Origin of the sequence: Azospirillum sp. TSH20 (assembly GCF_003115935.1) — a bacterium.
Taxonomy (GTDB): domain Bacteria; phylum Pseudomonadota; class Alphaproteobacteria; order Azospirillales; family Azospirillaceae; genus Azospirillum.
Map to the genome: position 1 here is coordinate 55,658 of NZ_LGQU01000054.1, position 47,319 is coordinate 102,976.

Below are 47,319 nucleotides of genomic sequence, written 5' to 3' on the forward strand. Positions count from 1 at the left end.
TTCACGGCATAGGGCGGCGTCAGGTTGTTCAGCCGCGTCAGCTCGCTGACGTCGACATTGTACATGCGGGAGATGCTGTAAAGGCTGTCGCCCTTCTGCACGATGTACTGGCGCGAGGTCGGCAGGATCAGCCGCTGGCCGACCTCCAGCCGGTAGGGCGCCGCCAGCTTGTTCGCCTCGATCAGGTCGCGCAGGGGCACATTGTACCGGCGCGACAGGCTGTAGGCGCTGTCGCCCTTCTGCACCGTGATGGCGCCGCCGGCCGAATCCGGCACATCGGAGACGGTGGTGAAGGGGGCGAGCCCGCCCACCCGTTCGCAGGCGCCGAGCGCCAGGACGGCGGTGGACAGGACCATGGCGGACAGCAGGCGCTTGGGCATGGCGGATTTCATGCGGAACGGACCGGTTGCGGCGGGTCGGACAGCAGCGGAACGAAACGGACGGGCCACAGGTCCTCCCGGATAAGGCCAGCTTCGGAGCGCCGGAAACGCACGACCCTCTGGTCGCGGTGATCGGTCCCCAACGGAATGACCAAGACACCACCAACGGCGAGTTGATCCGTCAAGTCTTTTGGCGGCTCAGGCCCACCGGCGGCTGTGACCAGTATACGGGCGAAGGGCGCCTGCTCCGGCCAACCCCGCGTCCCGTCGCCGAGCCGCGTGGTGATATTGCCGATGTCGAGCGCCTTGAAACGCGCCTCCGCCTCGCACAGGAGCGGTTTCAGCCGCTCGATGGTGAAGACCCGGCGGCAGAGCCGCGACAGCACCGCCGCCTGATAGCCGGAGCCGGTGCCAACCTCCAGGACAAGATGCCGCGGCTGCAGCTCCAGCGCCTGGGTCATCAGACCGACCACCAGCGGCTGGCTGATGGTCTGCCCAAGGTCGATCGGCAGCGCCGTGTCCTCCCACGCCCGGTCCTGGAAGGCTTCCGGGACGAACAGCTCGCGCGGGATCCGCTCGATGGCCGCCAACACCTTGGTGTCGGTGACTCCGGCCCCGCGAAGGGCCATCAGCAAGCGGATCTTGCGCGGGTTGTATGTCACACGAAGGCCTGCCTCAACGTCTGCAGCGTCGGCGTGTGGGTGAGGTCGAGATAGACGGGCGTCACCGAGATGCCGCCGTTGAACACGACATGGATGTCGGTGTCGTCGGACACGTCCGCCTCGCCGCGCAGGGTGCCGATCCAGATATAGGGCTTGCCGCGCGGGTCCACACGCTCCAACAGCTCGTCGCCGATCTTGCGCTTGCCGTGGCGCACCACCTGAATGCCCGTCACCTCCGCCGCCGGGCGGGCCGGGAAGTTGACGTTCAGCAGCACGTTCTTCGGCCAGGCCACCGTCACGGCCTTGCGCACCACGTCGGCGCCATGGGCGGCGGCGGCGGACCAGTCGATCGGCTGGCCCGGCTCGTAATGCTGGCTCATGGCGATGGCGGGGACGTTCAGCAGCGTCGCCTCCATCGCCGCGGCGATGGTGCCGGAATAGGTCACGTCCTCGCCGATGTTGGAGCCCTGGTTGACGCCCGACAGAACCAGCGTCGGACGGGCGTCCTTCATCACGTGGTTGACCGCCAGCAACACGCAGTCGGTCGGCGTGCCATCGACGGTGAAGCGGCGTTCGTCCAGCTTGCGCAGGCGCAGCGGCCGGTTGATGGTCAGCGAATGGCTGGCCGCCGACTGCTCCATCTCCGGCGCGACGACCCAGACGTCGTCGGACAGTTCGCGCGCGATGGCTTCCAGGACCTTCAATCCCTGCGCATGGATGCCGTCGTCGTTGGTGACGAGGATGCGTGTCCGGGACAGGTCGAGCGGCAGGTCGAACATCAGATGGAAATCCTCTCCACTCCGCGCATGTAGGGACGGAGCGCTTCGGGAACCAGGATCGAACCGTCGGGCTGCTGGTAGTTCTCCAGCACCGCGATCAGGCAGCGCCCGACCGCCACACCCGATCCATTGAGGGTGTGCACGAATTGAGTTTGCTTCTCGCCCTTCGGCCTGCAACGGGCTTTCATCCGCCGCGCCTGGAAATCTCCGCAATTGGAGATGCTGGAGATCTCGCGGTAGGCGTTCTGACCGGGCAGCCAGACCTCGACGTCATAGGTCTTGCGCGAGGAGAAGCCCATGTCGCCGGTGCATAGAACGATGGTGCGGTAGGGCAGACCCAGCCGTTCCAGGATGGTTTCGGCGCAGCGGGTCATGCGCTGGTGCTCGTCCTCCGACTGTTCCGGCGTGGTGATGGCGACCATCTCCACCTTCCAGAACTGGTGCTGGCGGATCATGCCGCGGGTGTCGCGCCCGGCCGACCCGGCTTCGGCGCGGAAGCAGGGGGTCAGCGCGGTGTAGCGCAGCGGCAGCTCCTCAGACGCCACGATCTGGTCGTTGACCAGATTGGTCAGCGGAACCTCGCTGGTCGGGATCAGGTAATGGTCGGTCGAGGTGGTCTTGAACAGATCCTCCTCGAACTTCGGCAGCTGGCCGGTGCCGAACAGGGCGTTGTCGCGCACCATCAGCGGCGGCGCGATCTCGGTGAAGCCATGCTCCGACGTGTGGATGTCCAGCATGAAGTCGGCGAGCGCGCGTTCCAGCCGGGCCAGACCGCCCTTCAGCACGGTGAAGCGGGCGCCGGACATGCGGGCAGCCGCCTCGAAGTCCATCAGGCCCAGCGCCTCGCCCAGCTCGTAATGCTGCTTGGGGTTCGCGATGTCGGGCGGGGTGCCCCAGCGGCGGACCTCGACGTTGGCGGTCTCGTCCGGCCCCTCCGGCACGTCGTCGGCCGGGATGTTGGGCAGGCCGGCCAGGATCGCGTCGAGTTCGGCGCCGAGCGCGCGTTCCTCCTCCTCGACCTGGGGCAGGCGCTCCTTCAGGGTCGCCATCTCGTCCAGGATCGGCTGGGCATCGCGGCCTTCGCGCTTGGCGAGGCCGATTTCCTTCGCCGCCTCGTTCCGGCGGGCCTGCATTTCCTGCATCTGGGTCTGCGCGGCGCGGCGGCGGCCGTCGAGGTCGAGCACGGAGGACGACATCGGCGCCAATCCCCGGCGGCCAAGGCCGCGGTCGAAGGCTTCGGGATTCTCACGGATGGCGCGAAGGTCGTGCATGGCTCGAACAATCAACGAATTGTGTGGGGGATTGGTTATACGGCGCGACCCCGCCAAGGTCCAGTGCAAGCCCGTCCATCCACACGGTCCATATGGATCTGCGCAAACGGCATGGCGGCTGCGCCCCGGCTGTTGTTGGAACCGACGGGGACGACAGGGCAATGTCCGTTGTGCGCCGCAGTGGACGGCGCCAATGCCAGAAAAACGGAGCCGAGCGCGTGCGCGACGAGATCGAGACCGGTGCTGAGACCGATGCAGAGGTCGCCTATCTGCAAGCCGGCACCCCCGCCTATCGCCGTGCCAGCCGTATCCTGTTCGTCGCCGGCTTCTCCACCTTCGCCACGCTTTACTGCGTCCAGCCGCTGCTGCCGGAGTTCGTGCAGGAGTTCGGGGTGACGCCGGCCGAATCCAGCCTGTCGCTGTCGCTGACCACCGGCGTGCTGGCTGTGGCGCTGCTGGTGGCGGGTGCCATCTCCGACGGGATCGGACGCAAGCCGGTGATGGTGGCGGCATTGCTCGGCGCCGGCATCCTCGGGATTATCGGCGCGCTGATGCCGGGCTGGCACGGATTCCTTGCGGTGCGGGCGCTGGAGGGGTTGGCCTTGAGCGGCCTGCCGGCGGTGGCGATGGCCTATGTCTCCGAAGAGGTCGATCCGAAATCGGCCGGCGTCGCCATGGGGCTCTATATCGGCGGAACCGCCATCGGCGGCATGTCCGGCCGGGTGCTGACCGCCGTCGTCACCGATCTCGGAACCTGGAGGCTGGCGGTGGGGGTGGTCGGGGCGCTTGCGGTGGCGGCGGCCGTCACCGTCTGGCTCGCCCTGCCGCCGTCGCGCCATTTCGTCCGCCGCGCCGCCGGGTTGCCGGCGCTGGTGCGGGCGTGGCGCGGGCTGCTGACCGACCCGGCGCTGCTCGGACTGTTCTCGCTCGGCTTCCTGCTGATGGGCGGCTTCGTCACCGTCTTCAACTATATCGGCTTTCGCCTGAGTGAACCGCCGTTCGAGCTGCGGCCGGCCATCGTCGGTGCGGTGTTCCTGGTCTACAGCTTCGGCGTGGTCAGTTCACCTCTGTTCGGCGGCTGGTCGGGTCGATTCGGATCGAACCGCACGCTGGCGGCGGCGGTGGCGCTGATGGTCGCCGGACTGGCAATGATGGAGATCGACAGCCTGTTCGCCATCGCCCCCGGCATCGCACTGTTCACCTTCGCCTTCTTCGGTGCCCATTCCATTGTCTCGGCCTGGATCGGCCGGCGGGCGTCGGTGGCGCGCGGGCAGGCCTCGTCGATCTATCTGTTCTGCTACTATCTGGGGTCCACAGTCGCCGGAACGCTGGGCGGGCTGTTCTGGCACGGCTTCGGCTGGACCGGGGTCGCCGCCTTCGTCGGGCTGCTGATCCTGATCGCGGTGGGTGTGACGGCCGGGTTGCAGCGCAGCCGCTGATGGCGCGGCGAACGGTCGCGCCAGCGATTCGCCTTATTGCGTTGCGCTTTCCCGCGCCTCAGGCTGTAGGGGTTCGATCGGCAGGAGGGCGCGCATTGAGTAACCTGACCGTCTATCTGGAAAGCGATGCCCGCCGGCCGGAACTCCGCACCTCCGAACCGGCGCTGATGGCGGGCCATCTGGCCCATATCGGCATCCTGTACGAACGCTGGACCGCCGACGCCCCCCTGCCCGCCTCCGCCGATGGCGACGCCGTGCAGCGGGCCTATGCCGCTTCCATCGACCGGTTGAAGGTGGGCCGCCGCTTCTGCACCGTGGACGTGGTTCGCGTCACTCCCAAGACCGACGGCGTCGAGGCCCTGCGTGCAAAGTTCCTGTACGAACACACCCATGACGAGGACGAGGCGCGCTTCTTCGTGGAGGGCGCCGGCGCCTTCTACATCCATCTTGACCAGCGGGTCTTCCGCGTGGTGTGCGAGGCGGGGGACCTGCTGAGCATTCCCGCCGGCACGCCGCACTGGTTCGACATGGGGCCGCGGCCGCGCTTCACCACCATCCGCTTCTTCAGCCGGCCCGACGGCTGGGTGGCGACGCCGACCGGCGACGCCATTGCCGCACGCTTCCCGCTTTTCGAACCGGAGGCTGTGGAGGCAGCCTGACTCCGCCCCATTTCCGTCCCAAAAAATTCACTTGAATCACGGGCGGAAAAGCGTAAATCAATCGGCACGACGCACCCGCACGTGCCTATGGCCCTCTGTGGTTATGCTACGACGTACCGCGTCCTTTTTGGCAGAACCGACCATTCCAGCGGGTCGGTCCCGAGAGGGAGGTCAGTATGTACGCTGCCCACGGTGGGGCTGTGAGACGGTAGCCCTTTAGCCGGTAAACGACGCGCTGTTGCCTGGAGCTTCACAGCCCGGGGCCGCTGCTCGCACCGGCTATTTCCGTCTCCCCCCTTTCCAAAATCCGATCAATCGCCGATTCCGCTGCGCCACCCGCGCCCAAGCCCTGTGCTGGCCGGTTCGTGACGCGGCCGGGGATCGCCGTCTGCTCACCGGGCCGGTTTGCACGCCGCCGTCCGGGGATAAGAGTGCGCCATGGGTTTCCTGCGTTCCCGTTCCGCCGTCACCCCGCTCCGCCGCGTCGGCCTGAACGACAGCAGCGCCGTTTCGCTGTCCACCGGCCGCCGCTCGACCGTGACCCAGGCCGTCGCCCTGCACCGCCCGGAAGAGCCGATGCACTGCATCCGCCCCGGCGTGCTGGCCGACACCGCCGGCAGCTTCCTGACGGCCTTCGCCGGTGCGACGGATGCGATCGGCCGTGGCGGCGACGTTCTGTATGCCGTGAAGTGCAACCCGGAGCCGGCGGTTTTGCGCGCCCTGTGGGCCGGCGGCGTGCGCCATTTCGACGTCGCCTCCCCCGGTGAGATCCGCCTGATCCGCCAGATGTTCCCGGACGCCGTCCTGCATTACATGCACCCGGTCAAGGGCCGTCAGGCCATCCGCAACGCCTACCACCAGTATGGCGTCCGCGACTTCGTGCTCGACAGCCGGGAAGAGCTGGACAAGATCCTGGCGGAGACCGACGGTGCCGCCGACCTCGGCCTCGTCGTGCGGCTGGCGCTGCCGAAGGGCAACGCGGTCTACGACCTGTCGGGCAAGTTCGGCGCCGCCACGGCCGATGCGGTGGACCTGCTGCGCGCCGCCCGTGCCGTCGCGCCGAAGGTCGGGCTGTCCTTCCATGTCGGCTCGCAGATGCTCGACCCGTCAGCCTACGAGCGCGCCATCGCGCTGGCCGGCCGCGTCATCGCGGAGAGCGGCGTCGCCATCGACGTGCTGGACGTCGGCGGCGGCTTCCCGGTGTCCTATCCGGGCGTCACCCCGCCGCCGCTCGGCGATTTCATGGCCGCCATCGCCCGCGGGATCGCCGCCATCGACCTGCCGGCGCACTGCCGCCTGTGGTGCGAGCCCGGCCGCGCGCTGGTCGCCCCCGGCGTCTCGCTGGTGGTGCAGGTGGTCAAGCGGCGCGGGAGCGAGCTGTTCATCAACGATGGCGTCTATGGCGCCCTGTCGGATGCCGGCGTGCCGGGCTTCCGCTTCCCGGCACGGCTGATCCGCCCGTTCGAGGCGATGACCGACGCCGAGAGCGAAGCCTTCAGCTTCTACGGCCCGACCTGCGACAGCGCCGACAAGATGGCTGGCCCCTTCCATCTGCCTGCCGACGTGAAGGCCGGCGACTGGATCGAACTGGGGCAACTCGGCGCCTACGGCTCCTGCCTGCGCACCGCCTTCAACGGTTTCGATCAGGCGCGGGTCGTCGAAGTGTCGGACGCACCGCTGCTCGCCACCCCCGGCTACGAGCTGCGCTCCTGCGCGGCCTGAAATCGAGGCCGGTTTTCCGTGGATAAAGCGTAAAGACATCCGTAACATTCAGTGGCCCGGCGCATCCCGATTCCTCTTCTCCGAAGTGGGCGGGAGCGTCGGGCTATGTCGTTGGCCTAAACTACCTCGGGGAGACAAAAAATCATGGCCCTGGACACGAAGCTCTGCACGTTCACAGGCCGTATGGTCATCATTGGATTCGGTTCGATCGGCCAGGGTGTCTTGCCGCTGCTTCTCCGTCACATCGACGGACTTACCGCTGACCGAATCACCATCGTCACCGCCGAGGAGCGCGGTCGGGAGGAGGCGGAGCTTTACGGCGTCGCGTTCCACAACAACCCGCTGGACAACGACAATTTCTTCCAGGTTCTGAAGCCGCTGATCGACAAGGGCGATTTCCTGGTCAACCTGTCGGTCGACGTCTCGTCGATCGCGCTGATCGAATTCTGCCAGCGGGTCGGCGCCTTCTACACCGACACCTGCACCGAGCCGTGGGCCGGCGGCTATACCGACTCCAACCTGTCGCCGTCGCTGCGCTCCAACTATGCGCTGCGCGAATCGGCGCTGGCGCTGCGCCGCCGTTTCGAAGGCGGCCCGACCGCGTTGATCACCCATGGGGCGAATCCGGGTCTGGTGTCGCATTTCGTCAAGCAGGCGCTGCTGAACATCGCCGCCGACACCGGGGTCGAGACCGATGTCCCCACCGATCGCGACGGCTGGGGACGGCTGGCGCAGAAGCTGGGGATCAAGACCATCCATGTGGCGGAGCGCGACACCCAGGTGTCGAACCAGCCCAAGCAGATAGGCGAGTTCGTCAACACCTGGTCGATCGACGGCTTCGTCAGCGAGGGCTGCCAGCCGGCCGAACTGGGCTGGGGCACGCATGAGAAGGCCTTGCCGCCCGACGGCCGCCGGCACGAGTTCGGCTGCGACTCCGCCATCTATCTGATGCGGCCGGGTGCGGCCACCCGTGTGCGCACCTGGACCCCGTTGGAGGGGCCGTTCCACGGCTTTCTCATCACCCACAGCGAGTCGATCTCGATCTCCGACTATTTCACCGTGCGCGAGGGCGACACCGTCGTCTACCGCCCGACCTGCCACTATGCCTATCACCCCTGCGACGACGCGGTGATGTCGCTACATGAACTGGCCGGCAAGAACTTCAACATGCAGGCCGAACAGCGGCTGATGATGCACGAGATCTCCGGCGGCATGGACGAGCTTGGCGTTCTGCTGATGGGTCATCCCAAGGGCGCCTACTGGTACGGCTCGCGGCTCGACATCGACACGGCGCGGTCGCTTGCCCCCTACAACAACGCGACTTCGATGCAGGTGACTTCCACCGTTCTGGGCGGCATCGTCTGGACGCTGGAGAACCCGAATCGGGGCCTCGTGGAACCGGACGAGGTGGACTTCCGCCGGGTGCTGGACATTGCCACCCCCTATCTCGGCGAGGTGGTCGGCGCCTATGGCGACTGGACGCCGCTGCAGGACCGCAATGTCCTGTTCCCCGAGGACATCGACGAGGATGACCCTTGGCAGTTCAAGAACTTCCGGGTCGTTTGAGAGAAATCGGATGAAGGACCGCAGCCGTCGCCGCCCATCTGGCCGCGTCGGCTGCGGCAGTGCTGCCACAGGGCGCATGGCGACACGGTGACATTGCCCGCCGAAGGGCTCTGAAACCGTTGACTTGGGCTTTCGCTTCCCCCAATCGTTCAGCCATGCCCAAGCACGTCTCCCGGCGCGCCCGCGCCAAAGCTTCGACCGCCGCCACCCTCGTCATGCGCTCCGGCATCGTCGGGCTCATGGTTACTTGCGGGATTGCCGTCGTGGATCTGGCCATCCCGGATCCGGCGAACGCCCAATCGCCCGCGACCCAGGCTCCAGGAACGAAGCCGGATGCCGCGGCCGTGCAGGGAAACGCCGCCCAGGGAAACGCCACCGCGTCCAAGCAGGAACCGGTCCTGCTGACCGCCGATCAGGTCACCTTCGACGAGGTGAACAGCGTCGTCACCGCCAGCGGCAATGTGGAGCTTGCGCAGGGCAAGCGCAGCGTCCGCGCCGACAAGATCACCTACAACCAGAAGACCAAGGTCGTCACCGCCACAGGCAAGATCCGGCTGGTGGAGCCGTCGGGCGACATCATCTTCGCCGATTATGCCGAACTGACCGATAATCTGAAGGACGTGTTCATCGAGAACATCCGCGTCCTGATGATCGACAACGGCCGCATGGCCGGCAATGAGGGCGAGCGGCGCGAGGGCCGCCTGACGCGCGTCAACCGCGGCGTCTACAGCCCTTGCGACCTGTGCAAGGAAGACCCGACCCGTCCGCCGCTGTGGCAGATCCGCGCGGTGCGCATCGTTCACGACAACGAGGAGCACGAGGTCCGCTATAAGGACGCCACGATGGAGATCTTCGGGATCCCCGTCGCCTACACGCCCTATCTGTCGCATCCCGATCCGTCGGTGGACCGCAAGAGCGGCTTCCTGACCCCGTCCTTCGGCAACAACTCCAATCTCGGCGCGATCCTCAAGACCCATTACTACTGGGACATCGCGCCGGACCAGGACGCCACCTTCGACCTGCATTACTACTCGCAGCAGGGGCCGCTGCTCGGCGGCCAGTACCGCAAGCGGTTCGAGAGCGGGCGGCTGGAACTGGAAGGCGCCATCACCCGCGGCGACGTGGCCAACACCACCATCGTGCCGAAGGAAACGCGCACCCGCGGCTATGTCGCGGCGCGCGGCCTGTTCGACATCGACGAGACCTGGCGCGCCGGCTTTGATGTGAAGCGGGCCAGCGACCCGACCTTCCTGCGCCGCTATTACGATTTCCGCGAAGATTACCTGACCAGCAAGGCCTACGTGGAGGGCTTCCGCGGGCGGAACTATGCGGCGATCACCGGCTACAGCTTCCAGGACATGCGGTACGGGAACACCGTTCCCGAGCCGGTCGCCCTGCCCTATGCGCAGTACAATGCGCTGGGCGAGCCGGGCAGCCTGCTCGGCGGGCGGTGGTCGTTCGATACCAGCCTGCTGGCGGTGTCGCGCTTCAAGAATGCCGGCCCGGATACGCAGCGCTTCATGGCGCAGCCGGGGTGGGAGCGCAACATCGTCTCCAACGCCGGCTTCGTCACCACCCTGTCGGGCAGCGTGCTGGTCGCCGGCTATACCGCGCAGCAGTTCAACACGGCCGACCCCACCACCCGCGGGAACGACAACATCAGCCGCTTCCGCTTCTTCCCGCAGGGGCAGGCCACCGTCCGCTATCCGTTCGTCCGCTACGGCGAAAGCTCGTCCCAGCTGGTGGAACCGATCGGCCAGCTGACCTTCGCGCCGAAGCTGCCGAACGGCCGCGTCTTCCCGAACGAAGACAGCCTGGACGTCGAGTTCGACGACGTGAACCTGCTGCAGCCCAACCGCTTCACCGGCATCGACCGGCTGGACGACGGCATGCGCTTCACCTACGGCCTGCGCACGGCGATCTATGGCAATAGCCAGGGGTCGGCCAGCCTGTTCCTGGGCCAGAGCATCCGCCTGACCGACAGCAATGTCGGCTTCACCGGCGATTCCGGCCTGGAAGAGCGGGTGTCCGACTATGTCGGCCGCCTGGACCTGCAGCCGGCCGACTGGCTGGACGTCAATTACGGCTTCCGCATCGACCACGAGACCTTCCGTCCGCGCCGCCATTCGTTGAACGCGACGGCCGGCGTGCCGCTGCTGCGCCTGTCGACCTCCTACACCTATGTCGACCAGACGACCGCGCGCAACGCGGTCACCCGCAACCGGGTGGAGCAGGCAAGCTTCGGGGTGTCGTCGCAGTTCACCGATTACTGGAGCCTGGGCGTCAGCCACACCCAGGCGATGGAGCCGCAGCCGGGTCCGCGCTCCAGCCTTGCCGTGCTGTCCTATTCCGACGAATGCCTGGTCTTCCAGACCGTCGCGCGCCGCGATTACACCGTCAGCACGACCGGCGAGAAGGACGGCAACACCATCTTCTTCCGTCTGGTCTTCAAGAATGTCGGCGAGTTCAAGAGCCCTGGCATCAACGCCAGCTTCCTGGGCGGCGGTTCGGCCAATCAGTAAGCGCGGATCGGTGGGAAAAGGCGGCGGTCACCGACGGCCAGGGGGTTGCATCCCTTGGCCGTTGCCGTTAGCCATTAACGCCCGACGAGACAGCCCGCCGCGACCGGAATCATGACCCTGGGACGTTACGACTACGAAAGACGCTACCGCAAACGCCTGCGGGCCGGCGTGATCAAGTTCGCGCTGCTGGCGGCACTGGTGCTCGGTGTCGGGTTGTTTTCCTACCAGATGGGGATCGAGCAGCTGAAAGGCCGCGACGTCACCCTGCGGGAGGAGATTGCCACCCTGTCGCGCCAGAAGGCCGAGCTGGAACTGCTGGCCAGCCAGATGCAGCACGCCGCCCGCACCGCGGAGGCGCGGGTGGGCGAGCTGGAGGGCCGCCTGCAGCGTGAAGTGCCGACCGGCGACCTCGCCAAGCTAACCCAACTGGTTGCGGAGCGGCTGAAGGGTGGGCTGGACGCCAACCGCCTCGCCTTCGTCATTTCGCAGGCGCAGATTCCGCGCAATTGCCAGCCGACCGACACCAAGCGCTTCACGCTCAGCACGCCGCTGCTGAAGGGCGGCGCTCGCGGCGTCACTTTCGGCAATGGCACCGTCACGGTCACCGGCGAGGGTCAATCGGCCCACAATCCTCAGGGCAACGCCGAAAGCTGGTTCGATCCGGGCCAGCCGGTGACGATTCGAATCACCGGCATGGGCGGCAAGGGCACCACGGTCAGCGGCGTCCTGCCGCTGCACCAGTCGCTGGTGGTAGACAACAGCGAATACCGCTTCACCATCGCCGCTGCCCAGCGCTCCTTCGTCGAGGTCACCGCCGACCGTTGCGCCTATCCCTGAGGCGTAACGGCGAACCCGCGCGGCGGCTCGCCTGCCGCATGGATGTCCCACATCGTGGCATAGGCCGCTTCGATCGACCGGGTGAAGCGGCCGGTGTCGAACAGCGGGGCGGTCGCCCGCGCCTGCTCCAGCCGCAGCTTCAATGCCGCCAGTTCGGCGGGCTGCCCGGCCAGACGCCGCGCCATCGCCTCATACGCGTCCCAGTCCGACACCGCCAGTTCCGGCAATCCGACCGCGTGCAGCAGGCTGGCGGCCACCCGCCCGGCGAAGGAGCGGCCAAGGACCGTCAGCACCGGCAGGCCGGCCCACAAAGCGTCGCTCGCCGTGGTGTGGGCGCCGACCGGGCTCGAATCGAGGAACAGGTCGGCCAACCGGTGGCGCGCCAGATGCGCGGGACCCGACAGGCGCGGGGCGAAGACCAGCCGCTCCGGCGCCACTCCCCGGTCCGTTGCCGCGCGCCGCAGGTTGACCGCGACCTCCGCCGGTCCTTCCAGCAGCCATAGCACCGATCCCGGAACGCGCTGCAGTATCCGGCACCAGCGGCCGAACAGCTCGGGGCCGATCTTGTAGGAGGCGTTGAAGGCGCAGAAGACCACGCCGTCGTCGGGAAGCCCGCAGTCGGAGCGGGCCGGCACCGGGCCGATGGCGCGCTTGCGGTCATTCGGCTGGTAGCTGTCGGGCAGATGGACGATTCGCTCGCTGTAGAAGCGCTGGTGATCGACCGGGACCACGATTGGATCAGCGATGACATAGTCGATGGCCGGGCTGCCCAGCGTGCCCGGATAGCCCAGCCACTGCGCCTGCAGCGGTGCCGGCCGGTGGGCGGCAATGCCGGGGCGGGCGTTCTGGGTGTGGCCCTTGAGGTCGACCAGGATGTCGATGCCGGCCTCGTGGATCAGGCCGGCCGCCTGCTCGTCGGTAAGGGCGGACAGGTCGATGAAGCGGTCGAATCCGGCGACCAGCCGCCGTCGCAACGGACCGCCGTCGTCGGGACCATAGGAGCAGCCGACGATCTCGAAGCGGTCGCGGTCGTGCCGTTCGATCAGTTCGGCGATCAGAACCGCGGTCGCATGTTCGTGGAAATCGGCCGAGAGATAGCCGATGCGCAGCTTCGATCCGCGGATGCTGCGGGTCGGAAATGCGGGCCGGATGCCGCGCGTCTTCCAGGCGGCATAGCGTTCGGCGCAGGCGCGCTCCAGTGCAGGTCCCGCCCCTTCGCCGAGAAAGATCCAGGGATGGGCCTGCTGCGTCCGCCCCTCCCGCACCAGCTCGACCAGCCTGCCCGACAGAGCGGTCAGCCCGTCCCAGCGGCAAAGGTGGCGGCACTGTTGCACCAGTTGGGCCAGCACCCCGCCGGCGTCGGGCAGGCCGATGCGCATAGCGCGTTCGAAGCCGACGATGCTCGCCGCGCCGTCTTCCGCCGGGCCGCCGCGCTGCCCGCGTTCCTTCAGCGTCAGGGCGAGGTTCGCCTGTCCCTCCGCCAGATCGGGCCGCAGGCTCAGGCAGGCACGAAAGCCGGCGACGGCGCTGTCCAGGTCACCGCGATCGCGATGGAGGGCGGCCAGGGCCAGCCGGGCCGGCACCAGGGTGGGGTCGAGCGCAAGCGCCCGGCGCAAGGCAGGTTCGGCCTCGTCCAGCCGGCCAAGCTCGCGCAGCAGGACGCCCTGGTTGCAGGGGGCGGGGGCGAACTGCGGCATCAGCCGGGCGGCCTCGCCATAAGCCGCTGACGCCTCCGCCGGACGGCCGAGCGCCTGCAGGGTCACGCCCCAATTATAATGGTTACCGCCGAAATCGGGCAGCCAAGCCAGTGCCTTGCGGTGATGCAATTCCGCTTCCGCAAGGCGGCCCTGGCGCCGCAACGCCTCGCCGAGGTTGGAGCGGGCGACCGCCTCCTCCGGCGTGCCGGCCTGACCCAGCGTGTCGAGGGCCGAGAACAGGGCCGACAGCAGCGCACCGTCGCCCGGCTTGCCGGCCAGACGGCGGCGCAGATCGGCGACGGCGCGTTGGCCGGACACGGATACGGAGGAGGTCACTTGCGCTGCCACTGGCCCGCGGCGGTCATCACGAACTGGCCGGCCGGGGTGCGCTCGATCAACTGCTGGCCGGCCACCGCCTGGACCTTGTCCAGCGCCGTGCCGTTGCCCTTGGCGATCTCCTGATAGCGGGCGAGACGCTGGGCGTTCACCTGCTGCGCCAGCGCCTGGGCCGAGGCCGGTGCGCCAGGGACGACGCCGACCATGCCGTCGGGACGCTCGCCCAGCTGGCCGGCGGCCTTGGCGGCGGCCAGCGCATCCTGCGCCAAGGCCAGCTGCGGCATGGCGGACACCAGCAGTCCGGCGGCCAGCGCGGACAGGGCGAGCCGGTTGAAACGGCGGCGGCTGATGGAAGCGGTCTTCATCACTTCTTCCCCTTCGTGGAAGAGGTCGTGGAGTCGGTTGGCAGGCCGAACAGGGCGGGGTCGTTGCGGATGGCGTCGTCGACGTCGCGCTCCAGCTTGACCCGCACCTCCTGCTCGATCCGGACGTTCAGGTTGATCTCGATGGGCTTGTCGGGCGCTTCGATCTTCACCGTCGGGGCGCAGGCGGCAGCGGCGGCCGAAATCAGCAGAGCAGCCGCAAGGCCGGTAGATGGGAATCTGGTAAGCATAATGGCGGTCAGGGGTCCTTCTGGTCGAAGCCGGTCATCCGGTCCCGCAGCGTGTCGGGAATCCGGTAGACGTCGAGGTTCTGGCGCAGAATCCGGTCGAGCGCGCCGGACAGCTTAAGGTTAAGCGCGACCGGATAGCCATCGTAGAATGACGGGTTCGATCCGCGCAGCGAGAAGCCGGCGTTGAGTTCGCCGCCGGCCTGCCCGTCGATGGTGATCCGCAGCGTGTCGTAATGGAAATCTGTCAGCGCCCCCATCAGCATGGCGGTCGGGCTGCCCTCCTCCCCCTTCAGGGTGGGCGGCGGCTTGGCCGGGTCGTAGCGCAGGGTGCCGGGACCGGACGATTCGAGAACGCCGCCGTCGATTGTCACCTTATCGCCGGCGAACACCACCGGCAGGGTGCCGGCCAGCTTGCCACTGGCCGCCAGCCCGTCGACGGCGATCAGGTTCAGCAGCTTGGCGGCGTCGATCCGGTCGGCATGCAGGGTCACCCGCCCCTTGGGCTTTTCGGGCGACAGCTCGAACGGGTCGGCGCGCAGAAGGCCGCCGGCCCAGTTCCATTCCGCCCGGTCCACATCCAGCCGCCCGTCACGGCCATAGCCGAACAGCAGCGTGCCGTCCGTCAGCGGAATGCCGACGTCCAGCAGGCCGATGGACAGCTTCTGCCCGTCCGGGATCACCGGCGGCGAGAGGCTGGACAAGGCGATGGTGCCGCTGACCCCGGCGACGGTCACCGGCCCGGCGGCACCGGCAAGCCCCTTCACCACCGCCTGTCCGGCCGTGGTCATGCCCTTCGCGGTCAAAGCGACCGTCGCCTTGCCCGACAGGGTGCCCGACGCCTTTTCGAGGAAGGTCGCGGCGAGCGGCGAAACGGCGGCGAGACCGGGGCCATCGGCGGCAAGGCGGAACGGCTTCGCCACCGCCTCCAGCTTCCCGGCACCGGCGGTCTGATCATAGGTGCCGTCGAGCGTGACGGTGAGGAGGCCGTTTGCGCCCTTGGCGGTGCCGTCGATCGCCCATGGCCCCTGCCCTGCCTGCACCGCCTGCATTGTCACCGCCAGCGGGACGACAGGCGCGGGCTTGGTCGTGTTGGTCAATTGTGCGACCACGACCTCCGCCCGCCGACCGTCGCCATCCTGCGCCAGCCGCAGCACGACCTTGTCGGCGCGCAGGTCACTGGCGGGAGCCTCCAGGCGCGGCGCCTGCAGCTCCGCCACGACCGTCATGGCATCGGACGACCAGCGCAGGAGCGGGGTTTCCCCCACCGGACACAGCGTCGCCCCCTGCGGCAGGCCGAGCGGCTGCCTGGCGACCGTGAGCCGTTCCGCCTTGGCGGGCAGGCAGCCGGCGGGGGCGACGGTCACCGCACCGCCGTCCATCCCGACCACCAGCGCGCCGGACAGCGTCACGCGACCCGACATCGACAGGTCGAGCGTCTTGGCCGCGGCCTCCAACGGGCCACTGTCGACGGCAAACTCCAGCCGCAGGCCGCGCCAGCCATCGGCGATGCGCAGGCTGGTGACGGTCACCGCGGCTTCGGTGAAGCCGGCATCGCGCAAGGTCTGCGTCGCCGTCCCGCCGATCAGCGCCGGACCGGTCAGGATCGCACCGCCCAGCCCGACCACGGCCAAGGTCACCGTGACCGCCACCGTGCCGGCTATCGCCCGTCCCAGCCTCAAGCCCCTGTCCTTTCCCCAAAGTCCCGTCATGACCGGCATGCCAAATCCCATGCCACGTCCATGTCCGGATGAACACCCGGACGAGTGGCCGTCATCCGTGACTTTTGGCGGAGACTTTCGGCGGATCGCCATCCCCGCCAGCGCGGCTTTGCATTCCCGCGCTTTTCCCCTATGGTCCGTGGCGCGGATTTCGGCTCATCGGAGTGTTTCGCATGAAGCGGTGGACCCGCGCGTTGCTGGCGGCCCTGTTCGCCACAATCTTCACTGTCTCGTTCTTTACAGTTTCTCAAGGGGAGGCGAAGGCCTTGGATCCGGAAAACACCATTTACCTCGACCTGAAGGACGGTCGCGTGGTGATCGAACTGCGGCCCGACCTGGCGCCGAACCACGTCGCCCGCATCAAGGAACTGACCCGCCAGGGCTTCTATGACGGCGTCGTCTTCCACCGCGTCATCGACGGCTTCATGGCCCAGACCGGCGACCCGACCGGCACCGGCATGGGCGGCTCCGGCAAGAAGCTGAAGGCCGAGTTCTCCAGCGCTCCGCACATCCGCGGCACCCTGTCGATGGCCCGCGCCCAGGATCCGGACAGCGCCGACAGCCAGTTCTTCATCTGCTTCGCCCCGTCCCAGTTCCTGGACCGCCAGTACACCGTCTGGGGCCGCGTGGTCGAGGGCATGGAGTTCGTCGACATGATCAAGAAGGGCAGCCAGTCCCGCAACGGACAGGTCACCGACCCGGACAAGATCATCAAGATGCAAGTTGCGGCCGACGTGAAGTAACGCCTCCTCCGCAGCCGTTCAGGAAAAGGGGGACCGGTGCGCCGGTCCCTTTTTTTCTTGGCAGCGATTTCCGTCGGTCAACCGCCGGCCAGCGAATTGGTCATGGCGCGCAGCAGATCCTTCATCGATTGCGGACGGTCCTGCCAGCGCATGGCCAGACCGGACAGCAGCACCTTCTCGAATCCGGGGGGCAGCGCCACGCCCAGTTCGGACGGCTTCGGCACCTTGTCGTTCATGAAGCGGGCGGTGGCATCGGGTGGGGTGCGGCCGGTCAGCGCCAGATAGATCGTGGCGCAGAGCGCATAGACGTCCGACCAGGGACCTTGCCGCCCTTCGTTGGAATATTGCTCCGGCGGGGCGTAGCCGGGCTTGAGGATCACGGTCAGGCCGGCGCCTGGACGGGCGGTCTGCCTTGCAGCGCCGAAGTCCAGCAGCTTGCGGTCGCCGCCGTTGGTCAGGAAGATGTTGTCCGGACTGATGTCGCGGTGGATCAGTCCCTGCTCGTGGATGGCCTGCAACGCCTTGGCGATCGGCATCACCACCGACAGCGTCCGCTTCACGTCGATTCGGCCGCCGCAATCAGCCAGATATTTCTTCATGGTGCGGCCTTCCAGCAGCTCCATGACCAGATAGGCGGTGGCGTTCTCTTCGAAGAAATCCTGGATACCGACGATCTCGCGCACCTCGCGCAGGCGAGCGAGCGTCCGCGCCTCCTCCAGGAACTTGGCGAGGCCGGCGGCGAAGGTCTCCGCATGCTCGTCGGAGAAGGGGGAGACGGCGGCGGCGTTGGGAACGCGGGAGATCAGGTTGGATGGATAGTATTCCTTGATCGCCACCTTCACCTGCAGCCGATCATCCCATCCCAGATAGGTGGCGCCGAACCCGCCCTGCCCCAGCACGCGCCCGGCACGGTAGCGGCCATGCAGCAGCGTCCCCGGCACCAGATGCACGCCCGGCCGGTTGTCCGATTTGGCCGGGAAGCCGCAGGCCCCGCAGGTCTCCGACCGTCCTTTCGCGGAATAGCAGCTTGGGCACAGCCCCGCCGTGTCGTCGGCGACCGCGGGGAGCGCGCCGGCCGCACCCCGTTGCTGGCTGGCCGGATGAAGAACCGTGTCGGCGCTGCGAGCGGCCCGGGACGGCGGAGGCGCGACTTCCACGGTGGCCGGCGGAGCGGGCGGCAGAACGGGCGGGGGTGCGGGTGCGGTCGCCATCTGGCGCAGCCGATCCAGCAGTTCCAGCAGCCTTCTCACCTCGGCCTGGGCGACCTCGCTTTCGGGCTGGGCGAGTTCGGCCTGGAATTGCGGCTGGCGGACGATTTCCAGGATGTGCTGGCGCATCAGCGGCAGGGCGCCATCCTCGCGGATCAGGCCCGAACAGGCGACCTCCGCCAGCCGGACGGTGCGGCGGCGCAGGACCGGTTCCACCTGCTTCAGACGAACCGCGAGCTGCCCGGTCTTCACGAAATCGTCGACCGCGCGCTCTGCCCGTCCGGCGATCCGCTCGCAGGCGTCCGCCGGCAGCGGTGCGGCGCGGATGGCCGCCAGTGCGCGGGCGAAATCGCGCTCCAGCAAGGCGGTGTCCGGCGTCTGCACCAGCATGTTCTCGATCAGCAACTCGTTGCAGACCGCCGCGTCGAGCGATGCGAGGATCTCGTCGGCATGCCGTTCGGCGGCCGGGGCGGCAGCGACACGGGTCAGGTAATGGATGCGGCAGATCAGATCCGATTGCCCTTCGCCCATCCCGATGATGGAGCGGCGATAGGCGCTGGCCCCACCCTGCTCCAGCCGGCGCGAATAGCGGACGGTCAGCGCGTCGGCCATGGCCGCACCGCCGACCAGCCCGTCGCGGGTCAGCAGATGCCCGACCAGCGTCTTCAGCATCTCCGCCTCCTGGTCGAAGGCGCCGCGGCCCAGCGGCTGGGGTGCCTTCAACTGGCGGCGGATGCGGTCGAGGACGGCGGCCTTCGCATGGGGCAGCTTGCCCTGGCGGAACAGGGCGTTCAGCACGCCGACGCTGTTCGGCCCGATGGCCTCCATGCCGATGCGGCCGAACAGCATGTCGCAGAGGCTGGACAGCAACGTTCCCGGCAGCAGATTGGTTCCGAACAGCTCCGCACCGGCGGCGGCGGAGGCCAGGACATCGCCGATCACCCCATCGACCGCCGCGGCCAGCCGCTCGTCCCGGTCCCACTGGTGCAGTTCAAGCAGGCGGTCCAGCTTGCCGTTCCAGCTCTTGATCTCCACCAGTTCCAGGGCGATGGCAACACGCAGGTCGTACTCCGCATCGCCGGTGGGCGTCTTGGCCCCCTGGGAGAGCAGCCAGTCCACCGGCTTGCGGCCGCGCGGCATGGCGGCGAATGCGGCCTGGGCGGCGCGCGCCTTGGCCCAGCTTTCGTCCACCGCGGCACGGATGGCGCGTTTGCGCGTCTGCTGCTCCTGTCCCGGCGCACGCGCCTGGGCCGCCGCGACCTTGCTCAGGGCCGCCTCGATCAGCGTCCCCTGTTCCAGGCAGGCTTTCAGCGGCTTGGGCAGATGGATCAACTCCGTCGGGGTCAGGTACAGCGGGTCCAGGTAAGACCGCAGCACCGTGCCGATCAGCAGCCGCGCCGGCAGCGCGTGGTAGTCCGGCAGCGAGTCGCATGGCTCCACCTCGTCGAGCGTGGCCATGGCCGACGACGGAGTCGGCATCGCGCGGCTGAGTTGGGGAGTGGACACTCCGGGCCTTTCCTGGACGTGACGGATTGCGCGGCCGGGCTGCAACACCGGCGCCCCTTCCGCGTTGTCGATACAACCGGTATTCCGCACCCGCCGGGGAGCAGTGCCGGACGGGCATCGTCGCGCAAGGAGGGTAAATGACGAGTGTACGATACCCACATTTTTCGACAAAAACAGATGAACTGTGTCAGCGTCGAGGCAGTCGGCGCCTTGCCGGTGGCGACCGTTTCCTTCGGCCTTCGCATGTGCGATAAGAATCGTGACGCCGACGATGGGAGAAACGCATGATCCGGACGGGCACCATCATCGCGTTGCGGCACGGACCGATGAAGCTCACCGCGGCCCCCCAATGCGGCGGTTCGCTGGCGAGCTGGAGCCTGTCCACCGCCGATGGCCCGGTCGAGCTGTTCCGGCGGGCGTCCGACCACGCGCTGGCCGGGAATTTCGCCCCGGACATGGCCTGTTTCCCGCTGGTCCCCTTTTCCAACCGCATCGGCGGCGGCCGGTTCGTCTTCCAGGGCCGGGAGGTCGTGCTCGCCACCGATCCCGGATCACCCCACAGGATCCACGGCCATGGCTGGTCATCCCCCTGGAGCGTGGAGGCCGTCACCGACGACGCCCTGCGCATGGCATTCGCCCACCGGGCCGACGACTGGCCCTGGAGCTATCGCGCGGCACAGACGGTGTCGCTGGACGGCGAAGGGCTGACCGTCACGCTCGACCTCATCAACGACTCGGACAGCGATATGCCGGCCGGGCTGGGGCTGCATCCCTATCTGGTCAGGTCGCCGGGCAGCCGCGTGACCGCCGGCGTCCAATCCGTCTGGGAGAATGACGACACCATCCTGCCCTGCCGGAATCGCCCGGTGCCCGCCGCCTGGGACTTCCGCCATGGCGTGACCATGGACCATGTGGCGTTGGACAACGGCTTCACCGGCTGGAACGGCTCCGCGACGCTGGACCGTCCGCGCGAACGGCTGCGCCTGACCATGCTGGCGGACGGGCCGGTCGGACACCTGATCGTCTATGCCCCGCCCGGCGAACCCTATCTGTGCCTGGAGCCGGTCACCCACATGACCGACGCGCTGAACCGTCCGCAGGAACCCGGTGCCGGCGTCATCGCCCTGCCGCCGCGGGAGCGGCTGTCGATGACCGTCCGCTTCCTCGTGTCACGATCCTAGTGCGCCACCCCTCGTACCGAGTTCACGGGCAAGGCCGACAAAGGCCCTGAAGGCGGCCGACGGGTTGCGCCGTCCGGAATAGTAAAGGCAGAGCCCGGAACGCGGCGGCGTCCAGTCATCGAGAACGCGAACGAGACGGCCCGCCTCAACGTCGGCCCGCACGTCCGGTTCCATGAAGAAGCCTAGGCCTACGCCTTCGAGGACGGCGATCCGCGCCAGACTGGCCTCGTCCAGCGTGATCGGTCCATTGACCTCGATCTGTGCCGACTGCCCGTCCTTCTCGAACTGCCACCGGAATAGGGCACCGTTCGGCAGACGGACACGAATGCACGGGTGAACGAGCAGGTCGGGCGGCAGGCGCGGCCGCTCATGCGCCGCGAAATATGCCGGCGACCCGACGACCGCATAACGCTGCGGCCGACCCAGTGGAACCGCGATCATGTCGCTCGGTACTAGGTCGGCCGCACGTACACCAAGGTCGAACCCCTCGGCGACGATATCCACCAGCCGCCCTTCGGTGACGAGGTCGACATGGACCTGCGGATGACGGCGCAGGAACTCCAGCACCAGAGGCGAGAGGAGTTCGCGCGCCGCTGTGGCGAAGGCATTGATGCGAAGTGTGCCCGACGGAATGATCTGCTGCGACCGCACGGCTTCCAAGGCGCCGTGGACATCCTGCAATGCCGGACCAACCTGCTCGACGAACACCCGCCCGGCATCGGTGAGCGAGACGCTCCGTGTCGTCCGGTTGAACAGGCGAACGCCAAGGCCCGCTTCGAGTTTGCCGATCGCATTGCTGAGCGCTGTCGTCGACATGCCCAGGTCGAGCGCCGCTGCGCGAAAGGTGCCCCGTCGCGCAATGGCGATGACCGCATCCAGATCGTTCAGCTCAGCCTCGCGCATTGTCCCGCCAATCAAAACCCCTCATCCCGTTTTATCCCGATTATCGAAACAGATGTCCAAACTTAGTTTGGAAAGGACAGGAAACTTCGATCAGGAGGAATGACGCGATGACACTCCCTTCACCGGTCTTGGCCTACATCGATGCAGACGGAAGGAACGACGACATTGCGCTGATCGATGCCTTCGCGCCCGACGCCGCCGTCAAGGATGAAGACGGCACTCACTTTGGCAAAAAAGCGATCGGCGCGTGGTGGCGGGCTGCAAAGGCCAAGTACCAACACGTGATTGAACCGCTCGAATCGACTGAAGACGGCCAGACCACCAGAGTTCTCATGAACGTGACTGGGCAATTCCCCGGCAGTCCCGCCAGGATGGTCTTTGCGTTCCGGGTCGAGGGCAGCCGGATTGCCGGCCTGGAGATCAACCCATGAGCCCCTTCATCAATCTGGACGGCAAGCGAGCGCTCGTCACATCGGGCACACGGGGCGCTGGTGCGGCCACCGTCACGCTGTTTCGCGAACTCGGGGCCCGTGTGCTGACTGCGGCCCGCTCGCGCCCGGACGGGATGGACGAGGCGATGTTCGTCTCCGCGGATCTGACGAGCCCGGACGGGTGTGCCAAGCTCGCGGCGGCGGCGCGCGAACGCTTGGGCGGGATCGACGTCATCGTTCACATGCTGGGTGGTTCCTCCGCTCCCACAGGCGGATTCGCTGCGTTGAACGACGAAGTCTGGAGCAGGGAACTCGACCTGAATCTGATGCCCGCGATCCGGCTCGACCGCGAGCTTGTGCCGGCGATGGTGGCGCAGGGCCATGGTGTGGTCATCCACGTGACCTCGATACAGCGCGAGCTGCCCTTGCCGCAGTCGACGACAGCCTATGCCGCTGCGAAGGCCGCGCTCTCGACCTACAGCAAGAGCCTGTCCAAGGAAGTTTCGCCCAAAGGCGTGCGCGTGGTGCGAGTCTCGCCCGGTTGGATCGAGACCGAGGCGGCGGTACGTTTGGCCGAGCGGCTCGCGAGGGACGCCGGCACAGACTATGAAGGCGGCAAGCGGATCATCATGGACTCGCTCGGCGGCATTCCCATCGGCGGGCCATCGAAGCCGGACGATGTCGCCAACCTGATTGCGTTCCTCGCTTCCGACCGTGCCAAGACCATAACCGGCACCGAATACGTCATCGACGGCGGTACCATTCCGACCGTGTGACGCGTGACCGACAGTACGAGCGAAGCCGGCCGTCGCCGGCCCCCTCAGCGGCAGCGGACGAATTCCGCCGCGAAGCTGGCCGGCGGTTCCATGCGCAGGATCAGCCGGTCGAAACGCGGCGAATCGGCCGGCAGAAGCCGCAGGGTCGCCAGCGGTGCCGCCGCCTGGGCCTGAGCTCCTTCCGACGGAGCGGCCGGCAGAAGCGCCACCCCCTGCACCGGGTCGCCGTCGGCCGCCAGGGTGCCATCCAACGGGAACAGCTGCAGCCGCGGCTCCACGGCGTGGAGGCTGCGGTCGGTGCCGATGTCCAGATAGGAGCTTCGGCAATCGTCGATGGCGGTGCGGTCGCCCGGATCGGCCTTGGCCCAGCGGCCGGCCAGAGTCTCCAGCGAGACCTTGCGGCTGATCGGCGGCACCGGCGGCTGGGGTGCGGCGAACCGGCGGGCCGCGGCGCCAGTGACGGACAGCGGCAGATCGCCGACCGGCCGGGACCGGGACTGCCGCTCCGCCTCCAGCGCCGCAGTGCGCTTGCGGATGACACGCGCCAGGCAATCCGCGCGCGTCTTTGCCAATTTCGCGTCGGCCAAATCGGCCGCGGTCACCGGACAGGATTCGTCCCGCTTTGCCCGCCAGACGGTCTGGCTATCCTCGATCGCCGCACGGCCGCTGTCGTCGGTGGTGGCGCCAAGGGCCGCCAGCGCCGCATCCATCGCCGCACCGGCCGCCGCCAGCTTCGCATCGCCGCACATCAGCTGCGCGGTGGGCGTCTCCGCCGCCTCACAGCCGCGCGCCGCCGCCTCGGGAGCGGCGGCCTCCGGCGGGGGAGTGTCCACCGGAGCCGAAAGGGCCGGGACCGCGGCCATCACCGCGAACAGGGAGCCGGCAGCCAGGAAACCGCCAACCAGGGACAGGGCGCGCATCGCAGGAAACCTTGGATAAGGAAGCGGAACGTCACGAAGCGGGGAAGGCCTCCAGCACGGCCTTGACCTGACGCTGGAAATCCTGGTCGGTGCGATAGCGCGTCACGACCGACTTGTCACGCTCCACGAAAAACAGCATGTCGTCGCGGCTTGGCAACATGCGCGGATTCGGCTTTTCCAGCAGTTCGCCGTTCCAGTCGACCCGCGCCATGAAATAGACCGCGCGGGCGAACAGCATGAACAGTTTGTTGTCCGGCGCCAGTTTCTCCCGCCGCAGCAACGCAAAGTAATAATAGTTGCGGCCATGGAAATAGTTGGTGTGGATCGCCTGCAGCGCCGCAAACCGCTCGTCCGGATTGTTGACCTTCTTGATCTGCTTTTCCAGGCGGAATCCGGCGAAGAAATACTCCCGTGCCTCGTGCTCGAAGGAAAAGGCGCTGCCCTTGATCAGGGCCATCTGCTCGCCGTACCGCTTCAGCGCACGGGTCATCAGCAGTTCGAGAAAGCGCCGCTCCACCGCGAACCTGTCGGGGATGGTTGGCAGCATCTCGAACACATGGCGCAGGTGATAGGGATGACGCACGACGACGACCGGAACAGACAGCTTCCTGTTCTTCGCCGGCGCCCGCTTTTCGGCCACCAGCGTGACGGCGGGCGACAGCGAAGCCATGGTCGCCTGGATCGTGTCGTGCAGTTTCCAGCGCAGCTTGGTGTCGGCCGATTGGCTGCCGAGGTTCATGCGGGCAAAAAACCGCTTCACACGGCTGCCGAAGGTTTCCTTCGGCAGTTTGTGCGTCGGCAGGTTGGGGACGATCAGCGGATTGCCGAGAATGTCGGCCGACGGAGGCAGAGGCTTGAAGTTGAAGTATTTTCCGGTGACGACGCCCCGTCCGGCGCCGCCGGGGCCGGCATCGCCCGAACCGCCCGCACCGCGGTTGCCGCCCATGAGTGAAGAAGCCGCCACCGACACCATCCAGACGCGAATTCCCGCCGCCGCGATACTCCGATCGCTTAGGATATAAAGGGTAACGCGAACGGAAGAAAGCCGCAGCGCGCGTCATTCGCAACTTCGTGACTTTTTCGCAACTGCGGTAGGATCGGTGCCGGGGCGCTCTGTCGGGTCCGATTCAACGGTGTTACCGTTGCATCGGCGACCCTGGACCAAACCGGGGCGCGAACATCATCGAACAGGCATGAGGCGGGGTTTTCCATGGCGATCCACGTCGCGCTGAACCATAAGACGATCTATCGTTACGACCGGCCGGTGTCGCTCGGCCCACAGATCATCCGGTTGCGGCCGGCGCCCCATTGCCGGACACCGATCCTCAGCTATTCCCTGAAGGTCACGCCCAAACAGCATTTCCTGAACTGGCAGCAGGATCCGCAATCGAATTTCCAGGCCCGCTTCGTCTTCCCGGAAAAGACGCGCGAGTTCATCGTCGAGGTCGATCTGGTCGCCGAGATCGCCGCGATCAACCCGTTCGACTTCTTCCTGGAGGAGAAGGCGAGCCATATCCCCTTCGCCTACGAAGACTGGCTGCAGCGCGAGCTGCGCCCGTACCTGGAGACGGAGGAGCCGGGGCCGGAACTGATCGCCTATCTGAGGGACATTCCGCGGGAAAGGACGCCGACCATCGATTTCCTGGTCGCGGTCAACCAGCGGCTGCAGCAGGACATCGGCTATGTCATCCGGATGGAGCCCGGCATCCAGAGCTGTGCTGAGACGCTGACCAGGCGCACCGGCTCCTGTCGCGATTCGGCGTGGCTGCTGGTGCAGATCCTGCGTCACCTGGGTCTGGCCACCCGCTTCGTCTCCGGCTACCTGATCCAGCTGACCGCCGACCAGAAGGCGCTCGACGGCCCGTCGGGTCCGGAGAGCGACTTCACCGACCTGCATGCCTGGGTGGAGGTGTTCCTGCCCGGCGCCGGCTGGGTCGGGCTGGACCCCACCTCCGGCCTGCTGGCGGGCGAGGGGCACATTCCGCTGGCCTGCACGCCGGACGCCTCCTCCGCCGCCCCGATTTCCGGCCTCGTCGACGAGGCCGAGGTCGAATTCGGCCATGAGATGTCGGTCACCCGCATCTACGAGGCGCCGCGCGTCACCAAGCCCTACACCCCACAGCAATGGGCGGCGATCGAAGCGCTGGGCCACCGGGTCGACGAGGATCTGAAGACCGAGGACGTCCGCCTGACCATGGGTGGCGAGCCGACCTTCGTCTCCATCGACGACATGGACGGCGCCGAGTGGAACACCACCGCGCTGGGTCCGCAGAAGCGCAAGATGGCTGCCGATCTGATCCACCGGCTGATGGCACGCTTCGCTCCCGGCGGCCTGCTGCATTTCGGCCAGGGCAAATGGTATCCCGGCGAATCGCTGCCGCGCTGGGCGATGACGCTCTACTGGCGCCGTGACGGCGAGGCGCTGTGGGCCAACCGCGACCTGCTGGCGCGCGAGGACACCGATTACGGCCACACCTCCCAGGATGCCGGCGTGTTCCTGATGGCGCTGGCAAAAAGGCTGGGCCTCGACCCGAACCTCGTGCTCGGCGCCTATGAGGACCCCTGGCACTATCTGCGCAAGGAATCGCAGCTTCCGATCAATGTCGATCCGCTGAACAGCAAGCTGGATGACAAGGAGGAGCGCGAGCGGCTGACCCGCGTCTTCACCCGCGGTCTGGCAGAGCCGGTCGGCTTCGTCATGCCGATCAACCGGCGCATGACCCAGCAGGGGCCGGTCTGGCTGTCCAGCACATGGCCGCTGCGCCAGGAGAAGCTGCTGCTGATCCCCGGCGACAGCCCGGTCGGCTACCGCCTGCCGTTGGGCTCGCTGCCCTGGGTGTCGAAGTCCGACTATCCTTATGCCTGGGAAACCGACCCGTTCGAGGATCGCGGCCCGCTTCCGCCTCATCCGGTGCAGCGCCGGCAGGAGATTCGCGGTGCCGTCCAGGAATCCGACCGTGGCGTCCACACCGACAAACGGATCGCCCAGCGCCAGCGCATCATGGCGGAGATCCGTGACGAACTGCCGGAGGAAGGCAAATCGGCCTGGTGGGTGGTGCGCACCGCCCTGAGCTGCGAGGCGCGCAATGGCCGCCTGCACCTGTTCATGCCGCCGATGAGCACGCTGGAGGACTATCTGGCGATGCTGGTGGAGATCGAGGCGACCGCGGTCGAGCTCGAGATGCCGGTCGTCATCGAGGGTTACCAGCCGCCGAAGGACCCGCGCCTGAACTCCATGGCCGTCACCCCCGACCCAGGCGTGATCGAGGTGAACATCCACCCCGCCCACAGCTGGGACGATCTGGTGCGCAACACCATCGCCCTGTACGAGGATGCGCGCCAGTCCCGCCTGGGGGCGGAAAAGTTCATGATCGACGGGCGCCATTGCGGCACCGGCGGCGGCAACCATGTGGTGATGGGCGGCGCCACCGCGGCCGACAGCCCCTTCCTGCGCCGGCCCGACCTGCTGCGCAGCCTCATCACCTATTGGCAGAACCACCCTGCCCTGTCCTACGTCTTCTCCGGCCTGTTCATCGGCCCGACCAGTCAGGCTCCGCGCGTGGACGAGGCGCGCGACGACCAGCTCTATGAGCTGGAGATCGCCTTCAACCAGATCGATCAGGCGGCGGCGAATGGCAACTGCCCGCCCTGGCTGGTCGACCGGGTGCTGCGCAACCTGCTGGTCGATGTGCAGGGCAACACCCACCGGGCGGAGTTCTGCATCGACAAGCTCTATTCGCCGGACAGCTCCACCGGCCGCCTCGGCCTCGTCGAGTTCCGCGCCTTCGAGATGCCGCCGCATGCGGAGATGAGCCTGACCCAGCAGCTTCTGATGCGGGCGCTGGTCGCGCGCTTCTGGAAGCATCCCTACAAGGGCAAGCTGGTGCGCTGGGGCACCGAGCTGCACGACCGCTTCATGCTGCCGCACTTCGTCCAGCAGGACATGGCCGACGTGCTGCAGGACCTGCGCGACCATGGCTATCCGCTGGAGGACAGCTGGTTCGCGCCGCATTTCAACTTCCGTTTCCCGGTCTACGGCCATGTCAGCCAGCGCGGCATCACCATGGAACTGCGCATGGCGCTGGAGCCCTGGCATGTCCTGGGCGAGGAGCCGGGCGGCGGCGGCACGGTGCGCTATGTCGACAGCTCGGTGGAGCGGGTGCAGGTGCGCGTCACCGGCCTGATCGACGCCCGCCACGTCATCACCTGCAACGGCCGGCGCGTGCCGCTGATCCCCACCGGGGTGGAGGGCGAGTTCGTCGGCGGCGTGCGCTATCGCGCGTGGCAGCCGCCCTCCTGCCTGCACCCGACGATTCCCGTCCACACCCCGCTGATATTCGACATCCTCGACAGCTGGGCGGGCCGGTCGATCGGCGGCTGCACCTATCACGTCATGCATCCGGGCGGCCGCAACTACGAGACCTTCCCGGTCAACGCCAACGAGGCGGAGGGCCGCCGCTTGGCCCGCTTCTTCCCCTTCGGCCATACCCCCGGCCCGATGGACGCCCCGGCGGAGGAACGCAACCCGCAGTTCCCGATGACCCTGGATCTGCGGCGGGGGTGAAGCCTATCGCCCATGGTGATAAATGCCCTCTCCCGCTCCGGGAGAGGGAGGGGACCCACGAAGTGGGGAGGGTGAGGGGCATTCCGAACATGGATTCTCGATCCTTGGACCACCCCTCACCCTTCCCATCCTCCGCATGGGCCCCTTCCCTCTCCCGGGACGGGAGAGGGAGCTTCACCCATGTCCACCCCGTCATCCATTTTTCAGCGTCATAACGCGATAGCACTACCCGTATAACGGTTATCGGATTTACCCTCATCGGTCGAATGCCAAAGCGACATACACCAGATGAGGGAATAACAGGGATGAAGCTGCCCTTCTACGCGACGCTGGCGGCCACTGCGCTGATGCTCAGCTCCTGCGCCGAGCCGCCGCAGCCGCCGCGTCCGGTGCCGGTCAAGCCGCCGGTCGAGGTCAACGGGCTGTGGTACCTGGACCAGGGTTGGTCGGACGAAGCCCGCCAGTGGTACTACAACACCACGCAGGGCTCGCAGATCATGCGCTATGACTGGTTCATGGCGTTGGAGGATCCGCAGACCAAGCAGCCCTTCGTCAAGAGCATCACCCGCTACGGCTATGCCGCCGGCACGGCCAGCAGTTGGAACCCCGATCTGCTGCCGGTCGGCTTCGTCAAGGACACCGATCCCGACAAGACCACCTGGTTCGGCATGACCTGCGCCGCCTGCCACACCGGCGATGTGACGGTGAACGGCAAGACCATGCGCATCGACGGCGCGGTCACCACCGGCGACCTCTATGGCTTCATCAGCGGGCTGAGCGGCGCCGTCCACACCACGGTGACCAGCGACGCGGCCTTCCAGCCCTTCGCCACCCGCGTGCTGGGCGCCGGCGCCACCGATCAGCAGAAGCTGGCGCTGTACAACGACCTGAAGGCCTTCGACCAGTCCTTCGCCGCCTTCGTCGCCGCCAGCACCCCGGACACGCCCTGGGGGTCGATGCGCACCGACGCCTTCGGCATGATCTTCAACCGGGTTTCGGCCATCGACCTGAACCTGCCCAAGAACAATCGCGCGCCGAACGCCCCGGTCAGCTATCCCTTCCTGTGGGATGCGCCGCACCAGCCGCGTGTGCAATGGAACGGCCTGCTGCCGAACGCCACCGCCTTCGACGCGCTGGGCCGCAATGCCGGCGAGGTGCTGGGCGTGTTCGGCAAGGTGGCGCTGAAGCCGCCGGCCGACGCCGCGCATTACTATTACAAGTCGACGGTCCGCGGCCGGAATCTGGTCGACATGGAAAACCAGCTGCGCAAGCTGCGCTCGCCGGTGTGGCCGGACAGCCTTGCCGGCAATGTCGACATCGTCAAGGCGGCGGCCGGTGAAACGATCTACAAGGAAAGCTGCCAGAGCTGCCACGCCGTCCTGCCGCGCGGCGAGACCTACACCACCGCGCCGATCGAGATGGTGCCGCTGTTCAACTGGGCGAAGCCTGACGATGCCAAGGCGGTGATCGCGGCCTTCGGCACGATCTGCACCAAGGGCGTCGATGCCGCCGTCTCCGCCGGGATGGTGACGGTCAACTATGCCGCCGATCCGAAGATGGCGGTCGACGCGCTGTGCCGTCAGGTCGATACCGGCGTCCTCGCCAACGTCGCCATGCCGCCGCAGCTGCTGGGCGGCAAGCCGCTGAAGAACCCGGATCTGGCGGCGAATCTGCTGTCCAACGCGGTGATCGGTGCGATCTTCGGCGATCTGGTGCGTGAACAGGGCCTGCTGGCCGACCTGCTGAAGGGCGACAACGCCCCGGCGCCGTGGCTGACCGCCAGCGCGCCGGCCGGCTGGTCGCCCGAATCGCAGACGAAGGGCGGCACGCTCGACACCACGCCCTTCGTGAAGCCGGGCGCCAGGATGACCGCCGACCACCAGAAGGTGATCGCCGCCCTGACCGGCCGCGGCGAGAGCAAGCCGACCGTCGGCGCGGTTCCCGCCGGTGGCCGTGCGGCGAAGGCGGCTGCCGCTCCGGCGAAGTCCACCTCCGGCGGGGCGACCGCCGACGAGGAGGCGCTGGCCGGCACCATCAAGCAATTGCTGGCCTACAAGGCGCGTCCGCTGGACGGCGTGTGGGCTACGGCGCCCTTCATGCACAACGGGTCGGTGCCCAACCTGTATGAGATGCTGCTGCCGGCGTCCCAGCGGTCGGTGACCTTCCGCATGGGCAGCACCTCCATCGACCCGGTCAAGGTCGGCGTGGATGCCTCCGCCAAGGATGCCACCTTCGTCTATGACACGACCAAGCCCGGCAACCACAACAGCGGCCACGAATTCGGCGCTGGCCTGACCGACGACCAGCGTTGGCAGCTGGTGGAATACCTGAAGACGCTCTGACCGTTTCCGGGATCTCCGCTGCATCCGGCAAGCCGGAGCGTCGCCATCCGCGGCGCTCCGGCTTTTTTCATTCGCAAGGGTCACCCATGGCCCATGCGGCTGCGAACGGATATGGGCGGAAGCTTTCCTCTTTCGGATGGATCGCCCGGCCGCCAGCCTTGCATCACCGGGCGGGGACGTTCAGACTGTTGCTTCCTTCATAGGCAATACGCACCAGTCCGACCTTGTCCCAATCCGACCAGCCATTCCGCGCGCCGGCATCCGTGATCCCGTCCGGGATGCCGCCGGTTCCCTTCACCCAGGGATCGCTGTTCGGCGAGGCCGACGCCATCGGCTATGGCTCGGGCCAGGTCTATGACGAGATGGTGAACGGCCAGGGCCGGCTTCGGCCGCACTGGCAGACCTTCATGAGCACGCTTGGCCCCCTCGACGCCGAACAGATGGCGCAGCGGTGGGAGGAGGCGCGGCGGCTGCTGCACCAGAACGGCGTCACCTACAACATCTACGGCGATCCCAATGGGATGGAGCGGCCATGGCCGCTTGACATGATGCCGCTTCTGCTGCCGGCCCATGAATGGAAGGCCATCGAATCGGGGTTGATCCAGCGGGCGTCGTTGCTGAACGCCATCCTGACCGACCTGTACGGGCCGCAGACGCTGACCCGTTACGGCCGGCTGCCTCCGTCGGTGATCCATGCCGACCCCGGCTTCCGCCGCGCGGTCCACGGCATCCGGGTGCCGAACGACGTGCATCTGCATTTCTACGCCGTCGACCTCGCCCGCGCCCCCGACGGGCGCTGGTGGGTGCTGTCCGACCGCACCCAGGCGCCGAGCGGCAGCGGCTATGCGCTGGAAAACCGCGCGGTGATCGCCAAGGTGCTGCCCGACAGCTTCCGCCATTGCCAAGTGGAGCGGCTGACCGGCTTCTTCGACACCTTCAAGGAAACCCTGCTGTCCATCGCGCCGCGGAACGGCGGCGCCGGCCGGTTGCCGCGCGTGGTCCTCCTGACCCCGGGTCCCTACAACGAAACCTATTTCGAGCACGTCTATCTCGCCCGCTATCTCGGCCTGACGCTGGTGGAGGGGGCGGACCTGACGGTGCGCGACCGGACCGTCTATCTCAAGACCCTGTCGGGGCTGGAGCAGGTCGACGTGATCCTGCGCCGGCTCGACGCCGATTTCGCCGATCCGCTGGAGATGCGCGCCGACAGCTCGCTCGGCGTTGCCGGGCTGATCGAGGCGGTGCGGGCCGGCAATGTCGTGATGGCCAACGCGCTGGGTTCCGGCCTGATGGAATCGATGGCGATGAAGTCGTCGCTGCCGACGCTCTGCCGCCATCTGCTGGGGGAGGAGCTGCGGCTGCCCGGCGTCGCCAGCTGGTGGTGCGGCAACGACGCGGAACGCGCCTACGTCATCGACCATCTCGACGGGCTGGTGGTCAAGCCGGCCTTCCCGTCGCTGTCCTTCGAGCCGATCTTCGGCGCCCAGCTGTCGGCTGCCGAGCGCTCCGTCCTTGTCGAGCGGATCAAGCGCCGCCCCTGGTATTTCGTGGCGCAGGAGCAGATGGCGCTCTCCACCGCACCGGTCTGGCAGGATGGCCGGCTGCAGCCGCGCCCGCTGGTGCTGCGCGTCTTCCTCTGCGCCACCCCCAGCGGCGGCTATGCGGTGATGCCCGGCGGCCTGACCCGCGTGTCGAGCGAATCCGGCCGTCTGGTGGTGTCGATGCAGAGCGGCGGCGGCAGCAAGGACACCTGGATCCTGGCACCGCGCCGGGCCAACGTCGCCTCCACCCAGCCGCGCCCGGCGCTGGCGACGGAGCCGACGGCCAGCGGCGCCCGCCCGTCCGCCAACGACCTCCCCAGCCGCGTCGCCGACGGCCTCTATTGGCTCGGCCGCTATGCCGAGCGGGCGGAGGGCGCTTTGCGCCTGCTGCGCGCCACCCAGGGTCGGCTGATCGACAGCAACATGCCGGGCGCCACCCTGCAGCTTCGCCCGTTGCTCGACCTACTCAGTTCGCAGAGCATGATTCCGGCGGAGATGGCGCGGGTGACGGAAAGCGGCGCCAACCGCGGCCTGCGCGAGGCGCTGCACGCGGCGGTGACAGACCCCGACCATCCCAACAGCCTGCGTTCCCAGGTGCTTCGCCTGCATCGCACCGCCTATTCGGTGCGCGACCGCCTGTCGATGGACATGTGGCGGGTGGTTTCGGCGATCGACCGCCAGACCCAGCCGCCGAAGGGACGGATGGACGCGGCCTCGCTGCTGCTGCGGCTGGACGACGTGATGATCACGCTGGCCGCCTTTTCCGGCCTCGAGCAGGAAAGCATGACGCGGGGCGCCGGCTGGCGCTTCCTCGACATCGGACGGCGGATCGAACGCTCGCTGCACATGATCGCGCTGATGCGCGGGGTCCATGTCGCCGACCTGGACCGAGAGGACGAGCCGGTGCAGGCCGCCACCCTGTCGGTGCTGCTGGAACTGGGCGAGAGCGTGATGACCTACCGCGCGCGCCACCTGACCAGCGTGCTGCGCACACCCGTGCTCGACCTGCTGCTGGGGGAGGAGGCGAATCCCCGCGCGCTGGCTTTCCAGCTTGCGGCGCTGGACCGCCACATGCGGGCGCTGCCCAGCCAGGGCGTCGGCACCGGGACGGACCCGACCGGCGGCGCGCTGGCCATCGTCGCCGCCGCACGCAACAGCCTGGAACGGACCGACGCGATGGCGTCCGGCGAGGGGTTGCGCACGCTGCTCGACACGCTGGCGATGTCGTTGCCCGATGTGTCCAATTTCCTGGCGCACGCCTATTTCAGCCATGCCTTCGCACGATCGGCCTGACGCGATGACGCCCCCTTCCCACGCTCCCGGCTCCTCCCCCAGCAGTGGCGGCCTTTCGACGCGCTATCGCGTGCGCCATGCCACCGCCTACGACTATGGCGAGGATGTGCCGATCTCCCACCATCTGCTGCATCTCAGCGCCCGGCCGCACCCGCGCCAGCGCATCCGGCGCAGCCTGCTGACCATCGATCCGGTCCCGGCGGTGCGGGCCGAGCGGGTGGATTATTTCGGCAACACCGTCACCTATGTCGCGGTTCAGGAGCCGCACCGGACCTTCTCCGTGATCGCCGAAAGCGAGGTGGAGGTGTTCGAGCCGCCCGCGCTGGCTCCGAACGAATCGCAGCCGTGGGAACAGGTGCGCGACAGTCTGCGCGGTCTGACCGGGCCTGACGACGGGGCGGAGATCACGCAATATTGCTTCGACAGCGCGCTCGTCGCTTCCAGCCCGGAGTTGCTGGAGTATGCCCGGGGCAGCTTCACCCCCGGCCGTCCGGCGGTGGCGGCGGCCATCGACCTGATGAACCGCATCAACCGCGAATTCGCCTTCGATCCCACCGCGACGACGGTGGCGACGCCGCTGGCGGCGGTGATGCGCAACCGCCGCGGCGTCTGCCAGGACTTCGCCCATATCGCCGTCGGCTGCGCCCGCGCCGTCGGCCTTCCCGCACGCTATGTCTCCGGCTATCTGCGCACCCTGCCCCCGCCGGGACAGCCGCGGCTGGTCGGCGCCGACGTCAGCCATGCCTGGGCATCTGTCTGGTGCGGGATCGCCGCTGGCTGGTTGGACATCTGCCCGACCAACGCCTGCGTCGCCAATCGCGATTTCATCACCGTGGCCTGGGGGCGCGATTACGACGATGTCAGCCCGGCCCGCGGCGTCCTGGTCGGCGGGGCCGGCCATGGCCTGACCGTCAGCGTCGACGTCGAACCGCTGGAGGACTGAGCGATCCCGCTCACGCCTCCTGCGGCAAGCCCAGCATGCGGTGCAGCGTGTTGCAGATGGTGCGCGGATTCACGGGCTTGCTGAAGATCTCCAGCGGCTTCCAGCGCTCCTGTTTCAGGTCACTGTCCTGGGTCAGATAACCGGTCATCACCACCACCGGCAGGGTGGCATCCCGTTCGCGGATTTCCCGGATCAGCGTCTCGCCGTCCATGCGCGGCATGCGCAGGTCGGTCACCAGTGCGTGCACCCGCTCGCGGGCATAGCGTTCAAGCGCCTCCACCCCATTGGCGGCGACGGTGACGCGGAAGCCCTTGAAGGTCAGGAAATCCTCAAGCGCCATCGCCGCCAGCACCTCGTCCTCCGCGATCAGGATGTGCAACGGATCAGGCATGCGAGAACTCCCTGTCGGATGAGGAGACCGGCTGGCTCGGCAGCGTGATGCTGAAGCGGACGCCGCGGCTTCCGCCCTCCAACTCGACGTTGCGGGCTTCGATCCGTCCGCCCATGCCGTCGATGATGCCGTAGCCGATCGACAGGCCGAGGCCGGATCCCTTCCCGACTTCCTTGGTGGTGAAGAAGGGATCGAAGATATGCGGCAACACCGTGGGATCGATGCCGCCGCCGTCGTCGGTCACCTGGATGACCACGCTCTGTCTGTCCGGGTCGTCGCCGACTGCCACCATGATGCGTCCCGCCTTCCCACCATTTGCACGAAGCGCGACGATAGCATCGCGCGCGTTCGAAAACAGGTTGAGTATCACCTGCTCCAATTCAAGGGGGCGTCCGGTTACCGGCAGTTGCGCCGAGCCTGAGCTTTCGACGATCTCGACGTCTTCCAGCGCATATTGATGGCGCACAAGCTCCACGGCGCTCTGCACGCAGTTGGCGGGTTGGAAGGCCCGCATGCCGCCGCCGTCCCGCCGGCCGAAGGTGCGGACATGGTCGATCAGCTTGCCCATGCGTTCGGTCTGCTCAATCACCAGTTTCAAGGCCTTTTCGGCACGGGCCGGTTCGAGCAGATTCTCCTGCAGGCGGTTCAGGGTGTTTTCGGTCCAAAGCCGGATGACGTTCAGCGGCTGGCTCATCTCGTGCGCCATGCCGGCGGCCAGCGTGCCCAGCGTCGCCAGCTTGGAGGTCTGGACCACCTCCTCCTGAAGGCGTTTGCGCTCGGTCACGTCACGGCCGCTGCCCAGAATTTGGATTACCCGTCCGGCGGCATCCTTCACCGGCACCAGCATGGTGTGGAAGACACGCTGACCGGCCGGCATGTCCAGCGTTTCTTCGTAATCAATGGTCTTACCGCTATCGCGGCAGGCGGTGTACCGGGGAATTACCAGGTTGGCCAACTCCGGCGCCACAGCATCCCGGACACGGCGGTCACGCAATTGCTCAGGATCCAGGCCGCCGATCCGCGCCAGCGCCGGGTTGATCGCCTCGTAGGCGAAATCACCGTCCGGAAGGACCTGGACGATGAACAGCGCCTCGGCCAGATTGTTGAAGAAGCCGGAATAGCGGGTTTCCATCTCCCGCCGTGTCGCCACCTCCAGCGCCAAGGCCCGATTGCTGGCCTCCAGTTCACGTGGGCTGGGCAGGGCCAGCAGGCGCGGCATCAGCCACCAGAGTGCCCCCGCCGTCGCCAGCGAGGCCAAGGCGGTGATGAACTTCACCAGCCCTTCCAGCACATAGTCGGGAGTCCACAGCGTCCAGACCGACAGGAAATGGGTGGTGCCGCAGGCGATGATGAACAGCGCGAACAGCAGCGCCACCCAACCGAAGGCCACGTCGCGGCGCCGCATGACGAAATAGGTCAGCGCCACAGGAATCGAGAAATAGGACAGGCCGATCAGAATATCGGACCCGACATGCAGCATCAGGATATCGGGGCGCCAGAGCAGGCAGACCCCATGGGGTATGAACCCGCCGCTATCCAGAAGCTCGTCCAATCCCAGTGCCATGTCCGCCTCTTTTCCGACCATACCCGTCCGACGGAGGCCATCGCTTAAGTGTCGAAACCATCACACGCACCCGCACAAGGTCCGCCACCGGACCGACGCCGTCAAGCCGTCAGTCCGTTCGGGTCGAGCTGTACAGATTTATCTCATGGAAAGACGCCCGCCCGCGGCCTGTGCCGGGTGGCGGGCGTCGATTTCATGCGGCCGTGTGGACCTTGCGGTTCTGCTCACGGGTCTTCAGGAAGCGCAGCGCCGGGAAATCCTCCTGCGCGCGATTCAGGTGCCAGGCATTGCGGGCCAGGAACACCAGGGCGCCGTCATGGTCCTCCGCCAGCGCCGAGCGGTTCAGCTCGATGAACTTCTCCAACTGGACCTTGTCGTCGGTTTCGACCCAGCGGGCGGCGTCCAGACCGGCGCCCTCGAAGCGGGCGGCGATGCCGTATTCCGCCTCGATGCGCGAGGCAAGAACCTCGAACTGCAGCTGTCCGACCACGCCGACCACCCAGTCGGCGCCGGTCAGCGGCTTGAACACCTGGGAGGCGCCCTCTTCGGCGAAATGCTCCAGCGCCTTGCGCAGATGCTTCACCCGCATCGGATCGTCCGGGCGGACGCGCTGAAGCAGTTCCGGCGCGAAGCTGGGCACGCCGGTGAAGCGCAGATCCTCGCCTTCCGTCAGCGTGTCGCCGATGCGCAAGGACCCGTGGTTGGGGATGCCCATGATGTCGCCGGGCCACGCCTCTTCCGCCACCTCGCGGTCGCGGGCCAGGAACAGCACGGCATTGTTCACCGCCATCAGCTTGCCGGAGCGGATGTGCTTCAGCTTGGCGCCCCGCTTGTAGCGGCCGGAGCAGAGGCGGACGAAGGCGATGCGGTCGCGGTGGTTGGGGTCCATGTTGGCCTGGACCTTGAACACGAAGCCGGTGACCTTGTCCTCGTCCGGCTGGACGGTGCGCGGATCGGCCGGCTGCGGGCGCGGCGGCGGGGCGTTCTCCGCCAGACCGGACAGCAGTTCGCGCACGCCGAAATTGTTGATGGCGGAGCCGAAATAGATGGGAGTCAGATGTCCGGCGCGATAGGCCTCCAGATCGAAGGCCGGCATCAGGCCGCGCGCCATCTCCACCTCCTCGCGCAGCTTGGCGACGGCGTGGGCGGGCAGCAGCTCGTCCAGACGGGGATCGTCCAGGCCGTTGCACTCGATGCCCTCGTCGATCTCGTCGCCCTTGCTGCGGTCCATCAGGATCAGCCGGTCGCGGATCAGGTCGTAGCAGCCCAGGAAGTCGCGGCCCATGCCGATCGGCCAGCTGGCCGGCGTGACCTCCAGCGCCAGCGCGCTCTCGATCTCCGAGATCAGGTCGAAGGGATCGCGCGCCTCGCGGTCCATCTTGTTGCAGAAGGTCATGATCGGCACGTCGCGCAGACGGCAGACCTCGAACAGCTTCAGCGTCTGCGCCTCGATGCCCTTCGCGCCGTCGATCACCATCACCGCACTGTCGACCGCGGTCAGCGTGCGATAGGTGTCCTCAGAGAAGTCCTCGTGGCCCGGCGTGTCGAGCAGGTTGAAGGTGCGCCCGTCGAAATCGAAGGTCATGACGGAGGCGGTCACCGAGATGCCGCGCTCGCGCTCCACCTTCATCCAGTCCGACTTGGCGCGCCGCTGCTCGCCGCGCGCCTTGACAGCACCGGCCATCTGGATGGCGCCGCCGAACAGCAGCAGCTTTTCCGTGAGCGTGGTCTTACCGGCGTCGGGGTGCGCGATGATGGCGAAGGTCCGACGGCGGGAGACGGCGTCCTGAAGTTCGGACATGCGCGGGTCCCGTGACAAGAGAAGGTGATCGTGTGAACGGCGAAAGGGCCGACAGGCGAAACACGCCCATCGGCCCCCGTCGCATTACATAGCAGTGCCGGCACTTGGATTCCAGATCCTTGGGGATTCCAGATCCTTGGGTCCAGCCTTGCCCTGGACCTTACAGGGCCAGCTCGGCGATCTGCACGGCGTTCAGGGCGGCGCCCTTCAGCAGCTGGTCGCCGCAGACGAACAGGTCGAGGCCATGATCGCCGAACACCAGGTTGGTGCGGATGCGGCCGACCTCGACGTCATACTGGCCGGTGGCGTTCAGTGGCATCGGGTAGGCGCCGTTGGCCGGATCGTCCACCACCTTCACGCCTGCGGCATCGGCCAGGACGGCGCGGGCGGCGTCGGGCGTGACCGGCTGGATCGTCTCCAGCGTGATGGCTTCGGAATGGGCGCGGTAGGTCGGGATGCGCACGGCGGTGCAACTGACCAGCAGGTCCGGGACCTCCATGATCTTCCGCGTCTCCCACGTCACCTTCATCTCCTCCTTCGTGTAGCCGTTCTCCTGGAAGGCATCGATCTGGGGGATCAGGTTGAAGGGGATCGGGTGGCGGAACACGCTGTTGGTGACCGGCTTGCCGTCCAGCTGGTTGCGCGTCTGCTCTTCCAGTTCGGCCATGCCCTCGGCACCGGCGCCGCTGGTGGCCTGATAGGTGGAGACGATGGCGCGCTTGATGCCGAAGGCCTTGTGCAGCGGCCCGAGCGCGACCACGGCGATGGCCGTGGTGCAGTTCGGGTTGGCGATCAGGCGCGAGCCGGCGGCGTACGCCTCGCGGAACACGTGGGCGTTGATTTCCGGAACGATCAGCGGGATGTCGGCGTCGTAGCGGAAGGCGGAGCTGTTGTCGATCACCAGCGCGCCGGCCGAGGCCAGATCCTTGGCGTGCGCCTTGGCGAAGTCGCCCGACACCGCCAGCAGGACAACGTCATAACCCTTCACCACCGCGGCATCGAAGGCCTGCAGGGTCAGGGCGCCATAGGGGGTCTCCTGCACCTTGCCGGCGGAGCGCTCGGAGGCGAACAGGCCGAGTTCGGCGACCGGGAAGTTGCGGTCGTGCAGGACCTTGACCATCTCGCGGCCGACGGCGCCGGTGGCGCCGACCACGGCGACGCGGAGGGACTTGGAAGAAGCGGAGGCGTTGTTGCTGCTCATGGCGGGGTTCCGTCCTGTCTATCGCACTGTTGATCGGACCGGCCTATCGGTCGTTCGGACAGCGGACCCCGGATACGACGAGGCCCCGTCCGTTGTCCGGCGGGGCCTGCCTCGTGGAAGAAACGCTGGTCGATCCGATCAGCACACACCACGCCGCTGCCCGCCGAAGCGAGTCGCTTTTTTGGTCGTAGTGGTGGTGATGGCCTTGCGGTTCATGGGGCCTTCTTATCCGAATGCGCAGGCATTGTAAAGCGCCTGCGCATTCGCCTGATCAAAGATTGCCGGGCTTGGAGATTACCGGAACCCCTCGCCGTCATGGCTCGGCTTCACCGGGTGTACGTCCCAGATCTCCTGGGCGTACTCGTTGACCGTACGGTCGGACGAGAACCATCCCATGTTGGCGGTGTTCAGGATCGCCTTGCGGGTCCATTCCTCCGGATCGCGGTACAGTTCCATCGCGGCGTCCTGCGCCCGGCAATAGTCGGCAAAGTCCGCCGTCACCAGGAAATGGTCGCCGCCGTCGGTCAGCGCCTGGACGATCGGGTGGTAGCGGTTGCGGTCGTCCGGCGAGAAGGCACCGGTGGAAATCATGTCGAGCGCCCGCTTCAGGCTGGGGTTCGACGCGATCACATCGCGCGGGTTGAAGCCGCCGCTGGCGCGCAGGTCGTTCACCTCCTCCGCGGTCATGCCGAAGATGAAGATGTTGTCCGGCCCGACATGCTCGCGGATCTCGACGTTGGCGCCGTCCAGCGTGCCGATGGTCAGGGCGCCGTTCAGCGCCAGCTTCATGTTGCCGGTGCCCGACGCCTCCATGCCGGCGGTGGAGATCTGCTCCGACAGGTCGGCGGCGGGGATGATGATCTCGGCCGCGGTGACGTTGTAGTTCGGCAGCAGAACGACCTTCAGGTTGTCATGCACCGACGGGTCGTGGTTCACCACCTTGGCGACGTCGTTGATCAGTTTGATGATCAGCTTGGCCATGTGGTAGGACGGCGCCGCCTTGCCGGCGAACACCTTGGTCACCGGGACCCAGCTGACCGTCGGGTTGTCGCGCATCTCGTTGTAGAGCGCGATGGTGTGCAGCACGTTCAGCAGCTGGCGCTTGTACTCGTGCATGCGCTTGACCTGCACGTCGAAGATGCTGTCGACCAGCACCTCCTCGCCGGTCTGGCGGGCGATGTAGGCGGCCAGACGCTTCTTGTTCTTGCGCTTGGCCCGGCGGAACTCCTCGCGGAACACCACGTCGTCGGCCTTCTCGCGCAATGCCGCGATCTGCGACAGGTCGGAGATCCAGCCCTCGCCGATGCGGGTGGTGATCAGCTCCGACAGGGCCGGGTTGGCCTGCTTCAGCCAGCGGCGCGGGGTGATGCCGTTGGTCTTGTTATTGATGCGGTCCGGGAATTCCTCGTGGAAATCGGCGAACACCGTCTGCTTCATCAGCTCGGTGTGCAGGGCCGACACGCCGTTGACCTTGTGCGAGCCGAGGAAGGCGAGATTGCCCATGCGGACCCGACGCTCGCCGCGCTCGTCGATCAGCGACAGTCGCGACAGCTTGACATTGTCGCCATCCGCCCGCGCCTTGGTGCGGTTCAGGAACTTGGCGTTGATCTCGTAGATGATCTGCATGTGGCGCGGCAGCACCCGCTCGATCATCCGCACCGGCCAGGCTTCCAGCGCTTCGGGCAGCAGGGTGTGGTTGGTGTAGGCGAAGGTGGCGCGGGTGATCTCCCACGCATCGTCCCAGCGCAGGGCGTGCTGATCGACCAGAAGGCGCATCAGTTCGGCGATGCCGATGGCCGGGTGGGTGTCGTTCAGCTGGATCGCCGCCTTGTTGGGCAGATTCTCGAAGGTGGAGTGATGCTGCAGATAGCGGCGCAGGATGTCCTGCAGCGAGGCCGACGTGAAGAAATACTCCTGCTTCAGCCGCAGTTCCTTGCCGGTCTCCGTCGCGTCGTTGGGATAGAGGACGCGGCTGAGATTCTCCGACAGGATCTTCTGCTCGACCGCCTTCATATAGGCGCCGTCGTTGAAGTGGCCGAAGTTGAAGTCGCGGGTGGCGCGGGCCGACCACAGGCGCAGCGTGTTGATCGTCTCGCCGCCGAAGCCGACGACCGGCGTGTCATAGGCCATCGCCAGCACGCGGTCGGCATCGACCCAGCGATAGGCGCGCTCTCCGACGCTGTCGCGGAACTCCTCGACGCGGCCATAGAACTGGACCGGGTACAGCACCTCCGGCCGGGCGAATTCCCACGGGTTGCCGAATTGCAGCCACTGCTCGGGATATTCGACCTGCCAGCCGTTCTCGAAGCGCTGCTCGAACAGGCCGAACTCGTAGCGGATGCCATAGCCGTAGCCGGGCAGCCCCTGCGAGGCCATGCTGTCGAGGAAGCAGGCGGCCAGACGGCCGAGGCCGCCGTTGCCCAGCGCCGCATCCGGCTCGGCATCGACCACATCGTCCATCGACAGGCCGAGGCGGTCGAGCGCCTGACGGCATTCGTCCATGATGCCCAGGTTCGACAGGCTGTTGGTCAGCAGCCGCCCGATCAGGAATTCCAGGGACAGGTAGTAAACGCGCTTGGCGTCTTCCTGGTAATAGCTGCGGGTCGTGTCCATCCAGCGGTCGACGACGCGGTCGCGAACGGCCAGCGCCACGGTGTGGAACCAGTCGCGGCGCGTGGCGGCGCGTGCATCCTTGCCGACCGAATAGACCAGCCATTCCAGGAACGACCGTTTGAGGCCATCGACATCAAGGCTGCGGCGTTCGATGTCGCGAGATTTAAACCGAGCGTCCATGTCCTGACTTTCTGCGTGAAAGGCCAATAGGAGCGGGCGGCTGGAAGGACGGCGCTCCAATTATGGCGGAAGTGTCTGCCCTGTTGGTTAAGCAAAGCTTTCCCCACATGGAACGCACCATCGTTTCGCTGTGGTAAAAGGGAGTAGGCTGTCGTCCCCTCCCCTTTTTCCCGTCAACGATGCTTCACGAATCCGATCCTGTCCACTGCGATGCAGCATGCATCCGCATCCGCCATGCCGAATTGGCCGACATAGCCGCGCTGCTGGCGATAGAGGAGCGAAGCTTCCCGACCGACCGGATGACGCAGCGCAACTTCCGTTATGCGATCCGAAAGGCAAAAGGTGTGGTGCTGGTGGCATACCGCCAAGTGCCGAATATGGAGGGGCCGCCACTTGCCTATGGGGTGGTCGCTTTCCATGCCGGCACGCGCTTCGCCCGCCTGACCTCCTTCGCGGTGGCGCCGGGCAACCGCGGACAGGGGATCGGCCGCCGCCTGCTGGCGGCGCTGGAAAAAGCCGCGGCCGCCCATGGCTGCGACGGCATCAGGTTGGAGGTGCGGGCGGACAATGCCGCCGCCATCGCGCTCTATACCGCGGCCGGCTATCGGCGCTTCGCGGAATATCCCGATTACTACGAGGATGGAATGGCGGCGCTTCGCCTGGAAAAGCCTCTGTTTTCCGACGACTGAGTGTTGCAGCGGCGCACCGGCGGGCGCGTTCGATGGTGGTAAGCCCGGCAAGCGGAGGCGGGACCGGAATCTCCGCGATCTGCCACCGATGTCACTCTTTCCGGATCCTGCGGTGGAACATCCGCGGCGGACGGCGCGTTTAGCTCCCGACACGATCAACGACGGGCAACAACGGGACCGCCTCAATGACGCCACCGCCGACCGGATCGTTCCGCAACACCCCCCAGGGACCGCCGACCCGCACCGGATGACGGGCCGGGCCGGAAGCGCCCTGGAGACGACCGCCAGGGCATACTGAGCGCTCAAGACCGCAAAGACACTGTCAGCCCTTCGAACCGGTGGCGCCGCCATTGCGCGCCGGAAAGCCCAATGCCGTCCCCGCCCAGCGCCCCGCCCGTACCGCGAAGGGCGCTGCCGTTCACCCGGCCGGCGGGAGACGTACACAGACCGTGGAGGAAGGAAAGACCATGGCGTACTCGTTCGAAAACGAACTGATCCGCTGCATGCCGAACCTGCAGCGCTATGCCTGCAAGCTGACCCGTGACGCCAACGCCGCAGAGGACCTGCTGCAGGACTGCCTGGCCCGCGCCCTGTCGCGCCAACATCGTTTCGAACCCGGCACGAATATGCAGGCGTGGCTGACCACCATGCTGAAGAACCTGCATTTCAACAACCTGCAGCGTGACCGCCATGTGACGAAGGTGGAGCTGTGGGACGGCGCCATGTCGGTCGATGCGGCGCAGATGTCGCGTCTGGTCTTCCGCGATGTCGACCGCGCCTTTTCTTCGCTCACCCCCAGCCAGCGCAAGGTCGTTAAGCTGGTCGCCATCGAGGGGCGTCCCTATCAGGAAGCGGCCGAGACGCTGAACGTGTCGATCGGCACCATCCGTTCCCGCCTGTGCCGTGCGCGGGAGCGGCTGAACAACCTGATGACCGCCTGATCCGACACCTTTCCTGACGGCCCGCCGGCCAGCTTCGAACACTCCACGAATGAAAAGCCCCCGTGCACCCTGCACGGGGGCTTTTCGCATGGGGCCACCTTGTGAGGGCTGCCCTTCCGGTCAGCCAGTCCGCTCAGCCGTTCACCACCGTGCCGCCGTTCGGGTGCAGCACCTGTCCCGACATATATGAAGAGTCATCGGATGCCAGGAACACATAGGACGGCGCCACCTCGTCCGGCTGGCCGGCCCGCTTCATCGGCACATTGCCGCCGAAGTTCTCGACCTTCTTCTCGTCGAAGGTGGAGGGGATCAGCGGGGTCCAGATCGGACCGGGAGCCACCGCGTTGACGCGGATGCCGCGGTCGCTCAGGGCCATCGACAACGACCGGGTGAAGGCGACGATGGCGCCCTTGGTCGCCGAATAGTCCAGCAGTTCCGGACTGCCCTTGTAGGCGGTGACGGAGGTGGTGTTGATGATGCTGGCACCCTCGTGCATGTGCGGCAGGGCGGCCTTCACCATATAGAACTGTCCGAAGATGTTGGTGCGGAAGGTCCGCTCAAGCTGCTCGGCGGTGATGTCCTCGATCGACTTCTGCGGATGCTGTTCGGCCGCGTTGTTGATCAGGATGTCGAGGCGGCCATGCTCGCCGACGATGCGCTCCACCGCCTTTCTGCAGGTTTCCTCACTGCCGACGTCGCCGCTCAGGATGGTGCAGGGCTGGCCTTCGGCTTCGACCAGCCGGCGGGTCTCGCGGGCATCGTCGTCCTCGTTCAGGTACAGGATGCCGATCTTCGCGCCTTCGCGCGCGTACAGCACGGCGATGGCCCGGCCGATGCCGCTGTCGCCGCCGGTGATCAACGCAACCTTGTCGCGCAGCTTGCCGCTGCCGCGGTAGGCGGGGCGCGTTTCCGAAGGCTGGGGAGTCATGGGCGCCTGATGGCCCGGCTGCGTGTTCTGGTGCTGGGGCGGTTGTCTGCCCTCCTGTTGCGCCATTGGCATTCTCCTTCTTCGGCAACCCTGTCGGGGCGCGCATGGGGTGAGTTGCACAATCACAACAGTCCCTATTGCGCGGCGTTCCGCACCAACGGAAATCGGAACAATCGGCTGCACCGCCCTGTTACTTGGCCGGGCGACGCGAAAGAGGATGGCAGTGCCGGTTTGCTCGCCTCGAAAGTGAGCAGTGATCGCGCCGTTTGTCGGACTGGTATGGCTCAGGATCATGCCCATAAGATGGGGTAGGCGTCCTTTAGGCCAAGCTTTCCGGGAACGGCGGGGCCACCGGACGTGTCACGGTTGATCGTGTCCCAGGGGAGAACCCCGGCGACCCATCCGGGAACGACAGAGATGAAGCGTGTGACGATGACCGATATCAACGCCTATCTGGACGGCGCCCTGGACGAGCGGGAGCGCGCAGAATTCGAAAGCGTGGTCGAGAGCGATCCCGACGCAAAGGCGCTGCTCGCCCAGCATCGCCAGCATGTGGAGGAGCTTCATCGCCTGTACGACCCGGTCCTGAACGAAGAGGTGCCGCCCCGAATGCTGGAGCTGTTGCGCAAGCGGAACGGCTGACCGTACGTCTCGGAGCGCGATATTTTTTCGCCGTCCGGCGGCGCCTTGCGCTATCTCATGCGGCAGGCCAATCTTTGGGGGAAGGGCCGGTTCGGACGGATGAAGCATGGCGCCGAGACGAGCGGAACCGAGCATCCTGCTCGGTCCCATCCTGTATTTCCGTGGTGAGCAGCGCGACCGTTGGTGGCTGTCGGCACTGTTCGTTCTGGACGGAGAGGTCGAACCCGACGATCTGCGGGTGGATGGCGTCACCCTGCCCGTCCCGCCGCGCCACCTGACGCACTGGCGCCACCGCCAGCTCTGGCGATTCGACTTCGCTGTCCCGCGCGGCATGCGCGACACCGACGTCACCTACGGATTTCCCGACGGCCCCCGCTGGACCGTGGTCGTTCCGGGTCGTCATTCACTCCCACGCATGGCCATCCTTTACGGGAGCGGAATAACGGGCGGTAGCGATCCGGAGGCCGAAGGCCCTACCGGCGCGTCACCGGCCCTCTGGTCCGATCTGCTGTCCCGGCAGTCCACCGACCGCTATCACCTGATGGTCCAGGCCGGCGGACAGATCGACGGCGACGCCGTGACGGCCGCCGCTCCCCAGGCGAATGGCCTGCTGTCCGATGTCTCCCGCCGGCTTGGCCCCGCATTGCCCGGCGTGGCGGAAGAGCTGATGGCCGCCGGCTTCGACCGCATGCTGCGGACCTGGAGCAGTGCCGCCGCGGCGTCGGCGTTGGCGTCGATCCCCTCGGTGATGGTGTGGGACGGCAGCGATCTCGGCCGGTTGCTGGCCGGCGCCTGGGGCGGCCGGGAGGAGGGCGACGCCGCCTCGCGCAGCCTGCGCCCGCTGTTCGCGGCGACCCGCCGGCAGGTCCAGCTTTTCCAGACCGGATCCGTCGCCAACGGCCCGCCCGATTGCCTGTGGGGATCGGCGTGCGGAACGCTGGCCCAAGGTTTCACCATGGGAGAAGTCGGATTGCTGACGCTCGACAGCTGGAGCGACCGCAACGGCCGGCGCATGCTGTCGGAACGGGGCTGGAGCATGCTGCCGGACTGGCTCGACCGCTTCGGTGCCTGTCGTCACCTGATCCTGGTCAGCGGCGGGCCGTTGCTGACCCCGGCCGCCGCCTTGCTCGACCGGCTGGGCGGCGTGCTCCCTTCCCGGCTGCGCGGCCGGTTGGGCGATCACTGGGCGGCACCGGGCCGCCATGCCGAATGGGAGCGGATGGTCCGCACATTGGCCGATTTCTCCCGACGCAGCGGCTGCCGCATTACGGTCGCCTCGCGGGGAATCGCCGGTGGAGCGGCGGCGCGGGGCGTGCTGCGCGGCGGCGGACTGGAGATGTGGCAGCTCTATGCGCCGCGCTTCACCAAGTCCGCCACCCCGGCGGGGGGATGGAAGTCGCGGCTGGCGGAGCCGCTGGCGACCCGCCCTGACCATCCCCTGCCCGCCCACCGGTTCGAGATGCCGCCCTTCGCAGAGGGCGGGCGACGCCTGCTGTACGGTTCCGGCTGGATCGCCTGCAGCTTCGACGCCAAGGGGCAACTGCATGCACGCTGGTGCCTGCCCGGCGATACCGGCCGCTATACGCAGGCGATCTGACCCGCAACCGGATCGCTACCGTGCCGCCCGTTCCACCACGAACAGGAGGCCAGGAACCGGTATGCCCTTTTCCCGTCGCGGGCTGCAGGGTTCCATCAGGCGGATGAGGAAGCCGGCCGCTTCCGCCGTCGCCCGGACATAATGTTCGGCATGGGCATAACGGCGGGTCGCGCCAAGCACGAATGACCCGCCAGTAAGCGAGGCTGCTTCGCCCGGCAGG

Annotated in this window: 36 protein-coding genes and 1 pseudogene (1 of these 37 running past the window's edge); 18 read left to right on the top strand and 19 right to left on the bottom strand. The window is 67.1% G+C overall.

Annotated elements, in window-relative coordinates; genetic code table 11:
* The 4 genes in view from TSH20_RS16070 to serS are tightly spaced (at most 8 nt apart) and all read right to left on the bottom strand, a layout consistent with a single transcriptional unit that may run on beyond the window.
* Positions 1 to 380, bottom strand: the 5' portion of a protein-coding gene (locus TSH20_RS16070; RefSeq protein ID WP_247871355.1) for a peptidoglycan DD-metalloendopeptidase family protein. It extends 907 nt beyond the left edge of the window; the window shows 380 of its 1,287 coding nt (coding positions 1-380); its start codon is at positions 378 to 380; its stop codon lies off the left edge, out of view.
* An 8-nt stretch (positions 381 to 388) separates the two neighbouring features.
* Entirely contained in the window at positions 389 to 1,042 is a 654-nt protein-coding gene (locus TSH20_RS16075; protein ID WP_109075688.1) for a protein-L-isoaspartate(D-aspartate) O-methyltransferase, read from the bottom strand.
* On the bottom strand, positions 1,039 to 1,821 hold the full coding sequence (surE, locus tag TSH20_RS16080; RefSeq protein ID WP_109075689.1) for a 5'/3'-nucleotidase SurE: 783 nt from the start codon (positions 1,819 to 1,821) through the stop codon (positions 1,039 to 1,041). Before surE ends, TSH20_RS16075 begins: the two co-directional genes overlap by 4 nt.
* Positions 1,821 to 3,092, bottom strand: a complete 1,272-nt coding sequence (serS, locus tag TSH20_RS16085; protein WP_109075690.1) for a serine--tRNA ligase — start codon at positions 3,090 to 3,092, stop codon at positions 1,821 to 1,823. Before serS ends, surE begins: the two co-directional genes overlap by 1 nt.
* 218 nt (positions 3,093 to 3,310) lie before the next feature.
* On the opposite strand from serS, the gene TSH20_RS16090 reads away from it, so the two are divergent.
* From TSH20_RS16090 to TSH20_RS16115, 6 genes are all read left to right on the top strand, one after another.
* Positions 3,311 to 4,531, top strand: a complete 1,221-nt coding sequence (locus TSH20_RS16090; protein WP_109075691.1) for an MFS transporter — start codon at positions 3,311 to 3,313, stop codon at positions 4,529 to 4,531.
* Positions 4,532 to 4,626: 95 nt separating this feature from the next.
* A complete protein-coding gene (locus tag TSH20_RS16095) occupies positions 4,627 to 5,190 on the top strand; it encodes a cupin domain-containing protein (protein WP_109075692.1) in 564 nt (187 codons plus the stop codon).
* Positions 5,191 to 5,628: 438 nt separating this feature from the next.
* The gene (locus tag TSH20_RS16100; protein WP_109075693.1) at positions 5,629 to 6,912 is read left to right on the top strand and encodes a type III PLP-dependent enzyme; all 1,284 of its coding nucleotides are present in this window, start codon (positions 5,629 to 5,631) and stop codon (positions 6,910 to 6,912) included.
* 144 nt (positions 6,913 to 7,056) lie between these two features.
* Positions 7,057 to 8,478, top strand: coding sequence for a saccharopine dehydrogenase C-terminal domain-containing protein (locus TSH20_RS16105; RefSeq protein ID WP_109075694.1), 1,422 nt, complete (start codon positions 7,057 to 7,059; stop codon positions 8,476 to 8,478).
* 263 nt (positions 8,479 to 8,741) lie between these two features.
* A complete protein-coding gene (lptD, locus tag TSH20_RS16110; RefSeq protein WP_247871354.1) occupies positions 8,742 to 11,000 on the top strand; it encodes an LPS assembly protein LptD in 2,259 nt (752 codons plus the stop codon).
* 111 nt (positions 11,001 to 11,111) lie between these two features.
* Positions 11,112 to 11,837: a hypothetical protein gene (locus TSH20_RS16115; protein ID WP_109075696.1), complete on the top strand. Its 726-nt coding sequence runs from the start codon at positions 11,112 to 11,114 to the stop codon at positions 11,835 to 11,837.
* Here the strand turns inward: TSH20_RS16115 and TSH20_RS16120 are convergent.
* Genes TSH20_RS16120 through TSH20_RS16135 form a run of 4 tightly spaced genes read right to left on the bottom strand, consistent with a single transcriptional unit; the run spans position 11,828 to position 16,162 of the window.
* Positions 11,828 to 13,870, bottom strand: coding sequence for a tetratricopeptide repeat protein (locus TSH20_RS16120; RefSeq protein WP_247874479.1), 2,043 nt, complete (start codon positions 13,868 to 13,870; stop codon positions 11,828 to 11,830). The genes TSH20_RS16115 and TSH20_RS16120 overlap by 10 nt on opposite strands.
* Positions 13,867 to 14,235, bottom strand: a complete 369-nt coding sequence (locus TSH20_RS16125) for a YdbL family protein (RefSeq protein ID WP_109075697.1) — start codon at positions 14,233 to 14,235, stop codon at positions 13,867 to 13,869. The genes TSH20_RS16120 and TSH20_RS16125 overlap by 4 nt, the downstream gene beginning before the upstream one ends.
* The gene (locus TSH20_RS16130; RefSeq protein WP_109075698.1) at positions 14,235 to 14,483 is read right to left on the bottom strand and encodes a YnbE family lipoprotein; all 249 of its coding nucleotides are present in this window, start codon (positions 14,481 to 14,483) and stop codon (positions 14,235 to 14,237) included. The genes TSH20_RS16125 and TSH20_RS16130 overlap by 1 nt, the downstream gene beginning before the upstream one ends.
* Before the next feature lie 8 nt (positions 14,484 to 14,491).
* Positions 14,492 to 16,162 carry a YdbH domain-containing protein gene (locus tag TSH20_RS16135; RefSeq protein ID WP_109075699.1) on the bottom strand — a complete coding sequence of 557 codons (1,671 nt, stop codon included), beginning with the start codon at positions 16,160 to 16,162 and terminating at the stop codon, positions 14,492 to 14,494.
* A gap of 212 nt (positions 16,163 to 16,374) precedes the next feature.
* On the opposite strand from TSH20_RS16135, the gene TSH20_RS16140 reads away from it, so the two are divergent.
* Positions 16,375 to 16,944, top strand: a complete 570-nt coding sequence (locus TSH20_RS16140) for a peptidylprolyl isomerase (RefSeq protein WP_085089375.1) — start codon at positions 16,375 to 16,377, stop codon at positions 16,942 to 16,944.
* 77 nt (positions 16,945 to 17,021) lie between these two features.
* Here TSH20_RS16140 and TSH20_RS16145 read toward each other — a convergent pair whose 3' ends face one another.
* Complete coding sequence (locus TSH20_RS16145) at positions 17,022 to 19,658, bottom strand: serine/threonine-protein kinase (RefSeq protein WP_247871353.1); 2,637 nt, start codon at positions 19,656 to 19,658, stop codon at positions 17,022 to 17,024.
* A gap of 284 nt (positions 19,659 to 19,942) precedes the next feature.
* Here TSH20_RS16145 and TSH20_RS16150 point away from each other — a divergent pair, with 284 nt between their 5' ends.
* Positions 19,943 to 20,839, top strand: coding sequence for an aldose 1-epimerase (locus TSH20_RS16150; RefSeq protein ID WP_109075700.1), 897 nt, complete (start codon positions 19,943 to 19,945; stop codon positions 20,837 to 20,839).
* Here TSH20_RS16150 and TSH20_RS16155 read toward each other — a convergent pair.
* The gene (locus tag TSH20_RS16155; RefSeq protein ID WP_109075701.1) at positions 20,828 to 21,742 is read right to left on the bottom strand and encodes a LysR family transcriptional regulator; all 915 of its coding nucleotides are present in this window, start codon (positions 21,740 to 21,742) and stop codon (positions 20,828 to 20,830) included. The two genes, TSH20_RS16150 and TSH20_RS16155, sit on opposite strands and share 12 nt — an antisense overlap.
* A 107-nt stretch (positions 21,743 to 21,849) precedes the next feature.
* Between TSH20_RS16155 and TSH20_RS16160 the strand changes: the two genes are divergently transcribed.
* On the top strand, positions 21,850 to 22,173 hold the full coding sequence (locus TSH20_RS16160; RefSeq protein ID WP_109075702.1) for a nuclear transport factor 2 family protein: 324 nt from the start codon (positions 21,850 to 21,852) through the stop codon (positions 22,171 to 22,173).
* Positions 22,170 to 22,949: an SDR family oxidoreductase gene (locus TSH20_RS16165; protein WP_109075703.1), complete on the top strand. Its 780-nt coding sequence runs from the start codon at positions 22,170 to 22,172 to the stop codon at positions 22,947 to 22,949. The genes TSH20_RS16160 and TSH20_RS16165 overlap by 4 nt, the downstream gene beginning before the upstream one ends.
* Before the next feature lie 44 nt (positions 22,950 to 22,993).
* Here the strand turns inward: TSH20_RS16165 and TSH20_RS16170 are convergent, their stop codons facing one another.
* Complete coding sequence (locus TSH20_RS16170; RefSeq protein ID WP_109075704.1) at positions 22,994 to 23,869, bottom strand: lysozyme inhibitor LprI family protein; 876 nt, start codon at positions 23,867 to 23,869, stop codon at positions 22,994 to 22,996.
* A 31-nt stretch (positions 23,870 to 23,900) separates the two neighbouring features.
* Entirely contained in the window at positions 23,901 to 24,815 is a 915-nt protein-coding gene (locus TSH20_RS16175; protein ID WP_247871352.1) for a hypothetical protein, read from the bottom strand.
* 264 nt (positions 24,816 to 25,079) lie between these two features.
* Here TSH20_RS16175 and TSH20_RS16180 point away from each other — a divergent pair, with 264 nt between their 5' ends.
* The 4 genes from TSH20_RS16180 (at position 25,080) to TSH20_RS16195 (ending at position 34,552) form a co-directional block, all read left to right on the top strand.
* Entirely contained in the window at positions 25,080 to 28,433 is a 3,354-nt protein-coding gene (locus tag TSH20_RS16180) for a transglutaminase family protein (protein ID WP_109075706.1), read from the top strand.
* Positions 28,434 to 28,738: 305 nt separating this feature from the next.
* Positions 28,739 to 30,775, top strand: coding sequence for a di-heme-cytochrome C peroxidase (locus tag TSH20_RS16185; protein ID WP_109075707.1), 2,037 nt, complete (start codon positions 28,739 to 28,741; stop codon positions 30,773 to 30,775).
* Positions 30,776 to 31,053: 278 nt separating this feature from the next.
* A complete protein-coding gene (locus TSH20_RS16190; protein WP_109075708.1) occupies positions 31,054 to 33,609 on the top strand; it encodes a circularly permuted type 2 ATP-grasp protein in 2,556 nt (851 codons plus the stop codon).
* Positions 33,610 to 33,613: 4 nt separating this feature from the next.
* Positions 33,614 to 34,552, top strand: a complete 939-nt coding sequence (locus TSH20_RS16195; RefSeq protein WP_109075709.1) for a transglutaminase family protein — start codon at positions 33,614 to 33,616, stop codon at positions 34,550 to 34,552.
* Between the two features lie 10 nt (positions 34,553 to 34,562).
* Here the strand turns inward: TSH20_RS16195 and TSH20_RS16200 are convergent, their stop codons facing one another.
* From TSH20_RS16200 to TSH20_RS16220, 5 genes are all read right to left on the bottom strand, one after another.
* Positions 34,563 to 34,943, bottom strand: coding sequence for a response regulator (locus TSH20_RS16200; RefSeq protein WP_109075710.1), 381 nt, complete (start codon positions 34,941 to 34,943; stop codon positions 34,563 to 34,565).
* Entirely contained in the window at positions 34,936 to 36,507 is a 1,572-nt protein-coding gene (locus TSH20_RS16205) for an ATP-binding protein (RefSeq protein ID WP_109075711.1), read from the bottom strand. Before TSH20_RS16205 ends, TSH20_RS16200 begins: the two co-directional genes overlap by 8 nt.
* A gap of 193 nt (positions 36,508 to 36,700) precedes the next feature.
* Positions 36,701 to 38,308, bottom strand: coding sequence for a peptide chain release factor 3 (locus tag TSH20_RS16210; protein WP_109075712.1), 1,608 nt, complete (start codon positions 38,306 to 38,308; stop codon positions 36,701 to 36,703).
* Positions 38,309 to 38,468: 160 nt separating this feature from the next.
* The gene (locus tag TSH20_RS16215; RefSeq protein ID WP_109075713.1) at positions 38,469 to 39,509 is read right to left on the bottom strand and encodes an aspartate-semialdehyde dehydrogenase; all 1,041 of its coding nucleotides are present in this window, start codon (positions 39,507 to 39,509) and stop codon (positions 38,469 to 38,471) included.
* Between the two features lie 294 nt (positions 39,510 to 39,803).
* Positions 39,804 to 42,302, bottom strand: coding sequence for a glycogen/starch/alpha-glucan phosphorylase (locus tag TSH20_RS16220; RefSeq protein WP_109075714.1), 2,499 nt, complete (start codon positions 42,300 to 42,302; stop codon positions 39,804 to 39,806).
* Positions 42,303 to 42,481: 179 nt separating this feature from the next.
* Here TSH20_RS16220 and TSH20_RS16225 point away from each other — a divergent pair, with 179 nt between their 5' ends.
* Positions 42,482 to 42,991 (top strand): N-acetyltransferase, encoded by a 510-nt coding sequence (locus TSH20_RS16225; protein ID WP_109075715.1) that lies wholly within the window; start codon positions 42,482 to 42,484, stop codon positions 42,989 to 42,991.
* Between the two features lie 467 nt (positions 42,992 to 43,458).
* On the top strand, positions 43,459 to 43,932 hold the full coding sequence (locus TSH20_RS16230; protein ID WP_085089358.1) for a sigma-70 family RNA polymerase sigma factor: 474 nt from the start codon (positions 43,459 to 43,461) through the stop codon (positions 43,930 to 43,932).
* A gap of 133 nt (positions 43,933 to 44,065) precedes the next feature.
* Here the strand turns inward: TSH20_RS16230 and TSH20_RS16235 are convergent, their stop codons facing one another.
* Entirely contained in the window at positions 44,066 to 44,926 is an 861-nt protein-coding gene (locus TSH20_RS16235; RefSeq protein WP_109075716.1) for an SDR family oxidoreductase, read from the bottom strand.
* Between the two features lie 351 nt (positions 44,927 to 45,277).
* Here TSH20_RS16235 and TSH20_RS16240 point away from each other — a divergent pair, with 351 nt between their 5' ends.
* Positions 45,278 to 45,502: a zf-HC2 domain-containing protein gene (locus TSH20_RS16240; RefSeq protein ID WP_085089356.1), complete on the top strand. Its 225-nt coding sequence runs from the start codon at positions 45,278 to 45,280 to the stop codon at positions 45,500 to 45,502.
* Between the two features lie 106 nt (positions 45,503 to 45,608).
* Entirely contained in the window at positions 45,609 to 47,099 is a 1,491-nt protein-coding gene (locus TSH20_RS16245) for a hypothetical protein (RefSeq protein WP_109075717.1), read from the top strand.
* 15 nt (positions 47,100 to 47,114) lie between these two features.
* On the opposite strand, the pseudogene TSH20_RS35460 reads toward TSH20_RS16245, so the two are convergent.
* Positions 47,115 to 47,319: pseudogene (locus TSH20_RS35460) on the bottom strand (SAM-dependent methyltransferase); the annotation flags it as partial.

Excerpts from the sequence above, each read along its gene's own strand:
- TSH20_RS16125 (WP_109075697.1), bottom strand. The coding sequence starts at position 14,235 with ATGAAGACCGCTTCCATCAGCCGCCGCCGTTTCAACCGGCTCGCCCTG.
- TSH20_RS16100 (WP_109075693.1), top strand. The coding sequence starts at position 5,629 with ATGGGTTTCCTGCGTTCCCGTTCCGCCGTCACCCCGCTCCGCCGCGTC.
- TSH20_RS16235 (WP_109075716.1), bottom strand. The coding sequence starts at position 44,926 with ATGGCGCAACAGGAGGGCAGACAACCGCCCCAGCACCAGAACACGCAG.
- TSH20_RS16180 (WP_109075706.1), top strand. The coding sequence starts at position 25,080 with ATGGCGATCCACGTCGCGCTGAACCATAAGACGATCTATCGTTACGAC.
- TSH20_RS16165 (WP_109075703.1), top strand. The coding sequence starts at position 22,170 with ATGAGCCCCTTCATCAATCTGGACGGCAAGCGAGCGCTCGTCACATCG.
- TSH20_RS16240 (WP_085089356.1), top strand. The coding sequence starts at position 45,278 with ATGAAGCGTGTGACGATGACCGATATCAACGCCTATCTGGACGGCGCC.
- TSH20_RS16130 (WP_109075698.1), bottom strand. The coding sequence starts at position 14,483 with ATGCTTACCAGATTCCCATCTACCGGCCTTGCGGCTGCTCTGCTGATT.
- TSH20_RS16160 (WP_109075702.1), top strand. The coding sequence starts at position 21,850 with ATGACACTCCCTTCACCGGTCTTGGCCTACATCGATGCAGACGGAAGG.
- TSH20_RS16115 (WP_109075696.1), top strand. The coding sequence starts at position 11,112 with ATGACCCTGGGACGTTACGACTACGAAAGACGCTACCGCAAACGCCTG.
- TSH20_RS16150 (WP_109075700.1), top strand. The coding sequence starts at position 19,943 with ATGATCCGGACGGGCACCATCATCGCGTTGCGGCACGGACCGATGAAG.
- TSH20_RS16175 (WP_247871352.1), bottom strand. The coding sequence starts at position 24,815 with ATGGGCGGCAACCGCGGTGCGGGCGGTTCGGGCGATGCCGGCCCCGGC.
- TSH20_RS16140 (WP_085089375.1), top strand. The coding sequence starts at position 16,375 with ATGAAGCGGTGGACCCGCGCGTTGCTGGCGGCCCTGTTCGCCACAATC.
- TSH20_RS16220 (WP_109075714.1), bottom strand. The coding sequence starts at position 42,302 with ATGGACGCTCGGTTTAAATCTCGCGACATCGAACGCCGCAGCCTTGAT.
- TSH20_RS16205 (WP_109075711.1), bottom strand. The coding sequence starts at position 36,507 with ATGGCACTGGGATTGGACGAGCTTCTGGATAGCGGCGGGTTCATACCC.
- TSH20_RS16195 (WP_109075709.1), top strand. The coding sequence starts at position 33,614 with ATGACGCCCCCTTCCCACGCTCCCGGCTCCTCCCCCAGCAGTGGCGGC.
- TSH20_RS16215 (WP_109075713.1), bottom strand. The coding sequence starts at position 39,509 with ATGAGCAGCAACAACGCCTCCGCTTCTTCCAAGTCCCTCCGCGTCGCC.
- TSH20_RS16105 (WP_109075694.1), top strand. The coding sequence starts at position 7,057 with ATGGCCCTGGACACGAAGCTCTGCACGTTCACAGGCCGTATGGTCATC.
- surE (WP_109075689.1), bottom strand. The coding sequence starts at position 1,821 with ATGTTCGACCTGCCGCTCGACCTGTCCCGGACACGCATCCTCGTCACC.
- TSH20_RS16155 (WP_109075701.1), bottom strand. The coding sequence starts at position 21,742 with ATGCGCGAGGCTGAGCTGAACGATCTGGATGCGGTCATCGCCATTGCG.
- TSH20_RS16190 (WP_109075708.1), top strand. The coding sequence starts at position 31,054 with ATGCCGCCGGTTCCCTTCACCCAGGGATCGCTGTTCGGCGAGGCCGAC.
- TSH20_RS16225 (WP_109075715.1), top strand. The coding sequence starts at position 42,482 with ATGCTTCACGAATCCGATCCTGTCCACTGCGATGCAGCATGCATCCGC.
- TSH20_RS16210 (WP_109075712.1), bottom strand. The coding sequence starts at position 38,308 with ATGTCCGAACTTCAGGACGCCGTCTCCCGCCGTCGGACCTTCGCCATC.
- TSH20_RS16200 (WP_109075710.1), bottom strand. The coding sequence starts at position 34,943 with ATGCCTGATCCGTTGCACATCCTGATCGCGGAGGACGAGGTGCTGGCG.
- serS (WP_109075690.1), bottom strand. The coding sequence starts at position 3,092 with ATGCACGACCTTCGCGCCATCCGTGAGAATCCCGAAGCCTTCGACCGC.
- TSH20_RS16230 (WP_085089358.1), top strand. The coding sequence starts at position 43,459 with ATGGCGTACTCGTTCGAAAACGAACTGATCCGCTGCATGCCGAACCTG.
- TSH20_RS16185 (WP_109075707.1), top strand. The coding sequence starts at position 28,739 with ATGAAGCTGCCCTTCTACGCGACGCTGGCGGCCACTGCGCTGATGCTC.
- TSH20_RS16245 (WP_109075717.1), top strand. The coding sequence starts at position 45,609 with ATGGCGCCGAGACGAGCGGAACCGAGCATCCTGCTCGGTCCCATCCTG.
- TSH20_RS16170 (WP_109075704.1), bottom strand. The coding sequence starts at position 23,869 with ATGCGCGCCCTGTCCCTGGTTGGCGGTTTCCTGGCTGCCGGCTCCCTG.